This is a genomic window from Humibacter sp., from assembly GCF_051954055.1.
Lineage (GTDB): Bacteria > Actinomycetota > Actinomycetes > Actinomycetales > Microbacteriaceae > Humibacter.
In genome coordinates this window covers 1-54,093 of sequence record NZ_JBQCIE010000136.1, presented here as the reverse complement: position 1 = coordinate 54,093, position 54,093 = coordinate 1, and the positions used below count along the sequence as shown (strand labels likewise).

The window sequence follows — 54,093 nt, the reverse complement described above, 5'->3', positions numbered from 1 at the left end:
CGCCAAGCTCAAGAAGGGCAATGTGTACGGGCTGGGCACCGCTTCCGTGGCGGCCGACCTGTCGTGGTCGAGCTGGGGCCTTCAGCAGAACGCGGCAGAGCACTATCCGGTGAAGACCGACTGGTCATCGGCGGATCCCACGATTCCGCCCTACGTCAAGCTCGCCGAGTTCTACGCGTCGCTGTACAACAGCGGCGGGATGCCGAAGCAGGCGCTCTCCGCGTACGCCGACGGAACGCCGCTCGGTCAGGGCAAGCTCGCGATGCAGATCACCGGCTCCTGGTTCATCGGACTGCTGCGTCAGCAGTTCCCGAAGCTGGAGAGCAAGATCGCGGCGGCGCCCATGGTCTCGATCGACGGAGACCAGACCCGTCCGACCGCGACGCTCGGCGGATGGACCCTCGCCATCGACGCCAAGTCCAAGACGCAGGATGGCGCAGCCGACTTCATCACGTACCTGCTGGCATCCGGCCAGAGCGTGATGATGGACTACTTCAAGGCGTCGGGCTGGTCGAAGTATGCTGCGCGCACGTCGATCGTCAAGGCCATCGACGCCGACTCGTCGGCGCAGGCCGACCCGTTCCGCAAGATCATCACCGACAAGATCGTCAAGTACGGCGTGCCGGAGGCGACGTACCCGATCGACCTGTCGACGGACATCGCCACGGCGATCGAGAAGTCCATGAAGGGAACGAGCGCTGATCAGGCGCTCGCAACGGCCAAGCAGCAGATGAACCAGTTCATCTCCAGCAACAAGCTCGCGGGAACGAACACCCAGGCGAGCGTGCAGTCCGGCTCATGACCGGCGCCGTCACCGGGTCAACGGGAACGGGCATGACGGAACTGCCCAGGCAGGCGGGCGTCGCTTCGGCGACGCCCGCCCGTCGCGGTTCGCAGAAGATGGCAGGAAGGCGTCGCCGCCACCGCGACAATCTGATCGCCTATCTGATGCTCGCGCCCGTGGTGATCCTGCTCATCATCTTCGTGATCGTTCCGCTGATCAGTGCCGGATACCTGAGCTTCTTCAACTGGAGCTTCTACCGCGCCAGCGAGTACGTCGGCTTCCGCAACTTCGTGAACGTGCTGCAATCGCCGGACTTCCTCGCCTCGATCGGCCGCGGACTCCTGTTCGCCACGATGGTCGTCCCCACGGTGATGATCCTGGCGTTCCTCTTCGCCAACATCGCGAGAGGACTCGGCGGCAAGATCGCCGGCTTCGTCAAGACGTCGATCTACATTCCGACGATCATCTCCGGCGTCATCGTCGCGATCGTCTTCACGATCATCTACGACTACTCCGGCGGCGTTCTCAACTGGTTCCTCGGCCTCTTCGGCGTTCAGCCGATCGCGTGGCTCGCCGACCCGTCGATCGCGCTCCCGGCGCTCGCGGTGCCCGAGGTGTGGATGATGTTCGGGTTGACGGCGCTCATCATGCTCGCCGGTGTGCTCGACATCCCCGAGAGCTACTACGAAGCAGCCGCGCTCGACGGCGCCGGCTGGTTCAAACAGATGACGTACATCACGATCCCGTCGCTGAAGAACGTGATCCTCTACCTCTTGATCGCGAACTTCACCGCGTCGATCCAGGAGATCAACCTCCCGCTTCTGATGACGCAGGGCGGACCCCTGAACGCGACGCTGCTTCCCAACCTCTACCTCTTCAACCACTTCACGCAGGACACGTACCAGGGCCAGCCCATCGCGGGCGCCCTGCTGCTGTTCATTGTGCTCGGGGCCATCTCGGCGTCGATCTTCGCGGTCCTCAATTCAGAAAAGGCGGTCGACGGCTGATGGCGATGAAAGAGCGCTCATCCGTGCGCATCCCCCGAGTCGTCGTCGGCGTGTTCTTCGGGCTGGCCGCGCTGTTCCCGCTTGCCTGGATGGCGCTGTCGGGCTTCAAGCTCAACTCCGACGTGCTGGCCACCCCGTTCAGCTTCTTCCCGCCGAGCTGGCACGTCGAGAACTACGTTCAGATCCTCGTCGACCCGGAGTTCTCGCGCGCGATGATGATCACGTTCGCGGGAGCAGCGATCTTCACGGTCTTCTCGATCGCCATCAACTCGATGGCCGCCTATGTGTTCGCTCGCCTGGACTTCTCGTTCAAGCGCACACTCTGGGTGATCGTGATCGGCACCATGTTCATCCCGAACATGGCGATCCTGCTCACCTCGTTCATCGTGGTGACGAAGCTGCACATGCTCGACACGATGCTCGTGCTGATCCTGCCGCCGCTGGCGTCGGCCGCGCAGGTGTTCTTCATTCGGCAGTTCTACCTGAACATCCCGATCGCTCTTGAGGAGGCGGCGCTCCTGGACGGCGCGGGACGCTGGCGCATCTTCACGCGCATCTTCCTGCCGCTGTCGCAACCCGCCTTCGTGGTGGTCGGCGTGACGTCGTTCATGGCGTACTGGAACTCGTACGTCTGGCCTGTCATGACCATCACCAGCCCCAACCTCTACGTGGTCGGGCAGTACCTGGCGAACTTCCGGGTCTCCCGCGGGCCCGAGCTCGGCCTCCTGATGGCGGGTTCGATGCTCGCCGCGCTCCCCGTGATCATCCTCGTGCTGATCTTCCAGCGGAAGATCATCGGCAACATCAAGATCGCCGGCCTGAAGTAGCCTGGCAGTCGTCCGCCGAGGAGACCGCATGCTGTTGTCATTGAGCGGGGCGAGCGGCTCCGGGAAGTCGACGGCCCTCCGCTCGCTGATGGCAGCCGACTTGTCGCAGCGGATCGAGTGTGTCGAGTTCGACTCGATCGGAGTGCCGGTCGACGCCGACACCGCTTGGCGGCATTCGGCCGTGGAGCACTGGGTTCAGGCGGCGGTGACTGCGCAGAGTTCGGGCAAGCACTTTCTCCTCTGCGGCCAGGTCCCCCTCGGTGAGTTGCTCGCTGCCCCGTCTGCGGATCGTCTCGACGGCATATCGATGCTCGTCCTGCACTGTTCGCCTGAAGTACGCCGCAGGCGGCTGCGGGACCGCGGAGAACCTGAGGAGAGCATCCCGCATCACGTCATGTTCGGCGAATGGTTCTATCGGCACACGCTCGACCCGGCTCATTCGCCCGAGGTGATCCGCGTCGACAGCACGACTCCGATGCGGTGGGAACGCTGGGAGAACTGGCGGAGCGGCGACGCGCGCTGGAACGCTCGCATACTCGAGACGGACGCTCTGGACCCGGGCCAGGTCGCAACTCAGGTCGAGGCCTGGGTGCGCGCGACGCTGCCGGCGGAGACGGCACCGACCTGACGCTCTAAGGCGAGTCAGGAGCCGATCCGCATCGACTCATCCGATCGCGGCTTCGGTTTCAGGCTTGTTCGTCTCGGCGGCTGTCGGCGCCGTGAGCGTGTTGCGCAGCACCACCGTGCGAGCCGGTTGCTTGTCCCCTCTAATTCGCTCCAGCAGCATCGTCGCGGCCGTGACACCGAGGTGCCGTGCCGGCAGGTGCACGACCGTGATGCCTGCCGGTGCGAGAGCGGCGAACGGGAGGTCACCGAAGCTCGCCATCCCGACGGCCGGAGGCATCTGCCTGCGCTCGATGAGCACCTGAAGCGCACCGACGCTCATCAGGTTGTTGGCGACGAACACCGCGTCCGGCGGCTCCGGCATCGACAGCAGAGCGCGCATCGCATCCCGGCCACCGTCGACCCGGAAGTCGGCGTTCAGCAGGTAGTCCTCCGGCCGATACGCCACCTTCGCCGCGGTGGTGGCCGAGCGCCAGCCGTCGGCGCGCAGGATGGCCGTCTCGACATCCGCAGGACCGGTGATGCACGCCACCCGCCGGTAGCCCTGGTCGAACAGGGCCTGCGTCGCCGCGCGCCCTCCCGCCCTGTTGTCGACGGTGACGGCGTCGACCTCCACGCCGTGCGGGCTGCGGTCGACGGCGACAACGGGACGGCCACGGGCGAGGAGACTGTCGACGTTGCTGTGCTCATCCGCCGCCGCGATGATGACGCCGCCCATGTCCTCGCTCACCGCGATGTCGAGGTACTTGGCCTCCTTCTCGCGGTCGCCGTCGCTGTTGCAGAGAACGACCGAGTAGCCCGCGGCGTGAGCGACATCCTCCACTCCTCGCGCGAGCGAGGTGAAGAACGGGTTCTCGATATCGGGGATGACGAGCGCCAGCACCTCGGAGTTGCGCTTGCGCAGCGTGCGCGCCGTGCGATTCGGCGTGAACTTCAGCTCGTCGGCGGCCTTGCGCACGAGCTTCGACTTCTCCGCCGACACGTTCATGCCGTTGAAGACACGCGAGACGGTGGCCGGCGACACCCCGGCCAGTGCTGCGACCTCGTAGATCGTGGCCATCGACTCTTCCCACCCATGCTCGGCACCGCCTCACGCGGGCGATGTCCGTACTGTAGCGCCGCCCGTTCACCGAGTTGACACCCGGAGAAGGCGAGCCCTAGATTGATTGAAATCGATTGCAAGCCTACGGGATGTATGGCTTTGCATCCAACGATTTCGGCCGGTACCCGTATCGATTCGACAACGACGTAGAGGAGAACTTGACGTGACCATCGGCGACCTCGGCTCGCTCGCCCGCCTGCGCCAGGTGCAGACCCGTTCGATCAGTCCGGAGAACTTCGACGGCTCGGTCGGCGGTGGCGGCCGCGCGACCGAGGGCACCGGCGCATCCTGCGCCAGGGACCTCGGGCCCGGATGGAAGGTCTCGCCGAGCGTCGACATCGCAGCGGGCGAGACTTTCGAGCTGGCGAGCATCAAGGGCGCGGGCAAGATCCAGCACATCTGGATCACGACTCACACCGACAACTGGCGCACGCTGCTGCTGCGCGCTTACTGGGACGGCGCATCCGAGCCGGCCATCGAGGTGCCGTACGGCGACTTCTTCTGCAACGGCTGGGGCCGGTTCGCCCAGGTGGACTCGCAGGTCATAGCGGCGAACCCGCACGGCGGCTTCAACTCGTACTGGCCGATGCCGTTCCGCGATGGCGCACGATTGACCGTCGAGAACCTCTCCGATGGCACGGTGCGCGTCTACTACCAGGTCACGTACGAAGTCGGCGGCGACTACGCGGACGACGGATACCTGCACGCCCACTGGCGCCGCAGCAACCCGCTCGAGTATCTGAAGACCCACACCCTGCTCGAGGGCATCGAGGGAGCCGGCCAGTACGTCGGCACGTACATCGCCTGGGGCGCCAACAGCGCCGGGTGGTGGGGAGAGGGCGAGATCAAGTTCTACCTGGATTCCGACGAGGAGTACCCGACGATCTGCGGCACCGGCACCGAGGACTACTTCGGCGGCGCCTGGAACTTCGACGTCCCAGGCAAGGGCTACACCGAGTTCTCCACGCCCTACCTCGGCATGCCGCAGGTGATTCGACCGGACGGCCTCTACGACAGCCAGCAGCGCTTCGGCATGTACCGCTGGCATCTGGCAGATCCGATCCGGTTCGCGGAGCGGTTGCGGGTCGACATCCAGGCGCTCGGCTGGCGCAGCGGGTGGCGCTACCTGCCGTTGCGCGACGACATCGCATCGACGTCGCTGTTCTACCTCGACCGACCGACGGCGAGGCGCCCGAAGACGCCGACGGCCGACGACCTGGAGGTTCACCTAGGCCGTGAGGCCGTCCCCGACCTCGGTGCGACACCGCCACGGATGCCCGCCTGACTCGCCGGCGGTCGCGTCACTTCTTCTTCAGGTCGGCTCGGTACCAGAACACGTTGTACGGACCCCACTTCGAGAGCGTGAAGTAGATGGTGCGACCGCCGTTCGCGGTGTACTGCGGGAGCATGAACGGCGCGTACAAGCCCGGGACGTCGGTTGACGAGACGAGTGTCTTCGGCGTCGACCACGGACCCCACGGACGCGCGCTGTCACTGATGACCGCACCGGCTCCTGCACCGTCGGTGTAGGTCATGAGCCAGCGCTGCAGGTAGTCGTTCCACACCACCGACAGCTCCCCCACTGTGCCGTCGGCGACCACCTTCGCGTCGGCGACGTTCGCACTCCATTGCGGTGTGCCATCCGACTTCGTGCCTGAGAAGTAGCGGTAGGCGCTCTGCTTCTCGACATCCTTCTCGGCGACCTTCATCAGCTTCACGGGGCCGAATCTGCCGTGAGTGACGCCCCAGAAGTAGAGCTCGTCGCCCACCTTGGTCACGCTGACCTGCACGAAGTTGCTGTTGCCGCCCCACCGCGGCGAGGCGAGCTTCTTCCAGGTCTGGCCGTGATCGGTCGACTTGGCCAGACCCGCGTAGTTCGTCTCCCACTCGCCCGGATCGCCCCAGTGCCTCACCGACATGTAGTCCAGGTACATGGCACCATTGGCCGCGAACCCGTATGTCGGGATCGTCGTCATCTCGACCTCGTCGACCTTCTTCGACGAGATCAGCTCTTTCGCCCAGCCCTGCTCGTCGACGATGTAGCCGTCGAGGTGGATGCCGTCCGCCGGGTCCGCGTCGGTCGTGTACGCCATCGTGTTGGAGCGCCACTCCGTTCCGCCGCCGCCCGTCATGCCCGGATCGCGCTGGCCGAACGTGTCGCCGAAGACGAACCAGGTCTTGCCGTCCGCCTGGAACATCGAGCCGAGATCCTGACCGGCGACCTCGAAGCGACCGGTGCTGTTCGGCGACTTCGGACCGGTGAGCTGCGACACCTGATGCACGTTCGTCACGCCGGCGAGGGCGGAAGGCCGGTCCTTCGTGGAGAGCATGGCGGCCGGGTCGTCGCCTGAGCATCCGGCCAGTGCGAGAGAGGCCGCAGCACCCACGGCCAACGCGACGACTACGCGCACAGGGCGGCGTTTCGGTGCAATCGTGAACATCGGCGATCTCCCCATCGAGTCGGTCATGGTCGACAGGACCATCCGAAATCGGTTTCGTCTGTCCGTCGAGAATTACGTGCGACGATAGCGGAAATACGTGCAAACTGATACCGAAACCGATTCCATTACCTGTGGCATGCGAAGGAGAGTCAGTTGAACCCGAGCCAGTCCTCCGAATCGGAACCGAGGCCGCCCGTCGTCGACGGCGGCTGGGTCCGCCCGAGTACGGTGTGGCCGGCAGAACCGCGATGGGGCTTGGCAGAGGGCATCCAGGTCGGTCTCAGCCCCATCCCCGGCCCTCGGGGCCTGGTGCGCATCTTCACGCCCTATCTCGGTCAGCCGCAGAGCCGACTGCTCAACTTCCTCGCCTTCGAGCCGATACCCAGCGGCGCCACCGAACGCGGCTACAGCGAGCTCGAGCACAGCTCGTGGGACCTCGAACCCGGCAAGCGATTCTGGAGCGCCGAGACGATCGACGCAGGCCCCGCGCCGTCCGAGCATCCGGTCCGGGGAACCATCGATGAGGTCGACGGCGTCGAGCGATTGTCGCTCTACGTGCACAGCGAGCCCTTCGACAACGGCGCGCGGGTCGCGGTGCGCATCGAGTTCAGAGCCGACCGCCCCCACGAGTTCTCCATCGAGACGTACCGTCTCCCCGGATCAGTGCCACTCGACGCCTTCGTCGTCACCGCGACCATGGGCAACTTCGCGCGCCTTCGCCGCCTGCAGCTGCTCGATGAAATCGTGACGCCGAGCACTATCTGGCCGCACTTCGACGGCGAACACGTCGCGGCACGCCGCCGGTTCGCGCTGGACAGGCTTCGGAGAACGCCGACCGGGGGCGTGACGGTTGCGGTCTCGTCTGACGAGCCCGACCCCGTGTCCGCGGTCTATCACTCCTCGGTCGCCGACCATTGGCGCTACGTGGGGTCACCGGCGGTGCAGTCCTGGGAGGCGGAGGATCCCGACCCGGCGATCGCCGCGAGCGTCAACGCCCGACGCGTCTACTGGGCGAGCGAATCGCCCATTCCCGGTGGCGACGCCTTCGAGAACGTCGAGCTGATCGAGCCCTTCCGGCAGGGACGCCGATTCGTCTTTCGAGTCGAGCCGCTCGAAACGTCGGCGTGAGGGCCTCGGGATGCGATGGAATGGCTGCATGACGACCGATCGCATCCCTGCCGTGTTCGAGCGCCTGGACGAGCGCTTCGACGGCATCCGCGGGGACTCCGAGTTGCGCATCCTCTTCGACGACGGTCGCTGGCTCGAGGGCCCGGCGTACTCGCCGCAGGGTCGTTTTCTGCTGTTCAGCGACATCCCGAACGACCGCGTGCTGCGCTACGACGAGGTGAGCGGACGCATCGACGTGTGGGCGAGCCCAGCCGGCTTCGCGAACGGGCGCACCGTCGACACGCAGGGCCGGTTCGTCGAGTGCCAGCACGGGTACCGTCGCGTCGTGCGGCGAGAGCACGACGGCTCGACGTCGGTGCTGGCGGATGCCTACGGCGGGCTACCGCTGAACAGCCCGAACGACGTCGTGGCCCGCTCCGACGGCTCTGTGTGGTTCACCGACCCGTCGTACGGCATCCTCACCGAGTACGAGGGGCACAGGGGCGAAGAACGCATCGGCAGCCGCAACGTGTACCGCTGGGCTGCCGAATCGGGTGCGGTGGATGCCTCGCTGACCGCGGTCGTCGACATCCTCACCCAGCCGAATGGCCTCGCCTTCTCCCCCGATGAACGACTGCTCTACGTGAGCGACAGCGAGCTGCGGACGATCACCGTGTTCGACGTCGACGGCGATGGTCTGCGCGACGAGCGTCCGTTCGCGTCCAGCGACGCGGGGTACGACGGGCTGCGGCTGGACGACCAGGGGCGAGTCTGGGCGGCGACCGGTGAAGGCATCCACGTCTATGACCGAGACGGCACGCTGCTCGGCCTGCTCCGCCTGCCCGAGATCGCCGCGAACCTCGAGTTCGGCGGCCCGCAACGCAACACGCTCTACATCACCGCGACGACGCGGCTCTACGCCATCCGCGTCACGGTCGAGGGAGCGAAGCGGCTCTGAGCGGGACGTGCAGCGCAACGAGTAGAGCATGATTCCGTATGGATGCTTGCGCCCAGCGGTGATCCACCGCTAGGTTTACCGAGGCCCAGTCAGGGCCGAACTCGGTCCGGCTCGCGCGGCGTCGTCGCGCTCGAGCGGACAGGAACACGAAAGGGGAACGTCATGATGCACGCCATCACGCACACTCAGCCTCACACCTTCGTGTTCCGCGGCGCCTCCCTGCTGCGCGGGCGACGTCTTGGCACGGGAGCATCGTGCTGATCGCCACGCGCCGCTAGCGGCATCCGAGGCAACACCGCCGTACGAGCGGACGCCACTCCCGTCGGTTGAGCACGCGGACTTTGCCCGTCACTGCCTCGATCGACTCGGTTGAGCGGCTCAGCTGTCGCTAAGCCCGGCCAGCCGCGAGCACCCGGCGCACACGCCTGCCCTCGCACGTCTGCCCGCGGCAGAACGTGCCCGCGGCAGAAAACGCCTCCATTCCGCTAACGGGCGACCCATCGTCTCTTGTATCGCGGCTTCGCCGCTCAAGGCTCGATCAGTTCGGCCGGACGAGCAAGCTCGCCCGGCTCTCACCTCAATCGCCTATATCCGCCCATCGAGATCGCGACCGACGGCATCTGTCGAACGTCGCGTGAGCCTCGCTTCGACAGCAGAGTCGCCGCGAGCACCCGTCGAACCGGCCACCGCTCGTTCGACGCCATCACGAGAGAACCGAACCAAAAGGAAACGAACCATGAGTACGCAGACACTCGACCAGCAACGAGCGTCGACGACCGAGGCCATCGCCTCTCTTCGCCGGAACACCCACCCGCCGAGTCCGCTGGACCGCCTTGCGATGCGAGTCGGCCTGGCCCTCGTGCTCTGGAGCAGGCACGAAAGCCGTGCTCGCCCCAGTCGCGACGAGGAATGGGAGCTCGCCGCACGGCAGAACCGGCTCGATCGGGAGCGCCGGGAACGCGAGGTTACGTGGCTAGTCGCCATGCACAAGCTCCCGCCACGGTGATCGCCATGCACACGATCACTCTGCAAGGCATCCTGGCCGCTGCCGAGTACATTTCGGCGGCGGCCGGGACACCAGCGCAGGTTTCGGCGAGCTCACCCGGCGGGGTCGCGGCCGGGACGTCAGCCGATGACGACCTGGATGGCGGCCTCGGGGGTGTTGACGCGGAAGCTGAACGACTCCTCGAGATAGAGGTTCACGCCCCGGGCGTCGTGCGAGCTGTAGCCGATCGCGAGGTCCTGACCGACCTCGAGCACGAAGTCTCCGCCGCGCAGGCTGAGCACGACGACGCCGTCGAGTCCGGGGACCCACTCGACGGGGCCGCCGAGGATGTCACGCAGGTGTCGGATCAGCGGGTAGCCGCCTCCCTCGTTCGCCTCGATCACGCTCGTCCACTGCGTCGGTCCCAGCGCCAGCGCGTAGGGTCCGTCCACTCCTGATCGCATCAGCGCGGCGATCGCCTGCGTGACCACGTCGTCGTAGTCCTGCGGAGCACCCTCGTGCACCAGTGGTCGATGCGGCGAAGCGGCGACAATGCCCGTGATGCCGGCCGCGTCCCATCCGTTGAAGACCGCCGAGTTCTCCACTCGCGCCGCACGAACCGCCGCCTCATCGAGCGGACCGAGGTCGACATCCTCGGCGCCGCGATCGGCGCCGTCGAGCTCATCGCGCTGGAGCGTGAAGTCCGCTCGCACCTCCACCAACGGCAGCACCTTACGGCTGCGCGCTGTGACGGATTCCTCCGGTGCAGCAACGACGCCGGTCACGCGACCGAGGTTGGTCGCCGAGTACTCCCAACCGTGCGGCCCGGAGAAGTCGACGAGCTTGCGCGCGCCGAGCGCAACGGGCAGGCGGGCGGATGCCTCGGCATCCAGCAGCGCCCACGTCGCGTCGGTGAGCGGCGCGTGGCCGCGCAGCAGATGGTTCGTCATGATGCCGTCCCTTCCAGTTCGTCAGTGGGAGCGCGCAGCGACCCGATGCCGAGCGAGCCGTCGGTCTCTTCGTTGTTCGACGCCTTGGTCCCCTCGTCGCCGCCCGAGCTCAGTCCCAGCGTCCCGGCAAGGGCCATCGGGTCGGCGAGCGTCTGCAGCACCGGGTTCGACGGCACGAAGAACGTGCCGCCCGTCACCGGAGTCGACACGTCGAGCAGCTTGTCGTAGAAGCCGGGCGGATCCCCGATGAACATCCGCTCCATCATGCGCATCGTGACCCAGAGCTGAGCGGAGTACCCGATGAAGTAGGTGCCGAACTCCCCGGCTCCTGGTCTGCCGAACGGCATGTTGTCGCGAAGGATGTCGTGCTCGACGCCGTTCTCGTCCACGATCGTCGCGAGCGTCTTGTGCGCCTTCTGGTTCTCGACGCTGTCTGGCAGCTCGACGTTGTCGAGCTTGGTGCGACCCATGACCGCCTCCTGCTGCTCGACGGTGAGCGACTTCCAGGCATCCATGTCGTGCAGGTACTTCTGCGCAACGACGTAGCTCCCGCCGGCGAAGCGCGGATCCTCGTCGTCGATCACGGCCGTGGGCGTGAGGTCGCTGCCGATCGGATTCGCGGTGCCGTCGACGAACCCGAGCAGGTCGCGCTCGTCGAAGTAGCGGAAGCCCTGGGTCTCATCCGCGATGCGCACGGCGCTGCCGAGGGCATCCAGAAGCAGGCGCTCGAGCTCGAAGCACAGGTCGATGCGCTCGGCACGGATGTGGAAGATCAGGTCGCCGGGCGTCGAGACCGCGGTGTGCACGTCGCCGCGGATCGTCGGGAACACCTCGAGCTCGGCGGGACGGATGTCGGGAACCAGTCGGTCCCACAGCAGACGGCCGATGCCGACGACGCACGACAGATGCCCGCCGAGGTCGCGGAATCCGACGGTCTTCACGAGATCGTCGATGCTCGAGATGGTGTCGCGCACCGTGTCGAGCGAGGCGGAATCCGGTCCGACCGTCACGACGAGGAACACGGCGAATCTCGAGAGCGGGGCATCGACGCTCTGTGCATCGATCGGCACCCGATCGCCGTGTTCGGTCGACATACCGGTTCCCCTTCCGCCTTTGCCACACTACCGCCGGGCGGATCGCCCTGACCGCTTCGCCCTTTCCGAGGTAAGTTCACTTCACATGGGGGAGGAACGAGCCAAAGCGCGCGCCGGCGCGGCCGCGCGGTTCGTGATGAACGCGTTCAGCACAGAGGCCACCGTGTACGGCATCGTGCTGGTGACCGCTCTGACCGCCATCGGCTGGAAGTTCGAGACCGACCTCGAGGTGCTCGGCTTCATCGTCGTCACCACGCTCATCTTCTGGGTGACTCACGTCTACGCTCGCGCGGTCGTCGCGCACGACGACGAGGCCACCGAGCCGATACCCGTGAAGACGGCGCTGGCCGAGTCGATCCGCCATTCCTTCGGGATGCTCCTGGCCATGCTGCTGCCGGCGTTCTTCCTGCTGCTGGCAGCGCTGAATGTGATGGACGAATACGTCGCCTACTTCGTGGCGCTGCTGATCGGCATCGCGATGCTGATGGCCATCGGCTACATCGTCGCGCAGCGGAACCGTCGGCCCTGGTGGCGGCGCATCCTGGCCGCACTGATCACCGGCGCACTCGGCGTGATCGTGATCGTGCTCGGCATCCTCGCGCACTAACGCCTCCGGGGCGTCGAGCGTGCGACGACTCACAGCGCGACCACATCGAATTCCGTTTGGTTCCAAGGCACCGCGGGTAACGTTTCAAGTACCCGTTGATGTCTGCGACGCACACGATGACCGACCACGACCGAGCGGCAGAATCGCCGCCTTCCCGCGCTCGATGGATGCTCGCTGTCCGGCTCGTCGCAGTGGGCATCGGTTCCGTGTTCGCGGCGCTCGCCAGCGTCGCCGCTCTCACCGTCGCCGAGGGCTTCTGGGCGCGCGGGCGCCTGCTGCCGTCACGCACAGAAGACCCGGAGGCGACGAGGGGGCTGTTCGGACGGCAGTATCAGGAGCCGCCGCTGCACCTGGTGCTGATGGGGGACTCCCTCGCGGTCGGGTACGGTTCGGAGGATCCGACGGAGACAGTCGGCGTCATTCTGGCGAACGAGCTCGCCGAGGTGGCGGAGCGTCCGGTGCAGTTGGAGAACGTGGCACGGGTCGGCGCCGAATCGATCGACCTCCTCGTGCAGCTGGGCGAAGTGCGTGAGTTCACGTCACGGCCGGACGTCGCCGTCATCATCGTCGGCGCCAACGACGTGATGCACCTGCGTCCTCTCAATGAGTCGCTCGGGGCTCTGCGCACGACGATCACCGAACTCCGCGGCATGGGCACCCGCGTCGTGCTCGCCAGCTGCCCGGACCTGGGAACGGTGCGTCCGTTCTTCGAACCCCTCCGGTACTTCGCGCACTGGCTCGGGCGCCTGCACGCGACCAGCCAGACCATCGTCGCGCTGCGAGCGGGTGCGCGCACCGTCTCACTGGCGGATTCGCTCGGGCCGCTCTTCCGCAAGGAGCCCGGCACGATGTTCTCGGAGCTGGATCATCTGCATCCGTCCGGGCTCGGCTACCGGCACGCCGCCGAGGTGCTGCTGCCGAGCGTGCGCGCCGCGGCGGGATACCCCGCGCGCGACGGGAAGTTCGTGCCATACCGGGTCTACGACAAGAACAGCAGACATCCGCTCGCCTGGCTCGCGTTCTGGGCTTCCCGCCGCGCGGGAACGCGCCTGCGGCGCGTGCACGGCACGACGACCGTCTCTGCGTGACGGCCGGCCGACTGCGAACCTGGGTCTCCCCGCACAATCTGCTCGAACGGGTTGCGGCTGCGCGGCATTGACGGAATCGTGGCCGACTCGATGTAAGCAACCGGAAGGAGAGCCATGCTCACCCTCACCGAGAACGCCACCACGATCGTGAAGACGCTGACCACTCAGGCGGTCGATTCACCGGAGGGCGGCCTGCGCATCAGCAGTCCGGATCCGAACGCCACCACCTTCTCGGTGGCCGTGGCGCCGGCGCCCGAGGCCGACGACCAGGTGATCGTCGATGGCGATGCGCGCGTCTTCGTCGAGGAGAACGCCTCAGTGGCGCTCGCCGACAAGGTTCTGGATGCCCAGCTCGACGATCAGGGAGCCGTGCACTTCCAGCTCGGGCTGCAGGCGTAGCTCGCGGTCTGTCGCTCAGCGCGGCAGGCGGCGCAGCCAAGGCGGGTCACCCTCGGGTGGCCCGCCTTTTGCGTGTCCGGTGTGGTTCAGCCCAGCAGCCCTCGGTCGACGGCCTTGCGCACCGCGTCGGTGCGGCTGGTGGCGCCGAGCTTCTGGAACAGGACGTACACGTGCCGCTTCACGGTGCCCTCGCCGATGCCGAGCTGGGCGCCGATCTCCTTGTTCGACTGCGCCAGGCTGATCAGCCGCAATACCTCTAGCTCCCGCTGCGTGAAGGCATCCTTCTCCGTGTGCGCCGGACGCTTCGCCTCCGCCGCGGGAGGTGTCATGACCGCGTCGACCAGCGCGTCGATGAGCACAGCGCCCGAGGTCGACTTGCTGAGAAAAGCGCGAGCGCCCGAGCGCAGCAGCACGTCCCGCAGCGGCGCATGGTTGTGCATGGTCACGATCACCACGGCCGACTCCGGCGAGATGCGACGCAGCTTGCGCAGCGTCTGCTCCACGGGCGTGCCATCGATGTCGACGTCGAGGATGACGAGCTCCGGCCGGCACGACTCGACGACGGCCACCCCCTCCGCACTGGTGGCGGCCGAGCCGACGACGTCGATGCGGCCGTCGTGTTCGAGCAGGCCGCCGAAAGCGTCCAGGAACACGCGATGATCGTCGATCAGCACGGCGCTGATCGGCGTGGCTCGCGCCCGCGTCGACTCCTGCGTTGTCCGGCCCTCAGTCGTTGGCATAAGGCACTTCCACGAGCACTCGCGTTCCCTCGCCCGGTCTCGACTCCAGCGAGAATGTCGACCCGATCAACTCCGCCCGTTCCCGCATCCCGACCAATCCCATGGCTCCCGGACGGATGCGCAACGGACTGAAACCGCGGCCATCGTCCCAGACTGTGACGGCCAGGCCGCCGACATCCCACTGCAATCGCACTCCCACCCTGGTGGCCTGCGCGTGCGCGAACGAATTGCGCAGCGCCTCGCGGATGATCAGGAAGACCTGGTCGCGGGTGGCATCCGCCAGAACCCGTGGCTCGCCCGACATCGACACCTCGAAGTCGATGCCCCGCACCTCGGCCTCGGCGAGATAGAGGTTCACCGACTCGATCAGCGACCGCGACGTGGTGATCTGCCGCAGCTCCGTCGCGATCGTCTGCGCCTCGTCGAGCGCTTGTCCGATGAGCTCACGGGCATCCGCTCGCGTCGCCGTGCCGTCGGCACCGGACTGGGTCTCGGCGAGATCCAGTTTCATCAGACCGGATGCCAGCGTGTGCGCCACCCGGTCGTGCAGATCCCGAGCGATGGATGCCCGCTCCTCCCGCTGCACCGCCGTGATGCGGTTGAACAGCACCTCGACGTACGCCACGGCCGCGGCGCCCATCATGCGGAAGATCTGCCCGCTGAGCGTGAGTGCCACGGCATCGGAGGGGAGCGGATGCCCCGCTGCGGCCACCGCGTCGGTCACCGACGGCAGACCCACCGCGAACAGCAGCCGCGCCGCGAGCAGGCTCTCCGACGGGTGGATGTGCTGACCGGCCCTGGCCAACCCGACACCCGCGCCCCGGTCGTCGAGCGCGCTGCCGTGCTCCTCGATCACGAACCCCAGCTCGAGGAACGTGAGGCGGATCAGGTATCGCACCTGGTCGTGAAGTTCCTCCTCGACCTGGTCGTCGGCGACGAGCGCGCTTCCGGTCTGTGCCAGACCGTCGCGCACCTGCACGAACACGTGCTCCACGACCTCGTCGAGGCGACTCCGTTCGATCTTCACGCCACCACCACGATCACCAGATTCGAGATCACCTGACTCACCATGAACACCGCATACATCCGTTTAGTCTCGAGGCTTCGGCCGTAAGCGGCCAGTCCGATCATCACCAGAGCGGCGGCGAGCAGGCACGCCGCGACCACGCGAGCCACCACCGAGGGGATGAACAGCCCGGCGACCCCGACGACGCAGCATGCGATGGCAGTCGCCCACGCCGCGCGACGGATGCCCAGGCTGACCGGGAGCGTACGCCTGCCGGCCGCCCGGTCGCCGGCCACGTCGCCGAGGTCCTTCGTATTGCCGGCGACGGCCATCCATGCCGCCATCAGCACCGCGATCGCGATCGTCTCGGGCTTCGGTGCGCCTCCCGTGGTGAACGCCCCGCCCAGGTAGGTGGCGATTCCACCGCCGAAGATCGCGAGGGATGCCGACCAGACACGTTGCTTCGCGGCGTGCCTGCCCGCCGAGTACAGCCATCCGAACCCCATCATGGCGAGCGCACACACCAGCAGCCCCAGCCCGACGACCGCGCTCAACACGACGGCGGCCACCGCGAACGCGATGCACCAAGCGATCGCGACCCGCACCGAAAGACGCCCGCTGGCCAGCGGTCGGGTCGACCCGTTCAGCCTGTCGCCGGGGATGTCGGAGACGCCGTTCAGCAGGTACACGAACCCGGTCGCGGCGATCCAGGCGACGACACCGAGGCCGAGGAGCGCCCAGTCCGCGGCCCGCAGCGCGGCCCAGCTACCCGACCAGCCCAGCGATGCACCGGCCACGAACCGCAACGCGAACATCGCGAGCACGATCGGACGGCACTCCGCGAACACCAGCGGCACGACCCGCCAGCCGAGCCCGCGGGCATCCTCGCCCTGCCTCGACTCCGCATCGATCGTCACGCCCACGATCATGGCGCACGTTCGGGGGTCGGCGCAGGTTCGGGTCGGCTACAGGCCCAGCGAACGGGCGATGAGCATGAGCTGCACCTCCGTCGTACCCTCGCCCACCTCGAGGATCTTCGAGTCCCGATAGTGCCGTGCAACGCGGAACTCGTTCATGAAGCCGTTGCCGCCGAACACCTGGGTGGCGTCGCGGGCGTTGTCCATCGCGGCTTCACCGGCGACGAGCTTCGCGATGGATGCTTCGGTCTTGAACGGCTTGCCGGCGAGCATCAGCGCTGCTGCGTTGTAGTACGCCTGGCGTGCCACATGCGCCCGCGCCTGCATGCGCGCGATCGTGAACGCGATCGACTGGTACTCACCGATGGCGTGGCCGAACGCCTCGCGCTCCTTTGCATACCGCACCGCCTCGTCGACGCAGCCCTGAGCCGCCCCGACCGCGAGCGCGGCCACGGCGATGCGCCCCTCGTCGAGGATGCGCAGGAAGTTCGCGTAGCCGCGTCCGCGCTCACCGAGCAGGTTCTCGCGGGGCACCCGCACGTCGTCGAAGGCGAGGCCGTGGGTGTCCGACGCGTTCCATCCGACCTTGTTGTAGGGCGGATCCACCGTGAATCCGGGGGTGCCGGAGGGCACGATGATCGTCGAGATCTCCTTCTTGCCGTCCTTCTCGCCCGTGACAGCGGTCACCGTGACGAGCGAGGTGATGTTGGTCCCGGAGTTCGTGATGAACTGCTTGCTGCCGTTGATCACCCACTCGTCACCGTCTTCACGAGCGGTCGTGCGCGTAGCGCCGGCGTCGCTGCCGCCGCCCGGCTCCGTGAGGCCGAAGCCGCCGAGCGACGTCCCGGCGGCGAGCGGCGGCAGCCAGGTCTGCTTCTGCTCCTCGGTGCCGAACCGGTAGATCGGCATCGCGCCGAGTGAGACGCCGGCCTCGAGCGTGATGGCCACGCTCTGGTCGTACACGGCCAGCTCCTCGATCGCGAGGCAGAGCGCGAAGTAGTCGCTGCCCATGCCGCCGTACTCCTCGGGGAACGGCATGCCGAAGAGCCCCAGCTCGGCCATCTGCGCCACGACCTCGTACGGAAAGCTGTGCTCCTCGTCGTGCTTCGCCGACACCGGCTCGACCACTTCGCTGGCGAATTCGCGCACGTGCGCCGCCAGCTCGCGGTACTCCTCCGGCAGCTCAGCCATCAACGGCTCTGGCATGTTCTCTCTCTTACTCTCGGGCCTCTCGGGGCTCTCCTTGGTTCGCGGCAGCGTTCAGGATGCTCCGCGCCTGTCGCATCAGCGGCTCGTCGACCATGCGCCCGCGCACGGTGAAGACGCCGTTGCCCGCCCGGCTTGCGGCATCCATCACCTCGTGCGCCCACGCGATCGCGTCGGCGGAGGGTGCGAAGGCCCCCCTCAGCACGGCGACCTGGCGTGGATGGATGCACAGCGCGCCGGCGAATCCGCTCGCCGCGGCATCCGCCGCCTCCTGGGCCAGTCCGTCTTCGTCGGCGATGTCGAGGTGCACGGTGTCGTAAGCCGGCTTGCCGAACGCGGCCGCCGCGATCAGAACCCTGGCTCGTGCGTGACGTGCCACATCGCGGTAGCGGCCGTCGTCCCGCCTGCTCGACGTGCCACCGATCGCGGCCGCCAGGTCTTCTGCACCCCAGGTCATGGCGATCACGGCGTCGCTGGCCGCGAGCTCCTCCGCGTGTACGACGCCGAGGGGGCTCTCGCAGAGCGCGACGACTCTCACGTCGTCGATCGCGGACCCCAGCCTCTCGACCTGATCGACGCTCTCCGCCTTCGGCAGCATCAGCGTGCGGAACGGGGTGTCGAGCACGGCACGGATGTCCGCCTCGTGCTCGCCGGTTTCGGTCGCGTTGACGCGCACGATGGTGGCCTCCGGACGCAGCCCTGCGTCCGAGGCGGTTCGCAGCGCGCGACGGGCGGCATCCTTCCCGTCGCGCGCCACCGCATCCTCGAGATCGAGGATGACCGTATCGGCCGCGGCCGCCGCCTTCGCGTACCGGTCGGGCCGATCGGCCGGGCAGAACAGCAGGGCCGGCCCGGGCAGAGTGCGCTCAGTGCTCATCGGACCGCTCCGGCCTGCACAGCATGAGGGTCGATCGCACGGCGACCGCGACCACCTCGCCGCGCTGATTGCGGCCGGTGTGCTCGAACTCCACGATGCCCTGGCCCGGGCGGCTCTTCGAGAGCCGCTTGGAACGTATGCGCGTCTCGGCATACAACGTGTCGCCGGCGCGCATCGGGCTCGGGAAGCGGATGTCCGCGAAGCCCAGATTCGCCACGATCGTGCCCTGCGTGAGCTGCGCCACCGACATTCCGACCAGTGTCGAGAGCGTGAACATGCTGTTGATCAGCCGCTCGCCGAACTCGGTGGATGCCGACCACGCGGCATCCAGGTGCAGCGACTGCATGTTCATGGTGAGGGTCGTGAACAGCACGTTGTCCGCCTCGGTGACCGTGCGGCCGGGAGCATGCACGTACACCGCACCCTCCTCGAACTCCTCGAAGTACAGCCCGCGCTGCTGGATGCGTCGTTCCTCGCTCACGAGTCCTCCCCGTCTTCGGTCACGGAAACCACGGCGACGACCTGGTCGCCCGTCACCTGGTCGCCGACCGCGACCCGCAGCGACACCGTGCCGGCGTGGGGTGCCCGCAGCACGTGCTCCATCTTCATCGCCTCCACGATCAGCACAGGGTCGCCCTCGGCGACTTCCGCGTCGTCGTCTGCTGAGATCACCGTGACGGTGCCGGGCATCGGCGAGCGCAGCTCGGGGTTCGACGCCTCGTCGTCGGCGGCGTTCGAGACCGCCTGACGTTGCACGAGCGTCCAGGAGGCGCCGTCTTGGAACAGCAGCACGCGGTCGCCGTCCACGGCGAAGCGGTACGGGCGCGTCACCCCGCAGGTGCTGATCCGCGCGATCTCGCCGTCGAGCTCGACGGATGCCTCGACCGGATCCGCCTCTCCCACCGCGACGTGCGCGGCGCCGGGCGCACCGGCGATCAGCACATCGGTCGCGTGCTGCTGGCCGTGCGGCGCCAGCGCGTAGCGCGACGGGGCGTGCTCGCCCAGCCGCCAGCCGGAGGGGGTGTCCCACGGGGCACCGCCCGCGCGGTCGTACGCCAGCGAGTGCAGCACCAGGGCCGCCGCCGCGAGCACCTCGTCGTCCGCTTCGCGGAACCGCAGGCCGTCGAGCCGGCGCTCGATCAGTTCCGTGTCCAGCCGTCCGGCGCGCACCTCGGGGTCGTCCACCAGCAACCGCAGGAACTCGACGTTGGAGTCGACGCCGAGGGTCACGAACCGGCCGAGCGCGGCATCCAGGCGCTCCAGTGCCGTGGCGCGATCCGGCCCCCACGCGATCAGTTTGGCCATCATGGGGTCGTAGTCCGAGGTGACCGTGAGCCCCTCGATCAGCGCGCTGTCGACACGAATGCCGTCGCCGGCCGGCTCGTCGAGCTGCAGGATGCGCCCGCCAGTCGGCAGAAATCCGCGCTGCGGTTCCTCGGCATAGATGCGAGCCTCGACCGCGTGCCCGGAGAGCGTGACATCCTCCTGAGCGAAGTCGAGTCGCTCCCCCGCCGCGATGCGGAGCTGCTGCTCGACCAGGTCGATCCCTCGGCGGCCGTCGATGACGCCGACGAGCTCGGTGACCGGATGCTCCACCTGCAGCCGAGTGTTCATCTCCATGAAGAAGAACTCGTCCGGCGCGTCCGCCGAGACGATGAACTCGACCGTGCCCGCACCGCGATAACCCACGCTGCGGGCCGTCTCGACCGCCGCCCGGCCGATCCGTTCCCGGGTGGCGGCATCCAGCAGCGCGGAGGGCGCCTCCTCGATCACCTTCTGGTGCCTGCGCTGCAGCGAGCACTCCCGCTCGCCCAGGTGCACGGTCGTGCCGTGCGCATCCGCGAGCACCTGCACCTCGATGTGCCGTGGCGTCTGCACGAAGCGCTCGATGAAGAGCGTGTCGTCACCGAACGACGAGGACGCCTCGCGACGTGCGGTCTGCAGCGCGGGCAGCAGATCGCGCTCCTGCTCCACCAGGTGCATGCCCTTGCCTCCGCCGCCGGCTGAAGGCTTGATCAGCACCGGAAAGCCGATGTCGAGCGCCGCGCGCGCGAGCGTCTCGTCGTCGAGGCCGGGTTCCGCGATGCCCGGCACGGTGGGAACACCTCGCCCGGCGACCGCCTTCTTGGCCGTGATCTTGTCGCCCATCACCTCGAGCGCCTCGACACCCGGACCGATGAACACAATGCCGGCTGCCTCGCAGGCGCGGGCGAAGTCGGCGCTCTCGGAGAGGAATCCGTATCCGGGGTGGATGGCATCCGCGCCCTGCGAGCGCGCAGCATCGATGATCCGCTCGATGGACAGGTAGCTCTCCGCGGCTCGGGCCGGCCCGAGGCGGACCGCGACATCCGCAAGGCGCACGTGGCAGGCATCCCGGTCGGCGTCGCTGTAGACCGCGACCGAGCGGATGCCCAGCGAACGAAGGGTGCGGATGACTCGGCAGGCGATCTCGCCGCGGTTGGCGATGAGCACGGTGTCGAACATGGCGGTCACATCCTGAAGACGCCGTAGGAGACGTCGTCCATCGGGGCGCGGGAGCAGACCTCGAGCGCCAGGCCGAGCACGGTGCGCGTATCGGCGGGGTCGATGACCCCGTCGTCCCAGAGCCTCGCGGTCGAGTAGTAGGGGCTGCCCTGCTTCTCGTACTGCTCGATGACCGGCTCCTTCAGTGCCGCCTCTGCCTCCGCGGAGAGCGTCTCACCTTTGGACTCCAGCTGGTCGCGGCGGATCGTGGACAGCACAGATGCCGCCTGGCGTCCGCCCATGACCGAGATGCGACTCGCCGGCCACATCCAGAGGAATCGCGGCGAGTAGGCACGTCCGCTCATCGAATAGTTGCCCGCGCCGAACGATCCGCCGATGATGACCGTGAGCTTGGGCACCCTCGCACAGGCGACGGCCGTGACCATCTTGGCCCCGTGCTTCGCGATGCCGCTCGCCTCGTACTCCCGGCCCACCATGAAGCCGGTGATGTTCTGCAGGAACACCAGCGGGATGCGCCGCTGATCGCACAGCTCGATGAAATGCGCGCCCTTGAGCGCGGACTCCCCGAACAGCACGCCGTTGTTCGCGATGACGCCGACCGGGTGCCCGTGGATGCGTGCGAATCCCGTCACGAGGGTGCGCCCGTACTCGCGCTTGAACTCGTGAAACTCACTGCCGTCGACGATGCGCGCGATGACCTCGCGCACGTCGTACGGCTCCTGAAGGCTGACCGGCACGACGCCGTACAGCTCGCCGGGATCGACGACCGGGTCCGCGCTCGGCTCCACCCGCCAGGCACGTTCCCGCGGCGGAGGCAGCTGCTCGATGATGTCGCGAACGATGCGCAAGGCGTGCGCGTCGTCGTCGGCGAGGTGGTCCACCACCCCGGAGAGCCGCGCGTGCGTGAGCCCGCCGCCCAGGTCTTCAGCGCTGACGACCTCGCCCGTCGCTGCCTTCACGAGCGGCGGTCCGCCGAGGAAGATCGTGCCCTGGTTCTTCACGATCACTGTCTCGTCGCTCATCGCCGGAACGTACGCACCACCCGCGGTGCTGGAGCCGAGAACGGCGGAGATCTGCGGGATGCCGCGGGCGGACATCCGTGCCTGGTTGTAGAAGATGCGCCCGAAGTGCTCGCGATCGGGGAAGACCTCGTCCTGGCGCGGGAGGAAGGCGCCGCCCGAGTCGACCAGGTAGACGCACGGGAGTTCGTTCTCCAGCGCGATCTCCTGCGCACGAAGGTGCTTCTTGACGGTCATTGGGTAGTAGGTGCCGCCCTTGACCGTCGCGTCATTCGCCGCGACCATCACGAGTCGGCCGTGGATACGCCCGATTCCCGCGATGAGGCCGGCACCTGGCGCGTCGCCGTTGTACATGTCCTCCGCGGCGAGCGGTGCGATCTCGAGGAACGGGCTGCCGCGGTCGAGCAGGCGGTCGATGCGGTCCCGGGGCAACAGCTTGCCGCGAGCCACGTGACGCTCCCGCGACGCTTCGGAGCCGCCGCGGGCGACCCGGCTCAGCCGTTCGCGGAGCTGTCGGACCTGCTCCCGCTGCGCCTGGTCGTTGGCGGCGAATTCGGGACTCGAGCGCCGTGCGGCACTGGTCAGCACATCCATGGCAGCGTCTCCGGCAGCCGCGAGAGAAGGAATGCGGCGATCAAGATTCAGTGAACGGTGAATAACTGATTTCAGGTTATCGATCGTTCACCGAGTTGTCCAGGCGGATATCCTGTAAGACGTGGCACAGACCTGGCGAGCGACCGAAAAGGCACGCACGCGCCAGAAGTATCTGGATGCCGCCGTGCGGCTCTTCGCCCGCCGCGGCTTTCATGCGGTCTCGATCGACGAGCTCGGCTCGGCCGTCGGGCTGAGCGGTCCTGCGCTGTACCGGCACTTCCCCGGTAAGGAGGCGATGCTCGGCGAGATCCTGGTGAGCACGAGCGAACGCCTGCTCGTCGGGCTGGAGAAGACGCTCGAGCAGCAGACCTCCGACGAGGAGACCCTGCGCAACCTTGTGCACTTCCACCTCGACTTCGCTATTGCCGAGCGCGACATCATCCGCATCCAGGACCGCGAGCTGCCCAGCCTCCCCGAGGAGCAGAACCGCACGGTGCGGCGCCTGCAGAACCGCTACCTGGACGGATGGGTGGACGTGCTGCTGCGCATCCGACCCGAAGTGACGCGGGCGGATGCCCGGGTGCAGATGCACGCCGTGTTCGGCATCCTCAACTCCACGGCGCACAACTCGATGGCCGACCGTTCGGTGGATGTTCGAGGCATCCTCGAGCAGTCCGCCCTCGCGGTGCTCCTCGGTCCTGTGTCGCCTCGCACGTAGTGCGTCAACATGACACTCGATCGAGAACAGGACAATCTGTCATGGCCCCGGCAGGAGAACGCTTACCGTCATGTCGACGGTTCGAGCGGAGCTCAGCGCGCGGTGACCTTGCCGAAGACCCGGGCGATCGGGGCAACGATGAGCGGCCTGGCCGCCACCCAGCCGGCGGCCATCACCGCAAGCGACAGCACGAAGATCCAGAATCCGACCCAGTTGACGGCATCCTGTCCGCCGTACATGTGGTTCAAGTTGCGGAGCGCACCGGTGGCGAACACGAGTGCGACGTGCACGATGATGAACGCCACGAAGAAGATCATCACGGGGAAGTGCACGGCGCGGGCCCATTCGACGGGGTAGGCAGAGTTGAGCCGCTTCGCGCCCTTGGGCCACACGCCCGACATGCGCACGCCGGTGATCGCGGCCAGCGGCGCAGCGATGAACACCGTCACGAAGTAGGCCAGCTGCTGCAGCGAGTTGTAGTTCACCCATCCGTCGTCGGTCGGCCAGTTCAGCGACGCGTACTTCAGGGCCGCGGTGATCGCGTTCGGGAACACAGACCAGTCGGTGGGCACCAGGCGCATCCACTGTCCGGTCGAGAACAGCAGCACGACGAAGACGGCGCCATTGACCAGCCACAGCACGTCGAGGCCCTGATGCAGCCAGAGCGTGAGGCTGATCTTGTGCTTCGGGTTCCGCTTCGAGGTCCAGAAGGCGTTCGGGCGCTTGTCCCGACGCACGGTCAGTCCGGTGCGGATGATGAGCACGATCAGGAACGCGTTGAAGAAGTGCTGCCAGCCCACCCACGCCGGGAACCCGACGGGCGCGCCGTTCGGCAGCGCGTACTGACCCGGGTAGGTGTGCACGAAGTCGCGCATGAACCCGAGGCCGAGGAACCAGCGCACGGCGAGCACGACGATCGTGACCAGGCCCACGATCGCGAGCGCGAGGATGACGGCGACGCCGACCCACTGCGCCGGGGTGAGGGGGCCGAGCTTGCGGGGGGCCGTGCTGGATGCCGCCGTGGCTGCCGGACGAGCGAGCGTCGGCGTGCGCGGCACGGCGGGAGCTGGCGTGCGCGGCGCGGCGGGCGTCGGCGTGCGCGGCGCGGCGGCGGGCGCAGGAGCGGCGGGAGCTGCCGGCGCAGAACTCGACGCCTCCGGTTGCGGCTTGGCCGGCGCGCTGGGGGCCGCGGTGCTCGCCGTCTTCGGCAGACCGGTGCGGGGCAGCGACGACCGGCGCTTCGGGGGCTGCGTTGATGCGATGGGCTCGGCCGCGGCAGTGGGGTCGGAGTCAGGCACCGGGTTCGCGGCCGGCTCTGGCGCGGCGGCTTGCTCCGCAGCAACAGGACGAGACGCCGTGGCCGCTGGCTGTTGACTCTGCGTGGCCGCCCCGGGTCGCGGCAACCCCCGACGCACGGTACGTGCCTTCGCATCGGATGACGCGCCGGAATTCGGAGGATCGGCCGGATGCGAAAGCGCTTCCTCGTGCGGCCGATCGTCCGCTTTCCGGCCGATCGTGTCAGGGGGTGGGGCGACTTCTGACACGGATTCGGCCGGGTCGGCCGGCGGAGTCGCGGGCGGCCACGCCTCGCCGCCGGGGGTCCGAGGCAGGCCTCGCCGTAGAGCCGCCACAGGCTACGCCTTCCGGGCCTTCAGCGCCGAGATCAGCTGCGGAACGACCGTGAACAGGTCGCCTACGATGCCGAAGTCGGCGATCTCGAAGATCGGAGCGTCGGCATCCTTGTTGATGGCGACGATGGTCTTCGCCGTCTGCATTCCCGCCTTGTGCTGGATCGCCCCCGAGATGCCGAGCGCGACGTACAGTTGCGGGCTCACCGAGACGCCGGTCTGCCCGACCTGGTACGAGTGCGGCACGTATCCGGCGTCGACGGCGGCTCTGGATGCCCCGACCGCCGCGCCGAGCACGTCGGCCAGCTGCTCCACGAGTTCGAACTTCTCGGCAGAGCCGAGTCCACGGCCACCGGAGACCACCTTCGCGGCACCGCGCAGCTCCGGTCGCGAGGAGGTCGCGACCTCGGCCTCGAACGACTCGATCGTGGCGGCACGCGCTCCGGACGGCGTCACCGTCAGCTGCTGGGACTGCACCGGAGTGGCCTCGGCACGAGCATCCACCGATCCCTCGCGCAGCGTGATGACGGCGGGGCCGAACGTCGCGGCGGAGTCCACGTTGAAGGAGCCGCCGAACACCGAGTGGTGCACGACAACGCCCTCCTCGTCACGGGAGACGCCGACGGCGTCGACGGCGATCGGCAGTCCGGCGCGGGCGGCGAAGCGACCAGCGACATCCCGTCCATCGACGGAGTTGGAGATCAGGACGGCGTCCGGCTGCACCAGCTCGAACGCCGCCGCGAGCGGATCGACCACCGGAACCGTGAGCTCGGCACCCGGCGCGGCCAGCAGCACCCGCTGTGCGCCGAGCGACGCCGCCTGCTCGGCGACGCCCTCCGCATCGGAGACCACGAGCGCGACCGGCGTACCGACCTGAGCGGCGGCGCCGAGCAGCCCTGCGGAACTCTTGGCGAGCTGTCCGTCCGCACGCACCTCGAGCAGGGTCAGGATGGGATTGCTTCCGAAATCGGCCATCGTCATCTCCCTCACGCCAGCCGGTTCTGCACGAGGAACTCGGCGAGCTGCTCGCCCGCATCCCCCTCGTCGACGATCTTCACGCCAGCCCCGCGCGGCGGCCTCTCGCTCACCGCGATCATGATCGAGCGCGGCGCGTCCTCCCGCTCCGCGACGATCCCGAGGTCGTGAAGCGAGAGCGTCTCGTAGGGCTTCTTCTTGGCCGCCATGATGCCCTTGATGTTGGCCATCCGGGCGTCGGGAAGCGACTCGGTGATCGAGATCACAGCGGGGAGGGATGCCGACACCGTCGCGACACCGTCGTCCAGCACGCGTCGTCCCGACACGGAGGCATCCGAGATCTCGACCGAGGCCAGGGCGGTCAGCTGCGGAACGCCGAGGCGTTCGGCCACCATGGCCGGGATGACGCCGCCGGAGCCGTCAGTGGATTCGTTGCCCGCGATCACAAGGTCGAAGCCCGTGCGCTGCAGCGCGGCGGCCAGCACCTCCGACGTGAGGCCGAGATCCGCACCCAGCAGCGTCTCGTCCACCACCTGCACGGCGGAGGATGCCCCCATCGCCAGCCCACGACGGATGCTCGACTGCGCCGACTCCGGCCCCATCGACAGCAGCACGATCTCGGAGTCCGGATGCCCGTCCGCGTGCGCGAGCGCCACCTCCAGCGCGCGCTCGCCGATCTCGTCGAGCACCTTGTCGCTCGCCGCCCGGTCGACGATGCCGGTCTCCAGGTCGAGCTTGCGATCCCCGTAGGTGTCGGGGACCTCCTTGACCAGAACGACGATCTTCATCGGACCGGCACCGCGTCGAACGCGTACAGGTCGTCGGCGCCCGCCGTTGCAGCGCTCTCGAGTGCCGAGACCTGTGGCAGAAGCTGCTGCGCGTAGAAGCGGGCGAGCACCAGCTGCTCCGCAGCGGAGTCGTCGCCGATGGATGCCGCGGCGAGCGCCGACTTCGCCAGGAGCCACGCGCAGACGCACAGTCCCCACATGCGCAGGTAGGGGCTCGACCCCGCCAGCACGGCACGGGGGTCGGTCACGCCCGCGCGAAGCATCCACTCCGTTGTGCGCTTGAGAGCGCTCAGGTGGACCTCCAGCTGGGACCGGATCGCGGCGAAGTCGTCGCCGGCGACCGCCAACTCGTCGTCGAGCGCGCGCAGCTGCTCGATGAACTCCAGTGCCGATGCACCGCCGCGCACGGGCAGCTTGCGGCCGACCAGGTCGGCGGCCTGGATGCCGTTGGTCCCCTCGTAGATCGCGGCGATGCGGGCGTCCCGGTAGTGCTGGGCGACCCCGGTCTCCCCGATGTAGCCGGATCCGCCGTGCACCTGCAGCGCCAGCGACGTGAGCTCGATGCCCTGATCAGACCCGAAGGACTTGCAGATCGGGGTGAGCAGGGCGACCACCTCGCTCGCACGTTCCCGCACCGCGGCGTCGGGGTGGTGGGTCGAGAGGTCGACCTGCGCGCCGTGCAGCAGGATGAGCCGCCGCAGCGCCGCGATCGACGCCTGCTGGGTGAGCAGCATGCGACGCACGTCGGGGAACTCGATGATCGGCGACGGCTCGGACGAACCGGGGGCGTGGCCCTGGATGCGCTGCTTCGCGTACGCCAGAGCGTCCTGGTACGCGCGCTCTGCCAGTGCAACGCCCTCGAGCCCGACCGAGGTGCGGGCGGTGTTCATCATGATGAACATGATGCTCATGCCGCGGTTCTCCTCGCCGAGCAGGTAGCCGGTGGCGTCCTCGTACGACATGACGCACGTCGGAGAGCCGTGGATGCCCATCTTGTGCTCAACGGACAGCGCACGCACGCCGTTGCGCTCGCCGAGGGAGCCGTCGTCGTTGACCAGGAACTTCGGCACCACGAAGCAGGAGATCCCGCGCGTACCCTCCGGCGCATCCGGTGTGCGCGCCAGCACGAGGTGCACGATCTGATCGGTCAGGTCGTGCTCGCCGAAGCTGATGAAGATCTTCTGCCCGGTGATCGAATAGGTGCCGTCTTCGCGACGCACCGCGCGCGTGGTCAGTGCGCCGACATCCGACCCGGCCTGCGGCTCGGTCAGGTTCATCGTTCCGGCCCACTCGCCGGTGACCATCTTCGGCAGGAACCGCTGCTGCAGCTCCTCCGTGCCCACGGCGGTGAGCGCCTCGATCGCGCCCTGTGTGAGCAGTGGTCCTAGCGCGAACGACATGTTCGCCGAGGTGATCATCTCCTGCATCGCGAGGCCCACCGTGCGCGGGAAGCCCTCGCCGCCGAACTGCTGTGGCATGGGCACGCTCCCCCACCCGGTCTCGACGTAGGTGCGGTAGGCGTCCTTGAACGCCTGCGGCACGGTCACGGAGCCGTCGGGGTGGTACTTCACGCCTTCGGTGTCGCCGATGCGGTTCGTGGGTGCGATGACCTTCGTGACGAATTCGCCGTAGCTGTCGAGCAACTCGACGACCGTGTCGAGATCGGCGTGCTCGAAGCCAGGCAGAGCGGAGACCTCCGGATACCCGACAACGTGTTCCAGAGCGAACCGGAGATCAGTGAGAGGTGGACGATACTCAGCCATGCCTCCACGTTAATGGACGTTAACTGGATGTGAGAAGGGGATCGGTGTCAAGGCCCTGTGATTCGGGCTCGGCTCAGAGTGAACTGGGCGTTTGGACGCGAACTGTGCGTCGGAAGGAGATTCCCATGCCAGGGCGAGAGGACATGCCCTCGACGATCCGTCGGTCGGACAAGCACGCTCAGAACCTGTGGGCGAAGACCCACGATTCGGCCGTCAAGGAGTACGGCGAGGGACAACGATCACACCGCACGGCGTTCGCCGCGCTGAAGAACGAGTACGAGAAGATCGGCGACCACTGGGAGCGCAAGGCGGAACGCGGCCCCTCGGACCGACAGGCCGAGGGCGGCAGGAACACGCGCCGCAAGACGGCAGGCGGAGTGGACGCGAACGCGTCGAAGGAGCACTTGCTCGACGTGGCGCGCAAGCTGGACATCCGCGGCCGGAGCTCGATGAACAAGGACGAGCTCGTCAAGGCGATCGAGAAGGCCAACGACCGAGCGACTGCGAAGAGCCGGTCGTAGCCGGGCTGCAGCCGTCGTAGCCGTCAGCTATCGGATGCGGACGGCGCCTGGCTGGATGCTGATCCCAATTCGCGTCGTCTCGCCGAGGTCGTCACCGTCGACCTCGAACACCCGCGGCTCGTCGAGTTCGATCGTGAGCGTGGTGACACGCCGATGCGTGGTGCTCTCGCTGCTCTCGGCGGCGTCATCACCTGGCGTCATGAGCCGCTTGATCCCGTTGTGCCACGCGAAGTTCCGTAGCGTATCGGCCCACCCGGCGATTCCTTCCGCGTTCAGGATCAGAAGGTCGAGTTCGCCGTCCGCGGGATCGGCATCGGGGAGCAGGTTCAGACCGCCTTGGAGAGTGCCGCAGTTTCCGACGATCACCGTGTGAGCAGTCTCCTCCGTCATTTCGTCTCCGTCGGCCGCGATTCGGATGTCGATCACCTCGCTGGCCGAAAGAGCTCGTCCCAGGGACTCGACGTAGGCGACCCACCCTGCTTTGTCTTTGAGGTCGTCATTCGTCTCGGTGATCATGTGTGCGTCGATTCCGAAGCCGGCCATGACCGCGAATGCATGCCGCTCGATGCCACCTGGTAAAGCGAGCTCGGCCCAGCCGATGTCGATCGTCCTCGCCGTGCCGTCGAGTGCGCGTGCGAACGCCGCGGCTAGATCGTTCAGGGGAACGCCGAGATTGCGAGCGAGGAGATTCCCGGTGCCCAGCGGGATGATCCCGAGCTCGACCTTCGCGTTCGTCTCGGCGAGATGCTCTGCGACCGCCCTGACGGTGCCGTCTCCCCCGGCCGCGAGCACGAGATCGACACCGGCGTCGAGCGCTGCGGCTGTGGCCGCATGACCAGGATCCTGCTCGCTGGTCTCGAACCACGAGACCTTTGCCTGCCGAGCTACCGCGGCCTCCAGGTCTTCTCGGCCGGTCTTCGACGCATTCCAGACGATACCCACGTGCTCTGCGCTCATGGCCGCGTTCCCTTCGTCGGATGCTCTTGTCGTAGCTCATCGGTGCTTCGAGTATCTGGAAGATCGCGGGCGCATACCAGCGCAGTCGCAGGTCATCGGGCTGCGGCGCGCTCCCAAGCCTTGGCGAGACGTTGGTCGAAGGTCTCGAGTCGGACGCCTTCGTGCAGTGCAGTCGCGAGAGCGCAGGTGTCGGGCATCTTGAGCCCGTGGCGGGCCCGGGCTTCGGCCAGGATAAGCGCCTCGTCATCGCCGAGGTCGGCGACGACGACACCAACGCGATACAGGTCGTCGCGTGCTTCCTGCGACCGACCGTTTCGGGCCGGGCCGACCAAGGCTTCGGCGAGGTTCATCGCGTGGACAACGAACGGTGCATCATCGCTTCGCGACATAATCTCGAGCGCCCTATCGAAGTGAACGTCGTTCCTGTCAAGGAATGCGATCAAGATGCCCGCGTCGAGGACGATCACTCCGGCCAGCCCTCGCGCAGCTCCTCGAGGTAACCGGGCCCGAACATCCCGGTGTACTTGCCGGCGACTTCAGCGACCACGGCACGCTGACGCGCAGCCAATTCGTCGTTGCCGGCCTCCACGACGTGTGCTCCCTCCTCGATGAGGCGCAGCAGCAAGGCGCTCGGTCGCTGCCCCGGCCACCGCTTCTCAGCGACCTCCAGCGCGTGCTGAACCTCGCTGGTGTGCGTAATCATGGTGCGCGGAAGAGTGGTGGACACACCCCAAGTGTAACACTTGGGGCAACGGTGCTACACCGAAATTCGACTCCGCCAAATCAGAAAACGGCCCGCTTTCGCGAGCCGTTTCGAACTGTCTCAACACAGTGTGCGCCATGAGGGATTCGAACCCCCAACCTTCTGATCCGTAGTCAGATGCTCTATCCGTTGAGCTAATGGCGCCTGGGGTGTGGATCGCCGCTTCCGCTGCCCGATCAACCTGACGACTATATCAGGCGCGGCAAGATCACTCGTAATCGCGTGAGGAGGCCAGGGCAGCCCGGATGCGGGCGGCTACGGCGTCCGCCTCAGCCGGCGACGCGTAGGCGTGCCGCGGGCCCAGCCAGAAGCGCAGGCCGTCGCCCTTCGAACGCGGGATGACGTGCAGGTGCACGTGGGGAACCGACTGCGAGACCACGTTATTGACGATGAGGAGCGAGCCGTCGGCATCCATCGCGCTCTCCACCGCTCGCTCGAGCGCCTGCGACGTGCGCAGCCACGGTACGGCAAGATCCTCGGGCAGCTCGTCGTAGGTCTGCACGTGGCGCCCCGGCACCATCAGCACGTGCCCCGGGAACACCGGATGCGCGTCGAGGAACGCTACGAAGTCGTCGTCCCTGTACACCTCCGTAGCGGATGTCTCGCCCTCGACGATGGCGCAAAATACGCAATTTGCAGCACCACCCTCGACGGAACCCCTCGCGGAAAAGGCTGCACGTGATTCGGCCGGCATCTGAGTCTCCCGCCGCTCAGGCGAAGATCTCGTCGAAGAAGTCGAGCTGCGCCTGCCAGCTGCGCGCATCCGCCACGGGCCGGAAGTTCTCGCCCGGCACGGTGAACGCGTGCGGCGCTCCGCTGTAGGTGACGACCTGCCAGTCGAGGTCCGGCACCGCGCGCAGCTCGTCCTGGAACGCGTGCACGGCCTCGTCGGGCACGACGGGGTCGACGCCGCCGGTGAGCACGAGCAGCTTCGCGCGGATGGCATCCGCATCGCTCGGATCATGCGTGATGAGGCGCCCGTGGAAGGAGACCACACCGCGGATGTCCGCCCCGGTACGTGCGAACTCCAGCGCCGCGGACCCGCCGAAGCAGTAGCCGATCACGGCGATCCGCGACTCGTCGACCTGGGGCAGTTCGGCGAGGGTCTCGTACGCGGCCTGCACTCGGGCGCGGAGCAGCGGGAGGTCCTGGTAGTAACGACCCGCGAGGGCGGATGCCTCTTCGTGGGTGGGGCGGACATCCGCTCCGTAGATATCGGCGACGAAGGCCACGTAGCCCAGCCGGGCCAGCATCTGCGCGCGCAGCTCGGCATTCGGTCCGACGCCCAGCCAGTCAGGGACGACGACGATTCCCGGTCGCGGTTCGCCGGCCGCGGCGTCGTGCGCGACGTACCCTTCGAGCTCGGTTCCGTCATGTCCGTACGTGATCGTGGATGCCTCCAGGCTGGCTCCTGAGGGGATCGGGATCCGGGCGAGAAGGGTCTCATGAGTGGCGGGCAGATCGGTCATCGGCGGCTCCTTCGGTGCGTCCTTGCTCACGTTACGCCGGGCGCACGCGGAGGCGGCGCCGACGGCTGCGGCGCCCACGGTTGCGGTGGGCGACATAGCCTGAGGACATGGCCGAGGAATACGCTCACGAACCGGATGCCCACCGCTACGTACTCCGCGTGGACGGCCAGATCGCGAGCGTCGTCGACTACACGGTGCTGGGCGACGCGCTCTCGATGACGCGCACGTTCACGAATCCGAACCTCCGCGGACGCGGCCTCGCCGGCAAGATCGTCGAGTTCGCCGTGGACGACGTGGAGCACAACACGAACTATCACGTGGTGCCGATGTGCTGGTACGTGGCGCAATGGTTCGACCAGCATCCGGAACGATCCGAACTGCTGAGGGCCAGAACCGCCTAACCTTTCCGCATGGCCATCACCAGAGTGCAGCTCTTCTCTCTGCCCGTCTCCGATCCCGACCGCGCCCGCGAGTTCTACGTCGACACCCTGGGTTTCACCCTGGCCTCCGACACGATGATGGGTCCGGATCAGCGGTGGATCCAGGTGGTGCCGCCGGGAGCCGAGACATCCATCACCCTCGTCACCTGGTTCGAGACGATGCCGTCCGGATCGCTCCGGGGTCTCGTCCTCGAGACGGATGACCTCGAAGGCGACATCGACCGGCTCACGGAGGCCGGCGTCGCGTTCGAATCGGGAATCGAGAGCGCGCCGTGGGGTCAGTACGCGCAGTTCAGCGACCCGGACGGCAACGGCCTCATCCTTCAGCAGACCGCGATGTGACCGTGCGGCGCCGGAACGCGAGCCACGCACCGGCGCCGAGCACTAGCCCGAGCAGCATGGCAACGCCGTGGGCGTCGTCGAAGGCGACCAGCACGATGGCGACAGCGACGCCGATGGCGGCGCAGATGCGGACAGAGGCGGTGGATGCCGCGGCCCGGGATGCCTCCGGCGGCGTCGCCGTGCCACGGCCGGCATCCGCCGCTCCGAGCAGCAGCCCGAGCGCGAACACACTGAACATGAGTCCGTCGTTCGCGAAGGAGCTGCCACCGCCTGGCGCCTGCCACAGGAGCACCGCGAGCAGGTTCAGCACGATCGACGGCACGAGATAGAGCGCGACGGCGAGCCACGGGCCCCAGATCCACGTGCCGAACGTCAGCGCGAGCACGATCACGACGAGGTTGAACACGGCGGCCACGAGGCCGCCATCCTGCGCGCCGAGCGCCGTGAGGATGCGCCACCACTGGCCTTGCGCTAGCGTCGCGTGCGGGTCGCGGGCGAGGACATCCGTGACGGGTGCCATCCAGGTCTGGAGGATCGACGGCACCCCGATCAACACCACGAACACCAGCGCCGGCCAGGGGAACGGCCGCTCGGCGGGCAGCATGCGCAGACCGACATTGACGAACATCGCCAACACCACCACATGACCGACGATGCTGACGACGCTTTCGCCCGAGGTGTCCACGGTGTCGAGGATGCCACTGCGCGCTGGAGCTAGGAGCAAGGGCCATTTCTGGCCCTTGCCGCGACGCCAGCGCCGACCGCCGTCTCGGCGGTCGGTTCGAGCCAGTAAGGCTATCCTCGAAACGAAGCCGCGTGCCGTGTCATGAGCCGCCGCGGCGTCGCACATCGGACTCCCACGAGGACATTCAATGACGAATTCATCAGGGCGCACGGCCCTCATCGCGTCGTACGCGCGCACTCCTTTCCTTCGGTTCAACGGCGGATTCGCCTCCGTTCCGGCCGTCGAGCTCGGCGCCCATGCGCTGAAGGCGGCCATGGCGCGAGCGGGCGTCGCGCCCGAGCAGATCGACATCGTGCAGGGCGCCCAGGTCGTTCAGGCCGCAGCAGGCCAGAACCCGGCGCGGCAGTCGGCAGTGAAGGCCGGCATCCCGATGACGGTTCCGGCGATCACGCTGAACGCCGTCTGCCTCTCCGGCACGCTCGCGATCGCTGCTGCCGCGAAGCTCATCGAGGACGGCGAGGCCGACATCGTCGCGGTCGTCGGCCAGGAGTCGATGTCGCTGGCGCCCCACGCGTGGTCCGGCTCGCGCATGGGGCAGAAGTACGGGGCGATCGAGTTCGTCGACACGCTCGAGCACGACGGGCTGACGGATGCCTTTCAGCACGTCTCGATGGGCGCATCCACCGAGGAGTACAACAGCAAGCTCGGCATCACGCGCGAAGAGCAGGATGCCTACGCTGCGTCGTCGCACCAGCGTCTGGCTGCCGCCGCCGACTTCGTCGCCGGTGAGATCGAGCCGTACGACGTGCCGTCGCGGAAGGGCGCGACGACCTACTCGGCCGACGACGGACTCCGCGCCGACACGACGGCGGAGAGCCTCTCGGCGCTGCGTCCCGCATTCGCGAACAATGGCACGATCACGGCCGGAAACTCGTCGCAGATCACGGACGGCGCGGCGGCGCTCATCATCGTGGGCGACGACGTCGAGCTCTCGGTGAAGCCGATGGCGCGCATCCTGTCATCGTCGTTCGTCGCCGGCCCGGACACATCGCTGCACTCGCAGCCGTCGAACGCGATCGCCGCGGCGCTGCGCAAGGCGGAGGTCGAGGCATCCGCTCTCGCCGCCGTCGAGATCAACGAGGCGTTCGCGGCCGTGTCGGTGCACTCCACCCGGGAGCTCGGCCTCGACCCCGCGATCGTGAACTCGGACGGCGGGGCGATCGCGCTCGGGCATCCGCTCGGAGCATCCGGTGCCCGCATCGTGGGGCATCTCGCGCGGCGTCTGCAGCAGGCCGGGGCCGGCAGCGTGGGCGCTGCAGGACTGTGCGGGGGCGGCGGACAGGGCGCCGCGATGGTGCTCGAAGCGCTGTAGCGCGGTCAGTAGAGCGCGTCGGCGACCAGGCGGCGCAGTTCGATGACGCCGCTGTCCGACCAACGGGTCGGATGCACGCGGTTCGTCAGCAGTGTCCAGGCGCGGCCGGCGTCGAAGTCGATCCAGAGACCGGTGCCGGTGAAGCCGGTGTGGCCGATCGTGGCGGGACTGCACGCCTCGCCACCCGACCAGCCCTCGTACGGATGCTCCCAGCCGTACGTGCGTCGCGGCCCGACCGGAGTGCGCATGAGTTCGATCGACTCCGGCGCTGCGCCCGTGCCGTCGAGCAATCCGCGAGCGAAGGCGAGCACGGATGCCGCGGTGCCGAAGAGGCCGGCGTGGCCCGCTCCCTGCAGCGCCGCCGCGTTCTCGTCGTGCACCGTGCCCACGAGCATCCTTCGCCGCCACGGGCAGTATTCGGTGGCCGCGGCCTCCGCCGGATCGGCCGACCACGCGAAGCCGTCGCCGGCATCGAGATCGCGGATGTGCACGCCCGCCAGACGCTCCAGCACGAAGCCGAGAAGCATGTAGTTGAGGTCGGAGTAGGCGGGGTCGCCGTGCGGCCAGTCACGCTGGATGACGAACGCGCGCAGCTGGTCGGGATCTGTGCCGTACGTGTAAACCGGGAAGGTCGCGGGCAGTCCACTCGCGTGCGTGAGGCAGTCGCGCAGGGTGATGCGGCGCTGCCAGGCCTCCGGATCGAACTGCCGCAGCTCGGTCAACACTTGGGTGATCGGTCCGTCGAGGTCGAGGATGCCCGCAGCAGCGGCATCCAGGATGCGCGGCGTCGTGAAGATCACCTTCGTCAGCGACGCGAGGTCGAACCAGGTGTCGGTCGTCATCGGGCGCTCGTCGGGCTCGCGCTGCGCGAGTCCGACCGCGCGCACCCGTGGCTCCGGCTCATCCGGGTCGAGCACGCCGAGCACCGCGCCCGGGATGCGACCCGACTCCACCCACTCGTTCACCAGGTCGAATGCCGCGTCGAATCCCATGTGGACGAGCGTAGGGCCAGCGGCCTACTTGTGTCCGGAGACCCAGTCCGCCAGGCGGGCGATCGCGGAGGTGCGGGTGCTGCCGCGGTCCTCGGCCCGGTCGGCCATGCCGTAGGCGCGGTAGAGGCCGTTCACGGCGATGAAGCGCAGCGGCTCCAGTTCCCAGTTGCGCACGCGGTGACCGACCCACGGCAGTGCGGTGAGCGAGCTGTCGCGCTCGAGCACGAGGTCGGCGAGGGTGCGGCCGGCGAGGTTCGTGGCGGTGACGCCGGTGCCGACGTATCCGCCCGCCCACGCGAGGCCCGACGCGCGGTCCAGTCCAACCGTCGCGGACCAGTCACGCGGCACCCCGAGCACGCTGGACCATGCCCGCTCGACACGCACGTCACTCAGCACGGGGAAGAACCGCACGAGCAGTTCCCGCAGCGAGCGCACCGTCACTTCCGGCGTCGCACCGTCCGCGTCGAATCGCGAACCGAAATGGTAAGGAACGCCGCGGCCGCCGAACGCGATGCGTCCGTCTGCGGTGCGCTGGGCGTACACGTACACGTGGGCGAGGTCGCCGAGGGTGTCGCGGTTCGCCCAGCCGATGGCATCCCACTGCCTGTCGGCCAGCGGCTCGGTGACGATGAGCGACGAGTTCAACGGCACCCAGGCGCGGTGCGCGCCGGGCATGCGTGCCGTGAAGCCCTCGGTCGCGCGCACGACGACGTCGGCCTCGACGGATCCGCGTGCGGTGACCGCACGAGGCCGGTGCCCCGCGCTGCGCGGCTCGATCGCGGTCACCGGCGTGTTCTCGTACAGCTCGACGCCGAGCGAGATCACCACGTCGGCCAATCCGCGCACGAGCTTCGCCGGCTGGATGCGAGCACAGTGCGGCTGCCACACCCCGCCGAGCGTGTCCGCGACGGCGATGCGAGCGGATGCCTGCGCCGCATCGAGCAGCCGCGCGTCGACATCCGCCCACTCGGCTTCGCCGTCGGCCCATTCGTGCAGCCGGGCCAGCTGCGCCCGGTTGCGTGCGACGTTCAGCTCGCCGCCGAGCGTGATGTCCGCGTCGATGCCCTCCGCCTCGGCGACTCGGATCACCTCGTGCACGGTCGAGGTCATCGCTGACTGCATCGCCTGGGCACCCTCGCGCCCGTGCGTCTTCACGTACTGCTCGCGGCCCCCGGTGACGGAGTTGGTCAGCCATCCGCCGTTACGACCCGACGCCCCGTACCCCGCGAACCGCTGCTCCAGCACGGCGACCCGCAACGACGGCTGCGCCTTCTTCAGGTAGTACGCCGTCCACAGGCCGGTGAACCCGGCGCCGACGATGCAGACATCCGCTCGGGTGCTGTGCCGCAGCGGCAGCCGCGGCTCCGGCGTAGGCACCTGCGAATACCAGAACGAGACGGACGCCTGCGACACGTCGCCGACTCTACTCACGTTTCATTCCGCCCAAGCGTTACGCACAATGAAGAGGAACGAACGCGAGGAGTTCAGCATGAGCATCCGGCACGCCACGGTCACGGCGCCGCAGATCTCGGAGCACATCGGCGAGATCACGATCGTCGCGGAGGACGACGCCGTCGTCGGCATCTACTACCCGGGACACTGGACGAAGCCCGATCGCTCCGCGTTCGGACCGGAGGTGTCGCACGGCTCCGACCCGGCCATCGCGGCCGCGGTCGAGCAGCTGCACGACTACCTCGACGGCGGCCGCGACACGCTCGACTTCGCGATGCGCGCCAACGGGAGCGACTTCGAGGAGCGGGTCTGGGGCATCCTGCGTCAGATCCCGTACGGCGAGACCCTCACGTACGGCGGCATCGCCGAGCAGCTCGGCGACCGGTCGCTGGCCAGGATGGTCGGTCAGGCCGTCGGGCACAATCCGCTGTCGATCGCCGTACCGTGCCACCGCGTGGTCGGCGCCGACGGAAGCCTCACCGGGTACGCGGGCGGCCTCGAACGCAAGCGATTCCTACTCGGACTCGAGGGCGCCATCGAAGAGGACGCGCCGACGCTGTTCTAGTTATGTTCGCGGCTTCGCCGCTCAACAACCTCCATCGGCTCGGCAGAGCGAGCAAGCTCGCTCTGCTCTCGCCTCAGTCAGTTGTTTCCCTTCGAGCAGGTCTGGGTGGCGGCCGTCTGACCAGTGACGTCCTGCGGCAGCGCGACCGCTGTGCTGCCCGACCCGGAGCCGCCGCTGCCGGCGGTTGACCCGCCGGACGGCGTGCTCGAACCGCTTGAAGCATCCGATGGCGCCGGCGTGCCCGTCGGCCCCACCGCGCCGACGCCGGTCCCGCCCGTCAGCTGGATCGGCTGGTCGTTCTTGACCGCCTGCATCAGCACGTCGGCCGACGAGTGGTCGGCGACGACCTTGCCCGGATCTTCGGAGTCACTTCCGACCGGGTACTGCACGAACGTGATGTTGTCGTACTTGAGGTCCTTGCCGGCCATCGCGATCTGGTACAGCGTCGTCACGTTGTTCAGCGAGTCCGACCACTGGATGTGCTGCTGGGCCGCCTTCACGAGGCCCCACATCTTGACCGGGTTGGTGAGGGTCTTCGGCGTCATCACCGTGCGCACGAGCGACGACAGGAACACCTGCGTGTTGCTGATGCGCCCGAGGTCGGATCCGTCGCCCACACCGTATCGGGTGCGCAGGAACTCGGCCGCCTGCATCCCCTCCAGAACCGAAGTGCCGTCCGGCAGGTCCAGGCTCGTGTGCTCGTCGTGGATGCCTCCGCCGGTGATGCACACCGGCACGCCGCCGACGGCGTTCGACATCGCCACAACGCTCTCGAAGTCGACGACGCCGGCGAACGGGATGTCGATGCCGGTCAACTGCTCGATGGTCAGCACCGTGCACGCGACGCCACCGTAGGAGAGCGTCGTGTTCAGCGGTTGCGACGACATCGCGCTGTTCCAGCCGCCCTTGCCGTCCGGGCACTTGGGAATGGAAAGCATCAGGTCGCGCGGAAAGCTCACGACCGTGGCGTGCGTGTGGTCCTTCGAGAGGTGCACGAGCATGGTGACGTCGTTGAGCCCTGCACCAGAGCTGTCGGCGGTGGTGCCCCAGGCGTCGCCTTGCCCGGTGCGGGTGTCTGTGGCGGCGAGCAGGATGTTCACACCACCGTCGAGCGCGCCGATGTCGGGAATGGAGCCGAGCTTCTCCTCGCCGACGAGGTGCACGGAGGGCTTCTTGTCCGATACGAGGTTCGCCGCAGCGACCCCGCCGATGCCGAGCACGCTGACGAACGCGACGACGGCGACGGATGCCACGACCTTGCCGAACGTCGCCCACGGCTTGCGCCGCAACCGGCCGTGCCGGGCTATGGCGCGCAGGGGCTCGGACGCGCCGGCGTCGACGCTCCGCCGTCCACGCTGCGTATTCCTCGGTGCTGCCACCGGACCACACTAGGGCACCGTAGGGCGCTCAACCTGTGCGGAACCACATACGCTTCGCGCGCGTCAGGCGGCGTCGTCGACCGAGACCAGACCGCCGTACTCGTAGTGCACCGTCGCGCCGGGGCCGGGCTCGCCCGCGCTGAGGCGGTACAGCGACGGCAGCGCACCGGATGCGTGCGAAACCGTGCCGTCACCGGCATCCGTCTCGGCGGCATCCGTCTCGTCCACCGCTGCGCAGATCATGTCGGCGTCGAAGTCCTCGGGATCGAGCTCCATCACCTGACCGTCGAACTGCCCACCGTGCAGCACGGCGTGGAAGGTGGGTCCTGAGTCGAGGATGTCGGTGAGCTCGCTGCGGAACTCCTCGACGCTGAGGGATCGGTTGGCGCCCACCAGCAGAGCCACCCGCTCGAGCAGGTCGCCGCGCTGGGATTCGCTCAGCGCGGTGACGGACTCGACGAGCTCGCTGGCATCCAGAGCAGCCAGCAACTGCTCGGGAGTCGGCTCGATGTCGTCCATTTGCTCACGCTAAGTCGCGCGCGCTGGTACGGGCGACGACGCGCGGAGTGTTGCAGAGTCTGCTCAAGGGCCCCGTTATGGGGCCGGCACCTCGCGCTGCGGAAGCGGCGAGCTCACCTCGTCGAGCACCATCCGGATCCGTTGCTGCACCTCCGGATCGGTAGCCGGACCCGACCCGACAAGCTCCGCCTCGTCCTCGGTCATCACGACCATTCCGCGAAGGCCATGCGACGAGCGCCCCAGCGCCTCGAGCCACTGCGGATTCAGCGGCGGCGGCGTCGGCTCGGTGAAGATGAACTGTAACTGGATGGATGGGCTCAACCAGATGCTGATACGTCCGCCACCGTCTTCGGGAGCGACACGCCAACTCAGCAGAAAGCCTTCCTGCAGCCGCAGCTTCGACGTGATCGCGATCTTGAGGTGGGACAGGGTGCGGTCGTCGAAGCGGTACTGGGCACGATCGTTGTACACCAAATAGCCCATGTACCGATGATTCCACCGTTGCCGTCTTTGCGGCAGGGTGAATGCGAACCCCGGATGTCTTGTCAAGGCATCCCCGAGAAGCACCGGTCGCGCCTACCGTTTTTCTGATGGCACCGCGAATACCCGACGGCCGGAGCATCTCCGGTCGCGCACGACCTGATACGTCACTCTCCCGCCGGCAGAGCGTCGATCCGCTCCGTTCTGTTCTGGAGTTCGGCGACCGTCGGGTCGTCTTCGATGTCGGGGCCATACTCCTCGACGGGTTCGCTGACGAGTTGACTGGAGGGACCGATCAGCACCTCGATCTGATCGACCTCGCCGCTCGTGAGGCGTCCGGGAACGAACACGGCATCGGCCAGCCTTCGCGACGCAAGTGCGCGCGCATAGTCGAGGAGTGCCTCGGCGATGCTGTCGCCGGTGTAGAAGACAGTTCCTGCGTAGACGATTCGGCGCATGCATACAGCTTCGAGGTTGAGATGCCCAGGATCGAGGCCTTGACATGAGTGAATCGGCCTGGCCGCATAACGGCTACCTCTACGGAGTGGATGTTCCGCGGTTCCGTGACTCGAACGGCGACGGCATCGGCGACCTCCCTGGCGTGCTCGAGCGCCTCGACTACATCGCCGAGCTCGGCGTCTCGTGGGTCTGGCTCCTCCCCTTCTACCCGAGCGAGCGGCGGGACAACGGATACGACGTCGACGATCACGTCGGCGTCGACGAGCGCTTCGGCGATGTCGACGACTTCGAGGCATTGGTGCGGGAGTGTCACCGCCGCGGCATCTCCGTGCTTGTCGACCTGGTCATCCATCACACCTCCGATCACCACCGCTGGTTCCAGGAGGGCCGGCGGGATCGTTCATCCCGGTACGGCAACTACTACGTGTGGGCCGACGAGCCGGTCGACGTGCCGAACGACGTGAACGTGTTCCCCGGTGAGGAGAACGACGTCTGGACCTATGACGAGGCGGCGCACGGCTGGTACCACCACCAGTTCTACGAGTTCCAGCCCGACCTCAACCTCGCCAACCCCGAGGTGTTCGAGGAGATCGTTCGCATCGGAACGACGTGGTTGGAGCGCGGCGTCGACGGCTTCCGGCTGGATGCCGCAATCCCCGCGGTCACCAAAAAGCCCACTCTCGGCACGGAGGTAGACGACAGAGTCTTCTTCCAGCGCCTGCGCAGCCGGCTCGCCGAGGTGCGCGGCGACGTGGTGCTGGTCGGCGAGGCGGACGTCCACCCCGTTGCCATGGCTCCTCTCGTGCACGGCGGACAGATGGATGCCGTGCTCGACTTCGCGCTCAACAACAACGTGTTCCTCGCCCTCACGCGCGAGAACCCGGACGCCATCTACCTCGCTCTCGAGAGCCTCGACACCGCGGTGCCTCCGCCGGCGCGGGTGAACTTCATGCGCAACGCGGACGAGCTCGACCTGCAACAACTCACCGACGAGGAACGCCGCGAGGTCTTCACCGCGTTCGCACCCGATCCGGAGATGCTGCTCTACGGCCGTGGCTTGCGGCGCGGCTGGACACCGATGATGGGCAATCCACAGCGGTTCCGCATGACGCTGAGCCTGCTTGCCGCGTTGCCCGGCGTTCCCCTGCTCCTGCAGGGACAGGAGCTCGGAATCGGCGACGACCTCTCGGTGGAGGGCCGCGGGGCCGGCAGACCGACCATGCAGTGGGCGGATGCGCCGGCCGGTGGATTCAGCGACCGGGCAGACGCGCCGTTCGTCCTGCCCGCCCAGCGCTCCGGTCCGTACGATTTCGCCCGGGTGAATGTGGAGCGGCAGCAAGGGGACCCGCGGTCGCATCTCATTCTCGCGCGCACTCTGGCGAGGCTGCGAGCGGATGCCTGTCTCGGCATCCTTCAAGCCCGTCGCGTCGCTCTGCCCGGCGCGCCGCGGGTGCTGGCCCTGCGCACCTGGGACAAGACATCACCGTGCGACACCGTCACGCTGCACAACCTCAGCGCCATGCCGCAGCCGATCCGGCTCGACCTGCGCACCACCACGCTCCTGGGAGAAGAGTGGCACGGAGACGCACTCGGCGGCTACGGATTCGTGTGGTTGCGAGTCTTGGAACCTGGTGGTATGGCGTAAGTAGATGTTGCTCAGCCCGGACCCGCTGACACGTCCACTCTCGGGGATTGTGCGGCGGTTTCCATGGAATATGAAGAGGACTATTGGGTTGAGGCGGTCGACGCTTCTTCCTATTACGGTCGGCTCGCGGTCGTCGTCTTCTTTCGGAGGGATGACACGTTCGAGGCTGAACTCGCCGACTACGAGCGTTCACTGAGTTCGGGCACCGCAACCGGCTCGCAACCCGCCACCCGTCGAGCGGCGCGGATGAATGTGGATGTGCGGCCGGTGGCCGGCGGTGCGTTGCGTACCGACTTCTCTGTGAGCTCCGGCGGCACGGGCACGGAGAACATCGCGGTGTGGACCTTCGCGCACACCTGGCCGCGGCCTGTCGAGTTCCACGTCGTCGTCCGGGCCGACAGCCGAGTCATCTACGACGCGTCGACCACCGCCTGAGCCACCGCAGCGACATCGACGGCTCAGCGGAGCACCTGCTCACCGGGATGCTTCCTCCTCGACGTCGTCGGCGAGCGCGTCGAGGGCCTCGGGGCGTAATTCGATGTGCTCCGCCCTCAGCCGCTCGTCGAGAATCTCGGCCGTATCGCCGCGTACTCGCCCGTGCTCGATGTCTTCCAGCAGATCCTGGACGACCCGTTCTACGGTCGCCATGGTGTCGTCCTGTGCGCCGTTGTCAGCGATGTCTTTTGCGAAGTCGATCATGGTCAGCCCTTTCCTTGGTCCTCTAACGGCACACTGCCCGATCGTCTGAAGGCGAGCGGGAAGACCAGCAACCAGACGGCCATCGCAAGGGCGACCAGCACGCCCGCGATGACGCCGGCGAGCAGCGACGCGACGACGTCGAACAGGAAGAACACCACGCCCGAGGTGAGCGCGGCGACGAGGATGAGGGCGAGCACGAGCATCCGATTGCCCTGTGTCACCAGCCATTCCTTGCGCTTGCGCCGGAACAGCGCGCGGTGCAGCGCGACCGGCAGCAGACCGACGGCCGTGGTTGCTGCTGCGAGCACGATGAGGCAGAGGTAGATGATCTTCTGGTAGCCACCGAGGTGCTGAAACCCGTACTGGAACGCTACGGTCAGCAGGAACCCGGAAAGGATCTGCGTGCCGGTCTGCGTCACGCGTAGCTCCTGTACGAGCTCCTGCCAGTTGCGGTCGGCACGCTCGTCGCGCGTCTCATCACGCCCACCGCGGCGGCCCTCGAAGGTCGCGGGTTCCATCCGTCATCCTCCCGCGATCGTGTACCAGATGCCGTAGGCGCCGCCGATGCACATGACCACGGTGGCGATCCATCCGATCGTCTGCGACAGCCATCCGTTGCGGTATTTGCCCATGATGCGTCGGTCTCGCCCGATCAGCATCATGATCACGAGAAATGGTCCTGCGGCGATGCCGTTGACCAGCGCTGAAAGCACGAGCAGCTGGATGGGGTTGCTCACGAAGATCGCCAGAATGGTGCCCGCCACGATGCCGACGCCGAGCAGCAGGTAGAAGATGGGCGCCTTCTTCGGGCTCTTGTCGAGGCCCCATTTTTTGTCGAGCAGGGCGGCGAGGCCCGCCGATCCGGATGCCGCGAGCACCGGCACCGCGAGGATGCCGGAACCGATGAATCCGATCGCGAAAAGTGCACCGGCCCAGGTGCCCGCGATGGGCTCGAGCGCCTTCGCCGCCTCGGCGGCGCTCGTCACCGTCTTGTGATGGGCGCCCAGCGTCGCGGCGGTGGCAGCGATGATCGCGAACATGATCAACACGCTGAACACCATGCCCGTGAACACGTCGACGCGACCGCTGCGCAGGCGCCGCTTGGCGCCTCCGCGGCTGCGGTCCGAGAGCGCGGGCGCGTGCTCACCCTTGAGTTTCTCGTCGCGGCCCTCTTCGATGCGCTGCGCGGTCTGCCAGAAGAACATGTACGGACTGATCGTGGTACCGAACACGGCGACTGCCAGCCCGAAGTATGCCGGCGTGAACCGGAACTGCCCGCCGACTAGCCCAAGGAGAACATCGCCCCACTTCACGTGCGCGACGAAGAGCACGCCGACATAGACCAGCAACGCCAGGCATAGCCACTTGAAGATGCGTCCGATCCACTCGAACGACCCCGCCATCAGCGCGACGGCGATGCCCACGCCTGCAATCGCCGACCACAGTGGTGCTGGTCCTGCGTGGATCAGTTCCATTCCCTGCCCGATGGCCATCAGGTCGGCGGAGAGGTTGAGGCAGTTCGCCACGATGAGGGCGACGACGAGGACGATGATGGCGATACGTGCGCCCTTGCGGAACTTGCGACGAATGAGCTTGCCGAAGCTGTCACCTGTGGCCAGCGCGGTGCGGTCGCAGATCTCCTGCACGGCCATCATCATCGGCAGCGTCACCGGAACCGTCCACAGCAGCCCGTTACTGTACGTGGCCCCGGCCTGCGCGTAGGTGGCTATGCCGGACGGGTCGTCATCCGCAGCACCGGTGACCAGCCCCGGGCCGAGCACGCGGAGGAAGCGGACGAACGGATTCCTGCTCGGCTGGTTCTCTTCGCCAGGACGGGAACCTGCTTCGTCTGACGCCGCAGGTTGGGGCTTGGACTGTGTCGACATTCTGCTCCTTGGTTATCGGAAGCATCGATGCTGGACGGACCGGTGGCAACCCCCTTGCGAGTCGCCCAAACTGAGCCGATCTTCAGGTCAGTCGTCCTCGCCGCGGCTCCGATCACGGCCGCGCGACTCCCGTAGAGAGCGCCCGGACCCGATCTCCTTCTCCTCCTTCTCGGCGTTCTTCTCACTCTGCTCGACGTCGCGTGGTGGCAACTGGATCTGCTCTTCGGCTTTGATTCCGCCCTGAAGTTCCCTGCCACGTTCGAGCTCCGAGTCGAACTCCGCACCCAGGAGAAGGAGGTTGTTCGCGATCCACAGCCAGATGAGGAAGATGATGATGCCCGCGAGCGATCCGTACGACTTGTTGTAGTGCGAGAAATTGGCGACATAGAAGCCGAAGCCGACCGAGGCGATGACGATCAAGCTGAACGCGAACGCGCCCCCGACGGTCGTCCACCGGAACTTGGGCTGCCTCACATTCGGTGTGGCGTAGTAGAGGATCGCTATCGCCACGATCACCGCTGCGGCAAGGATCGGCCACTTCACAATGGACCAGGTGATTTTGAGCGCAGGGCCGATTCCCAGGGCGTTGCCGACGGCATCCGTGACCGGGCCGGAGATGACCAGCGTCAGGATCATCACGATCACCAGGACGATGAGAATGAGGGTGACCAGGAGCTGGGCAGGCTTCTTCTTCCAGTACGGACGCCCCTCGTCGATCTCGTAGATGCGGTTCATCGCGCGGGCGAATGCGCCGACGTAACCGGATGCCGTCCAGATGGCCAGCACGATGCCGGTGACCAGGGCGACGCCCGCCACCGGTGAGCGGGCGAACTGCTCCAGCGGGCCCTTGATCACCTCGGCCGTGGATCCTGGGACGACCTGTTTCACCAGCGACAACACGGTGCTCGTGGCCTTCGATCCTTCTCCCACGACTCCGAGAATGGAGAACACAGCGAGCAGTCCCGGAAAGAGCGCGAGCACACCGAAATACGTGAGAGCGCCAGCACTGTCGATGCACTGATCGAAGACGAACTCGCGCATCGCCCTGCGCAGCGCGTACGTCCACGACGGCTTGTGCAGTCTCGGTGGCGTCTTCGGCTTGCGCGGATCGTCGGGCGCCGGAGCATCCTCCAGGCGTTCGCTCGACCCGATGTCATCGGTCATCGTCGTGTTTCGCCTACTCGGCGTCTTCGGGCTCGGGCACCGGCTCGGTGTGGAAATGCACGAGCTTGTGCGAGCCATCGCAGAACGGCTTGATCGTCGAGACGCCGCAGCGGCAGAGCGCGACCGTGCGGCGGGTGGGTGTGATCGGCGTGCCGTCGGAGGATTGGATCCGAATGGGACCACGCACGAGCAGCGGACCGTCGGTGCACGCGACGATCAGCGTCTCATCCTTCCCCGAACCCGTCATGCCGGCACCTTCGTGGTGTCGCGCAGCGATGACGCCCCTTCTTCCCACCGCTCGAGCAAATGCCTGCCGACAAGGCCATCGGCGTACAGGCACGCTCGTGCGCCGAACACGATGTCGTGCAGCAGCTCGGGATGCGCCTCGGCAAGTCCGCCGGCGAGGTCGCGGCCCGCGATCTGCTCGTGCACTGCATCGGCTTCCACATGCTCGTCGAAGTACCACGTGACATCTCTGCCGTAGCCGAGGCGACGGAAGCCGTTGCCGTAGTGCCGATTGGGGACAGACGAGGTCATTTCGAACGCCGCCAGGTGTCCGACGATCGCGCCCCTGAGTCGGCGATTCAGGCCGAACATCGACATCATGTTGAATGACGCGAGCGTCACGGCCGGCACTGCATCCAGATACGCGCCGTACTCGCTGTCCAGCCCGAGCGCATCCATGGTGCCGGCGAAGATGGCGGCGTGGATGCGCCCAGGACGGCCCCCACCGTACTCGTCCGACTGCACTTCGACGAGCGCGGCCTTCGCGCGTCCGGTCAGCCGAGGGATCGCCCAAGAGTGCGGGTCGGCCTCGCGGAGGGTGTAGATGGATCGTTGGATGACGAACTCGCGCGCCTGCTCGTCCGTCGCGGACTTCGCGAGATACCTCGCGACGCTCGGCCCGTCGTCTTCGCCGGTCAGCGTGAAGAGGTGCGTCGCCACAGCCTCCGCGTTCGGCTCGGGCAGCTCGAACTCGCCGACGCGATCACGCAAGGCTCTCTCGAACTCGCGCTCGATCCCACGACGCGCAGTGACGGCATCCGGCTCCCACTCCCACCGGCCATCCAGCGCGGGAAGGGACCCATACGAGAGCGCCTGCAGCAGCAGAAGAGCCAACTGCAGGTCGTCATCGGTGAAGAGGTCGTCGCTGTTCAATGCGGCCTGCTCGATCGCGGCGGACGCCCGGCGCATGTCGGTTCGTCGGTCATCCGGCGAAAAAGGCAACAGCTCCAGCAGCGCACTGCTGGCGGGACCCCGAGGAGAGACCGGAAGGGTCGGCGGCGTAGTCATGGCTCGAACCCTCGCCGGGTGCGGGTTCGAGCGTCAACCGGTTGTCACGGTGCTACCCGTTGTGCATACCGTGCGGTGATGCGCGCGCAGGCTGTTCCGACGGTCGGGGTCGAGGAGGAGTTCGTTCTTCTCGATCGCGCACTCTTGGCGCCGGTGGATGCGGCCGACGCGGTCCTCCGTCGAATGACCGCGGCCGAAGGTCTTGGTCTGCACATGGCGGAGTTCTTCGCCTCTCAAGTGGAACTCGCCACCCTGCCGACCACCGCGATGGCTGAGCTCGAGCGGATGATTCGGCTTCTCCGCACGGAGCTTGCGGTCGTAGCAGCAGAGCAAGACTGCATCGCCGCAGGCACCGGTACGCCGTTCGACGTCCGCGACGGCGGCGGGTTCTCTGCCGAGCCTCGCTATGAGCGGATCGCGGCGGAATACGGTGCGGTCGCCCGCGATCACCAGATCAATGGCCTGCACGTGCACGTGGCCGTCCCCTCCGACGATGCCGCTGTGCGCGGGATCAACGTGTTGCGTCCCTGGCTGCCGTTGTTGCTCGCGCTCTCTGCGAACTCGCCGTTCTGGCGTCGAGAAGACACCGGCTTCGACAGCTGGCGCGCGATCGATAGCCGACGGTGGTCCTCCTCCGGAGTGCCCCCGCGGTTCACGGATGCCGCCGACTTCCGGGCGCGCACGGAAGCGCTAGCGGGTATCGCAGGCGTGATCGACCCGGGGACCCTGAATTGGGTGGCCAGACCGTCTCGTCGGTATCCGACGGTCGAGGTCCGCGTCTTCGACGCCCAGTTCGATCCGGCCAAGACGGTCGCCTTCGCCGCTTTGACACGTGCGCTCGTCACGCACGCCGGTGAGGAGCTCCCGACATCCGGAGAGCTGCTCGATGCGGCCATGTGGCACGCGGCCCGCAACGGCGTCTCGGGTGACCTCGTCGACCCTCGCACCTCGAAGCTCGTGCCGGCCGAGAAGGCCGTGGCAGCCCTGCTCGATGCGGCAGCCGCAGGACTGGATGCCTACGGCGACCGCGAACTCGTGGCATCCGCGGTTGCCGACGTGCTGGAACACGGCAACGGCGCAAGTCGGCAACGACGTGCGTTCACGGAGGGCGGGATCGATGGCTTGCGGCGCCTCTACTCGCGACTGACCTGATCCGGGCGCAGAAAGCTCCGGAGCCGGAATCGTGCGCTATCCCTCTGTCGCGATGGCGAGCTCGCGTGGAAGCCGATCGGAGAGCTCTCTGGCGAGGTATCCGACCGGGGCGACAGCCGCGGCAAGGGTCTTCCCCGCCCGCGCGTGAAGATACGTGCCCCATACCGCTGCATGCAGGGATATGCATCCACGGGCCGCGAGACCGGCGATGGCACCGGCGAGCACGTCGCCACTGCCGGACGTTCCTAGACCAGGCCCTGCTTCCCGCACTCGGTAAATGGCTCCATGCGGCTCAGCGATGACGCCCATGCAGGTCACCACGGCCGCGTAGCGCTCGGCCAATTCCCTGGTGTCCGCGACCAGATCGTGAAGCGAACGCCCGAGCAATACCTCCGCCTCACTCTCGTTCGGTTTCAGGATGGTGTTCGGGAACCGTCGTCCGGAGCGGTGACCCGCCAAGGCACCGAGGGCGTACGCATCCAGAACGACGGTGCTCCCCTCGCCGGTCATTCCGGCCAGGGCCGAGAGCATTCGTCGCGCTTCTCGCACATCGTCGAGACCCGGGCCCACGAGAACAGCATCGGCCTCGCGGATCTCGCACGGGAAGGCTCGCACGGATCGCCCACGCACCTGACCCGCGGGACTCTCCTCGAGCGCCAGCACCCCGCTCTCCGGCACCGCGACCCCGACACCCACCGCGACGGACGCCGCAACCCCAAGGCTCAGCCTGCCGGCGCCCACTCGTAAGGCGGAAAGCCCGGCCAGTTGCACGCCACCGGGTGTGGAGCGCGCGCCTCCGATCACCATGACGTCACCGCGGGAGCGCTTCGAGCCGCCAGGCTCTGGAAGCGGCCATGATCGGAGGAGCGCCGCGTCGACGTCTATCGCTTCACGAGCCATCGTCGTCCGTTCCGGTGTGTTCGGTCGTCGGCACTCCCGCCGCCTGCACGTGCCCCGCGTCTCCGAAGGCGTCGAGGTGCCAGAGTCCTTCAGCATCCGAGGTGAAGCTCGTGATGGAGGCGTTCGGTACGACGCGATCGGCAAGAAAGCGCATCAGTTCCGCCTCGTCAAGGCGCAGGAGCACGTAGGTGAACAGGCTCACCAAGGCATCATGGGTGAAGATGACGAGCGGTGCCGAACCCCACCACTCGATGTCCCGGAGGAAGGACCGGACGCGGAGGGCGACATCCGCCCATGACTCTCCTCCGGGCGGACGATAATAGAACTTGCCGAGCCACCGCCGCCGGGCTGCTTCCTGGGGAAACCGGACGTCGACGCCGCGCGAGGTGAGCGTGTCGAGTATCCCCAATTCACGGTCGCGCAGCCGCTCGTCAACGAGAAATGAGTCGCCACCGATCGGAGGCGCCGTGAGATCACTACCGGTTCCCATGGCTATCCGTGCGGTTTCCACGGCGCGCAGGTACGGTGAGCTCCACACTCGGTCCCTGGACAAGCTGCCGGCACCGAGCTGCGCGCGAAGAGCAGTGGCAGCCGCGGCAGTCTGCCTGCGCCCGAGTTCGGAGAGCTGAACGTTCGGGTCGCTCGCCTGAACGTCGATGACCTCCAGGCCGGCGTTCTCCGCGGCCGCGGCTGCCACGTTCGCCGTGCTCTCACCATGACGAACCAACAAGATCCGGCGCCCCGCCGAGTTCGACGAGGACGGGGTCCTGCCGGGCTCATGCAACCGATCCACTGTCAGGCTCCTTGCCGAGGTCAGGACGACGTGCCGAGACCAGCAACGAGGTTCACCGTTGTTGCCAGGATGACCGAACCGAAGAGGTACGACAGCAGCATGTGCTTGAGCACGGCGGTTCGTATCTCGCGCGAGTGCAGGTTGGTGTCGGAGACCTGGAAGGTCATGCCGACCGTGAACGCGAGGTACGCGAAGTCGACGTAGTGCGGAGGCTGCTTCATGTTGAAGTCAATCCCGCCGTCTGGCTCCGTGTAGTACAGGCGCGCGTAGCGCAGGGTGAACAGCGTGTGGATGAGCAGCCACGACAGTCCGACGCTCAGCACGGCGAGCGCGGGCGCAAACGCCTTCTCCACGCTGGTTCCTGAGCTGGCGGCAATGAGACTGACTCCGATCGCGCCCAGGCTGACCACGCTGGCGATGATGAGCAGGATGTCGGCGGATGCTCGCGTCGGATCCTCGCGCGTGGCATGCTCGCGCGTCTGCTCGTCGTTGAGCTTGCGCACGGCCAGCCACGCCCACAGCACATACGTGATGCAAGCGACGTCCCAGCCGATGACGGGCGAATCCTCCTGCGCGCCGAACAGCGCGGCGATTGCTCCGGCGACCAGGCCGGCGGCCGCCATGACGATGATCCGACGGTGAGACCGGTGCTTCAGCCACCGTTTCGAGAGCGTCTGCTCATGCGACATGCGACCTCCTGGCATCCGTACCCCCGGTTCGCTTGCGCCGCTTGCGTGCGCCGAACTCGACCGGCAGCGAGAGCACAAGGCCTGCGAGCACCAGGCCGATCACGGGCCAGAGCAGCGTCAGCGTGCTCGCGAGCACGCCGATGACGAACAGCACGAGGCCCAGGGCGTACAGGCAGCCGGATGCCCACGCCAGGGCATCCAGTGTTCGTCTCGATGGTCGTTCCACATGCAGCACGCTGCCTGAGGGCGGCTGAGAAAGGAAGCGCTTGCCGACCGCGCCAGAACATGGCAGGGGTCGGACTAGACCTTCAGCACGCCGGTGGGTTCGCTCCAGGTTCCGCGCTGCGAGAGCACGTCGTAGGCGATGCGCTCGAGAGCGGAGGGATCGGGCGCCAGACCGCGTGCCACGATGTCGTCGGGGCTCGAGCGGAACACGAACTTCGCCAGGCTGCGCAGGGCCGCCTCGGTCGGCTCGGCCGGTGCGACTTCGAAACGCTCGGCGAACGCGCGCAGGTTGCTCCGTTCGGGCAACGCGCACAGCCGCGGGTCGAAGACCCAGCTGGTGCACACGTACGTCTCGCCCGCACCGAAGTATTCCTGGGCAAGCGCGAGCGAGTCGTCGACGGATGCCGGCGCGAGCGGTCCCGACTCCGGAATATGGATGCCCCGTCCCCGTTCGGCGGCGTGCGTCTCGAACTGCAGCCGACCAAGCGTGACGACGCGGCCGTGGAACACATCGATCAACCACCCGTCGTCGACGAGCTCCCCGTAGAGCTCGTCCTTTCGCCGGATGTCGACGAGAGATGCCTCGGCGACCTCGCGCGGGAACCCGAGGGCCCCGAACCTGGCGACGGCGTCCTCGTGCAGGTCGTCCATCGCTGCGAGGAGCGCGGCGCGCGACGCGGGCGGGAGGGGCAGGCTCACGAGATGCGATCATCCCACGTGCTCACTCAGGAACGACACGACGCACGCCGCCAGCTCCTGCGGCGCCTCCTCCGCGATGTGGTGACCGCCTAGGCGGAGTCCTCGCTCGCCTCGCGCGGCCAACGCAGTACCGCAACTGGCTGGGGCTCCGGCCGCTCGGGCATCGGCTCCCCCTCCGCCGGCTCGTCGACCTCCTGCACGAGCACGCTCGCCCCGGTCAGCACAGCGGCCCTGGCCAGGCCCTCGGCGATCGAGACCTGCTCGATGACGTTCGCGCCCAGTCGGTCGTCGACGTCATGCGCGACCCAGGGCTCGGCATCCAGAGCCTCGAGCGTGCCGTCGACACCGAGCTCCCGCGCGTTCAGCACGAGCGTGTCGACCTGCGCCTGCCGGAGTGCAGCGACCACGTCGGCGACCCCACGAGCGCCGTTCGCCCCGTTGTCCACAGCGGCGCGATCGAGCGCTTCATCGATGTCTCGGCGCAGGTGCTGGTCCACCGCAGCGGAGATCGCTTCGTCGAGCGCCTCGTCATCGGCTCCCTCCGCCTTCGTGTGCGCGTCGACGTCGACGAGAAGCGCTCGCGTGGACGGCCCGAGCTGGTCTTCGAGCAGCTGTCTGGCGCGAACATCCCCGGCGATCACGACGAAGCTCGGCCGGTGCTCGAGGACCAGCTGTTCGAGCGCGTCGTCCACCTCGGACTGCGTCTGCTTCCAGATCTCCTCGGAGTGCATCTGGTAGCGGCGATGGGACCAGCCGCCGGCCTGCACCTTGGGCAGGCTGTCCGTCCGACCCTGCACCTCCGCCGCCTCGTCGGTTCCCGCGCGTCCCCACGTCTCGACGCGCAGGTGTGCACCCTCCCTGCCTGCCTCGACGAGCACGTACCGGATGTCGGCAGCTGCGTGCCGGAGCAGCGGCAGCACAGGGGGCACCCGCTGGTATCCGATCTGCTCCGGTCCGAGCCTTTCGCCCACGAACCGCTCGGCCAGTTCCACCCGCCCGTCGCGCACGAGCAGATAGAGAACCGAGGGACTCGGGATGCCGGCATCCGTCGCCACCGTCTCGTCGACGGCCTGCACATCCGGCTCCGGCGCGCCGCGTTTGCGCAGCTCGTCGAGCAGGGCGTGGCGCCTGCTGTGCTCGGCCGGCGTCGGTTCGTCGCCGTGGCCGTCGAGGTATGCGAACGTGTACGTGCCGTCGCCGGACAGGACGCGGACGAGTTCGTTCTGATCGATCATCGTTGCTCCCTGAAGGGCCTCCCTTGCCGGAGGCCCGACTCGATCGGGGTTTCGTCGCGTCAGAGGATGGGACGTCCCCCGGTGACCGCGACGCGCGCGCCCGAGATGTACGACGCCTCGTCGCTGGCCAGGAGCACGTACACGGGTGCGAGCTCAGCGGGCTGCGCCGGGCGCCCGAGCGGTGTGTTGCCGCCGAACTTCTCCACGTGCTCCGCGGGCATCGTCGACGGGATCAGCGGCGTCCACACCGGCCCAGGCGCGACGCTGTTCGCACGGATGCCGCGCTCCCCCAGCAGCTGCGCCAGCGACGCCGTCATGTTCGCGATCGCCGCTTTCGTCGCCGCGTACGGCATCAGCGTGGGCGACGGCGCGTCCGAGTTCACCGACGACGTTCCGATGATGGATGCGCCGGACGACATGTGCGGGAGCGCCGCCTTCACGAGGTGGAAGTACGCGCTGAGGTTCGTCGCGATCGTCTTGTCCCACTCGTCGACCGTGCGGTCGAGCGGCACATATTCGCATTTCGGCTATGTTCGCTTTCCGGCCATATGATCTGTCCGGGAGGCACACGTGGGGATCTTGATTTGCGGGCCGAAACAGGTCGAGTTCGACGACCGTCTGCTCACCCAC

Annotated in this window: 61 protein-coding genes and 1 tRNA gene (1 of these 62 only partly in view); 20 read left to right on the top strand and 42 right to left on the bottom strand. The window is 67.5% G+C overall.

The genetic code is table 11. The features are described 5' to 3' along the window. The 4 genes in view from ACTHNC_RS17865 to ACTHNC_RS17850 are tightly spaced (at most 28 nt apart) and all read left to right on the top strand, a layout consistent with a single transcriptional unit that may run on beyond the window. A protein-coding gene (locus tag ACTHNC_RS17865; RefSeq protein ID WP_440295978.1) for an ABC transporter substrate-binding protein crosses the window boundary here: on the top strand, positions 1-802 show its 3' portion. 632 nt of this gene lie to the left of the window's left edge; 802 of the gene's 1,434 nt are visible here — the last part of the coding sequence; its start codon lies off the left edge, out of view; it ends in the stop codon at positions 800-802. Next, the gene (locus ACTHNC_RS17860) at positions 799-1,791 is read left to right on the top strand and encodes a carbohydrate ABC transporter permease (RefSeq protein WP_440295977.1); all 993 of its coding nucleotides are present in this window, start codon (positions 799-801) and stop codon (positions 1,789-1,791) included. The genes ACTHNC_RS17865 and ACTHNC_RS17860 overlap by 4 nt, the downstream gene beginning before the upstream one ends. A gap of 5 nt (positions 1,792-1,796) precedes the next feature. After that, entirely contained in the window at positions 1,797-2,618 is an 822-nt protein-coding gene (locus ACTHNC_RS17855; protein ID WP_440295976.1) for a carbohydrate ABC transporter permease, read from the top strand. Positions 2,619-2,646: 28 nt separating this feature from the next. Beyond that, positions 2,647-3,246 (top strand): AAA family ATPase, encoded by a 600-nt coding sequence (locus tag ACTHNC_RS17850; RefSeq protein WP_440295975.1) that lies wholly within the window; start codon positions 2,647-2,649, stop codon positions 3,244-3,246. A gap of 36 nt (positions 3,247-3,282) precedes the next feature. Here ACTHNC_RS17850 and ACTHNC_RS17845 read toward each other — a convergent pair whose 3' ends face one another. Then, positions 3,283-4,302: a LacI family DNA-binding transcriptional regulator gene (locus ACTHNC_RS17845; protein WP_440295974.1), complete on the bottom strand. Its 1,020-nt coding sequence runs from the start codon at positions 4,300-4,302 to the stop codon at positions 3,283-3,285. A gap of 205 nt (positions 4,303-4,507) precedes the next feature. On the opposite strand from ACTHNC_RS17845, the gene ACTHNC_RS17840 reads away from it, so the two are divergent. Further along, positions 4,508-5,629 (top strand): glycoside hydrolase family 172 protein, encoded by a 1,122-nt coding sequence (locus ACTHNC_RS17840; RefSeq protein ID WP_440295973.1) that lies wholly within the window; start codon positions 4,508-4,510, stop codon positions 5,627-5,629. Positions 5,630-5,645: 16 nt separating this feature from the next. Here ACTHNC_RS17840 and ACTHNC_RS17835 read toward each other — a convergent pair whose 3' ends face one another. After that, the gene (locus tag ACTHNC_RS17835; RefSeq protein WP_440295972.1) at positions 5,646-6,785 is read right to left on the bottom strand and encodes a DUF4185 domain-containing protein; all 1,140 of its coding nucleotides are present in this window, start codon (positions 6,783-6,785) and stop codon (positions 5,646-5,648) included. A 153-nt stretch (positions 6,786-6,938) separates the two neighbouring features. Here ACTHNC_RS17835 and ACTHNC_RS17830 point away from each other — a divergent pair, with 153 nt between their 5' ends. The 3 genes from ACTHNC_RS17830 to ACTHNC_RS17820 all read left to right on the top strand — a co-directional run bounded on the left by ACTHNC_RS17830 (position 6,939) and on the right by ACTHNC_RS17820 (position 9,856). Next, the gene (locus ACTHNC_RS17830; RefSeq protein WP_440295971.1) at positions 6,939-7,913 is read left to right on the top strand and encodes a hypothetical protein; all 975 of its coding nucleotides are present in this window, start codon (positions 6,939-6,941) and stop codon (positions 7,911-7,913) included. 28 nt (positions 7,914-7,941) lie between these two features. Next, positions 7,942-8,850, top strand: a complete 909-nt coding sequence (locus ACTHNC_RS17825; RefSeq protein WP_440295970.1) for an SMP-30/gluconolactonase/LRE family protein — start codon at positions 7,942-7,944, stop codon at positions 8,848-8,850. 736 nt (positions 8,851-9,586) lie between these two features. Then, entirely contained in the window at positions 9,587-9,856 is a 270-nt protein-coding gene (locus ACTHNC_RS17820; RefSeq protein ID WP_440295969.1) for a hypothetical protein, read from the top strand. A gap of 119 nt (positions 9,857-9,975) precedes the next feature. On the opposite strand, the gene ACTHNC_RS17815 is transcribed toward ACTHNC_RS17820, so the two are convergent. Both ACTHNC_RS17815 and ACTHNC_RS17810 read right to left on the bottom strand, forming a co-directional pair. Further along, positions 9,976-10,785 (bottom strand): family 1 encapsulin nanocompartment shell protein, encoded by an 810-nt coding sequence (locus ACTHNC_RS17815; RefSeq protein WP_440295968.1) that lies wholly within the window; start codon positions 10,783-10,785, stop codon positions 9,976-9,978. Then, positions 10,782-11,879 carry a Dyp-type peroxidase gene (locus tag ACTHNC_RS17810; protein ID WP_440295967.1) on the bottom strand — a complete coding sequence of 366 codons (1,098 nt, stop codon included), beginning with the start codon at positions 11,877-11,879 and terminating at the stop codon, positions 10,782-10,784. Before ACTHNC_RS17810 ends, ACTHNC_RS17815 begins: the two co-directional genes overlap by 4 nt. An 85-nt stretch (positions 11,880-11,964) precedes the next feature. Between ACTHNC_RS17810 and ACTHNC_RS17805 the strand changes: the two genes are divergently transcribed. From ACTHNC_RS17805 to ACTHNC_RS17795, 3 genes are all read left to right on the top strand, one after another. Further along, the gene (locus tag ACTHNC_RS17805; RefSeq protein ID WP_440295966.1) at positions 11,965-12,486 is read left to right on the top strand and encodes a hypothetical protein; all 522 of its coding nucleotides are present in this window, start codon (positions 11,965-11,967) and stop codon (positions 12,484-12,486) included. Positions 12,487-12,653: 167 nt separating this feature from the next. Continuing rightward, positions 12,654-13,574: an SGNH/GDSL hydrolase family protein gene (locus ACTHNC_RS17800; RefSeq protein ID WP_440295965.1), complete on the top strand. Its 921-nt coding sequence runs from the start codon at positions 12,654-12,656 to the stop codon at positions 13,572-13,574. 114 nt (positions 13,575-13,688) lie between these two features. Next, positions 13,689-13,973 (top strand): Fe-S cluster assembly protein HesB, encoded by a 285-nt coding sequence (locus ACTHNC_RS17795; protein WP_440295964.1) that lies wholly within the window; start codon positions 13,689-13,691, stop codon positions 13,971-13,973. An 86-nt stretch (positions 13,974-14,059) separates the two neighbouring features. On the opposite strand, the gene ACTHNC_RS17790 is transcribed toward ACTHNC_RS17795, so the two are convergent. The 8 genes from ACTHNC_RS17790 to ACTHNC_RS17755 are packed head-to-tail and all read right to left on the bottom strand — an operon-like array spanning position 14,060 to position 22,816. Beyond that, a complete protein-coding gene (locus ACTHNC_RS17790) occupies positions 14,060-14,713 on the bottom strand; it encodes a LuxR C-terminal-related transcriptional regulator (protein WP_440295963.1) in 654 nt (217 codons plus the stop codon). After that, entirely contained in the window at positions 14,700-15,740 is a 1,041-nt protein-coding gene (locus ACTHNC_RS17785; RefSeq protein ID WP_440295962.1) for a sensor histidine kinase, read from the bottom strand. Before ACTHNC_RS17785 ends, ACTHNC_RS17790 begins: the two co-directional genes overlap by 14 nt. Beyond that, positions 15,737-16,636: a UbiA family prenyltransferase gene (locus ACTHNC_RS17780; protein WP_440295961.1), complete on the bottom strand. Its 900-nt coding sequence runs from the start codon at positions 16,634-16,636 to the stop codon at positions 15,737-15,739. The genes ACTHNC_RS17785 and ACTHNC_RS17780 overlap by 4 nt, the downstream gene beginning before the upstream one ends. A 48-nt stretch (positions 16,637-16,684) precedes the next feature. Continuing rightward, positions 16,685-17,842, bottom strand: a complete 1,158-nt coding sequence (locus tag ACTHNC_RS17775) for an acyl-CoA dehydrogenase family protein (protein WP_440295960.1) — start codon at positions 17,840-17,842, stop codon at positions 16,685-16,687. A gap of 10 nt (positions 17,843-17,852) precedes the next feature. Further along, complete coding sequence (locus ACTHNC_RS17770) at positions 17,853-18,719, bottom strand: HpcH/HpaI aldolase/citrate lyase family protein (protein WP_440295959.1); 867 nt, start codon at positions 18,717-18,719, stop codon at positions 17,853-17,855. Then, complete coding sequence (locus tag ACTHNC_RS17765) at positions 18,709-19,200, bottom strand: MaoC family dehydratase (protein WP_440295958.1); 492 nt, start codon at positions 19,198-19,200, stop codon at positions 18,709-18,711. The genes ACTHNC_RS17770 and ACTHNC_RS17765 overlap by 11 nt, the downstream gene beginning before the upstream one ends. Then, entirely contained in the window at positions 19,197-21,203 is a 2,007-nt protein-coding gene (locus ACTHNC_RS17760; RefSeq protein ID WP_440295957.1) for an ATP-binding protein, read from the bottom strand. The genes ACTHNC_RS17765 and ACTHNC_RS17760 overlap by 4 nt, the downstream gene beginning before the upstream one ends. A gap of 5 nt (positions 21,204-21,208) precedes the next feature. After that, on the bottom strand, positions 21,209-22,816 hold the full coding sequence (locus ACTHNC_RS17755; protein WP_440295956.1) for a carboxyl transferase domain-containing protein: 1,608 nt from the start codon (positions 22,814-22,816) through the stop codon (positions 21,209-21,211). Positions 22,817-22,937: 121 nt separating this feature from the next. Between ACTHNC_RS17755 and ACTHNC_RS17750 the strand changes: the two genes are divergently transcribed. After that, a complete protein-coding gene (locus ACTHNC_RS17750; RefSeq protein ID WP_440295955.1) occupies positions 22,938-23,534 on the top strand; it encodes a TetR/AcrR family transcriptional regulator in 597 nt (198 codons plus the stop codon). Positions 23,535-23,626: 92 nt separating this feature from the next. Here the strand turns inward: ACTHNC_RS17750 and ACTHNC_RS17745 are convergent, their stop codons facing one another. The 4 genes from ACTHNC_RS17745 to ACTHNC_RS17730 all read right to left on the bottom strand — a co-directional run bounded on the left by ACTHNC_RS17745 (position 23,627) and on the right by ACTHNC_RS17730 (position 28,688). Further along, positions 23,627-24,832, bottom strand: a complete 1,206-nt coding sequence (locus tag ACTHNC_RS17745) for a cytochrome b/b6 domain-containing protein (protein ID WP_440295954.1) — start codon at positions 24,830-24,832, stop codon at positions 23,627-23,629. A gap of 336 nt (positions 24,833-25,168) precedes the next feature. Then, positions 25,169-26,137, bottom strand: coding sequence for an electron transfer flavoprotein subunit alpha/FixB family protein (locus tag ACTHNC_RS17740; RefSeq protein ID WP_440295953.1), 969 nt, complete (start codon positions 26,135-26,137; stop codon positions 25,169-25,171). Between the two features lie 11 nt (positions 26,138-26,148). Beyond that, positions 26,149-26,925, bottom strand: a complete 777-nt coding sequence (locus ACTHNC_RS17735; protein ID WP_440295952.1) for an electron transfer flavoprotein subunit beta/FixA family protein — start codon at positions 26,923-26,925, stop codon at positions 26,149-26,151. Continuing rightward, on the bottom strand, positions 26,922-28,688 hold the full coding sequence (locus tag ACTHNC_RS17730) for an acyl-CoA dehydrogenase (RefSeq protein WP_440295951.1): 1,767 nt from the start codon (positions 28,686-28,688) through the stop codon (positions 26,922-26,924). The genes ACTHNC_RS17735 and ACTHNC_RS17730 overlap by 4 nt, the downstream gene beginning before the upstream one ends. Positions 28,689-28,813: 125 nt before the next feature. On the opposite strand from ACTHNC_RS17730, the gene ACTHNC_RS17725 reads away from it, so the two are divergent. Continuing rightward, on the top strand, positions 28,814-29,209 hold the full coding sequence (locus ACTHNC_RS17725) for a ChaB family protein (RefSeq protein ID WP_440295950.1): 396 nt from the start codon (positions 28,814-28,816) through the stop codon (positions 29,207-29,209). A gap of 27 nt (positions 29,210-29,236) precedes the next feature. On the opposite strand, the gene ACTHNC_RS17720 is transcribed toward ACTHNC_RS17725, so the two are convergent. The 6 genes from ACTHNC_RS17720 to ACTHNC_RS17695 all read right to left on the bottom strand — a co-directional run bounded on the left by ACTHNC_RS17720 (position 29,237) and on the right by ACTHNC_RS17695 (position 32,398). Then, positions 29,237-30,166 carry a diacylglycerol/lipid kinase family protein gene (locus ACTHNC_RS17720; protein ID WP_440295949.1) on the bottom strand — a complete coding sequence of 310 codons (930 nt, stop codon included), beginning with the start codon at positions 30,164-30,166 and terminating at the stop codon, positions 29,237-29,239. A gap of 92 nt (positions 30,167-30,258) precedes the next feature. Then, positions 30,259-30,633, bottom strand: a complete 375-nt coding sequence (locus ACTHNC_RS17715; RefSeq protein ID WP_440295948.1) for a type II toxin-antitoxin system VapC family toxin — start codon at positions 30,631-30,633, stop codon at positions 30,259-30,261. Continuing rightward, on the bottom strand, positions 30,630-30,893 hold the full coding sequence (locus tag ACTHNC_RS17710) for a hypothetical protein (RefSeq protein WP_440295947.1): 264 nt from the start codon (positions 30,891-30,893) through the stop codon (positions 30,630-30,632). Before ACTHNC_RS17710 ends, ACTHNC_RS17715 begins: the two co-directional genes overlap by 4 nt. A 107-nt stretch (positions 30,894-31,000) precedes the next feature. After that, a tRNA-Arg gene (locus tag ACTHNC_RS17705) sits at positions 31,001-31,073 on the bottom strand. Between the two features lie 64 nt (positions 31,074-31,137). After that, complete coding sequence (locus ACTHNC_RS17700; RefSeq protein WP_440295946.1) at positions 31,138-31,623, bottom strand: HIT family protein; 486 nt, start codon at positions 31,621-31,623, stop codon at positions 31,138-31,140. Positions 31,624-31,639: 16 nt separating this feature from the next. Then, positions 31,640-32,398, bottom strand: coding sequence for a dienelactone hydrolase family protein (locus tag ACTHNC_RS17695; RefSeq protein WP_440295945.1), 759 nt, complete (start codon positions 32,396-32,398; stop codon positions 31,640-31,642). Between the two features lie 107 nt (positions 32,399-32,505). Here ACTHNC_RS17695 and ACTHNC_RS17690 point away from each other — a divergent pair, with 107 nt between their 5' ends. Both ACTHNC_RS17690 and ACTHNC_RS17685 read left to right on the top strand, forming a co-directional pair. Further along, positions 32,506-32,799 carry a GNAT family N-acetyltransferase gene (locus ACTHNC_RS17690; RefSeq protein ID WP_440295944.1) on the top strand — a complete coding sequence of 98 codons (294 nt, stop codon included), beginning with the start codon at positions 32,506-32,508 and terminating at the stop codon, positions 32,797-32,799. Between the two features lie 9 nt (positions 32,800-32,808). Further along, positions 32,809-33,180 (top strand): VOC family protein, encoded by a 372-nt coding sequence (locus tag ACTHNC_RS17685; protein WP_440295943.1) that lies wholly within the window; start codon positions 32,809-32,811, stop codon positions 33,178-33,180. On the opposite strand, the gene ACTHNC_RS17680 is transcribed toward ACTHNC_RS17685, so the two are convergent. Then, positions 33,155-33,865, bottom strand: a complete 711-nt coding sequence (locus ACTHNC_RS17680) for a hypothetical protein (RefSeq protein WP_440295942.1) — start codon at positions 33,863-33,865, stop codon at positions 33,155-33,157. The genes ACTHNC_RS17685 and ACTHNC_RS17680 overlap by 26 nt on opposite strands. A gap of 187 nt (positions 33,866-34,052) precedes the next feature. Here ACTHNC_RS17680 and ACTHNC_RS17675 point away from each other — a divergent pair, with 187 nt between their 5' ends. Continuing rightward, positions 34,053-35,237: an acetyl-CoA C-acyltransferase gene (locus ACTHNC_RS17675; RefSeq protein WP_440295941.1), complete on the top strand. Its 1,185-nt coding sequence runs from the start codon at positions 34,053-34,055 to the stop codon at positions 35,235-35,237. Positions 35,238-35,242: 5 nt separating this feature from the next. Here ACTHNC_RS17675 and ACTHNC_RS17670 read toward each other — a convergent pair whose 3' ends face one another. Both ACTHNC_RS17670 and ACTHNC_RS17665 read right to left on the bottom strand, forming a co-directional pair. Continuing rightward, entirely contained in the window at positions 35,243-36,229 is a 987-nt protein-coding gene (locus tag ACTHNC_RS17670) for a serine hydrolase domain-containing protein (RefSeq protein ID WP_440295940.1), read from the bottom strand. A 24-nt stretch (positions 36,230-36,253) separates the two neighbouring features. Further along, entirely contained in the window at positions 36,254-37,642 is a 1,389-nt protein-coding gene (locus tag ACTHNC_RS17665) for an NAD(P)/FAD-dependent oxidoreductase (RefSeq protein ID WP_440295939.1), read from the bottom strand. Between the two features lie 76 nt (positions 37,643-37,718). Between ACTHNC_RS17665 and ACTHNC_RS17660 the strand changes: the two genes are divergently transcribed. Continuing rightward, a complete protein-coding gene (locus tag ACTHNC_RS17660; RefSeq protein ID WP_440295938.1) occupies positions 37,719-38,246 on the top strand; it encodes a methylated-DNA--[protein]-cysteine S-methyltransferase in 528 nt (175 codons plus the stop codon). A 77-nt stretch (positions 38,247-38,323) separates the two neighbouring features. On the opposite strand, the gene ACTHNC_RS17655 is transcribed toward ACTHNC_RS17660, so the two are convergent. The 4 genes from ACTHNC_RS17655 to ACTHNC_RS17640 form a co-directional block, all read right to left on the bottom strand. Continuing rightward, complete coding sequence (locus ACTHNC_RS17655) at positions 38,324-39,625, bottom strand: LCP family protein (protein WP_440295937.1); 1,302 nt, start codon at positions 39,623-39,625, stop codon at positions 38,324-38,326. A 63-nt stretch (positions 39,626-39,688) separates the two neighbouring features. Beyond that, positions 39,689-40,144: a hypothetical protein gene (locus ACTHNC_RS17650; protein ID WP_440295936.1), complete on the bottom strand. Its 456-nt coding sequence runs from the start codon at positions 40,142-40,144 to the stop codon at positions 39,689-39,691. A 75-nt stretch (positions 40,145-40,219) separates the two neighbouring features. Next, positions 40,220-40,627 (bottom strand): DUF7882 family protein, encoded by a 408-nt coding sequence (locus tag ACTHNC_RS17645; protein WP_440295935.1) that lies wholly within the window; start codon positions 40,625-40,627, stop codon positions 40,220-40,222. 164 nt (positions 40,628-40,791) lie between these two features. Then, entirely contained in the window at positions 40,792-41,082 is a 291-nt protein-coding gene (locus ACTHNC_RS17640; RefSeq protein ID WP_440295934.1) for a hypothetical protein, read from the bottom strand. 44 nt (positions 41,083-41,126) lie between these two features. On the opposite strand from ACTHNC_RS17640, the gene ACTHNC_RS17635 reads away from it, so the two are divergent. Further along, a complete protein-coding gene (locus ACTHNC_RS17635; protein WP_440295933.1) occupies positions 41,127-42,728 on the top strand; it encodes an alpha-amylase family glycosyl hydrolase in 1,602 nt (533 codons plus the stop codon). 63 nt (positions 42,729-42,791) lie between these two features. Further along, positions 42,792-43,163 (top strand): hypothetical protein, encoded by a 372-nt coding sequence (locus tag ACTHNC_RS17630; RefSeq protein WP_440295932.1) that lies wholly within the window; start codon positions 42,792-42,794, stop codon positions 43,161-43,163. Positions 43,164-43,202: 39 nt separating this feature from the next. Here ACTHNC_RS17630 and ACTHNC_RS17625 read toward each other — a convergent pair whose 3' ends face one another. The 6 genes from ACTHNC_RS17625 to ACTHNC_RS17600 all read right to left on the bottom strand — a co-directional run bounded on the left by ACTHNC_RS17625 (position 43,203) and on the right by ACTHNC_RS17600 (position 47,671). Further along, a complete protein-coding gene (locus ACTHNC_RS17625) occupies positions 43,203-43,427 on the bottom strand; it encodes a hypothetical protein (RefSeq protein WP_440295931.1) in 225 nt (74 codons plus the stop codon). A gap of 2 nt (positions 43,428-43,429) precedes the next feature. Further along, positions 43,430-43,945 (bottom strand): DUF6328 family protein, encoded by a 516-nt coding sequence (locus ACTHNC_RS17620; RefSeq protein WP_440295930.1) that lies wholly within the window; start codon positions 43,943-43,945, stop codon positions 43,430-43,432. Between the two features lie 3 nt (positions 43,946-43,948). After that, on the bottom strand, positions 43,949-45,313 hold the full coding sequence (locus ACTHNC_RS17615; RefSeq protein ID WP_440295929.1) for an NRAMP family divalent metal transporter: 1,365 nt from the start codon (positions 45,311-45,313) through the stop codon (positions 43,949-43,951). Positions 45,314-45,400: 87 nt separating this feature from the next. Then, positions 45,401-46,477, bottom strand: coding sequence for a YihY/virulence factor BrkB family protein (locus ACTHNC_RS17610; RefSeq protein ID WP_440295928.1), 1,077 nt, complete (start codon positions 46,475-46,477; stop codon positions 45,401-45,403). Between the two features lie 13 nt (positions 46,478-46,490). After that, positions 46,491-46,724 (bottom strand): CDGSH iron-sulfur domain-containing protein, encoded by a 234-nt coding sequence (locus ACTHNC_RS17605; RefSeq protein ID WP_440295927.1) that lies wholly within the window; start codon positions 46,722-46,724, stop codon positions 46,491-46,493. Beyond that, positions 46,721-47,671: an iron-containing redox enzyme family protein gene (locus tag ACTHNC_RS17600; protein WP_440295926.1), complete on the bottom strand. Its 951-nt coding sequence runs from the start codon at positions 47,669-47,671 to the stop codon at positions 46,721-46,723. Before ACTHNC_RS17600 ends, ACTHNC_RS17605 begins: the two co-directional genes overlap by 4 nt. A 177-nt stretch (positions 47,672-47,848) precedes the next feature. Here ACTHNC_RS17600 and ACTHNC_RS17595 point away from each other — a divergent pair, with 177 nt between their 5' ends. Further along, the gene (locus ACTHNC_RS17595) at positions 47,849-48,922 is read left to right on the top strand and encodes a carboxylate-amine ligase (protein WP_440295925.1); all 1,074 of its coding nucleotides are present in this window, start codon (positions 47,849-47,851) and stop codon (positions 48,920-48,922) included. 36 nt (positions 48,923-48,958) lie between these two features. Here ACTHNC_RS17595 and ACTHNC_RS17590 read toward each other — a convergent pair whose 3' ends face one another. The 7 genes from ACTHNC_RS17590 to ACTHNC_RS17560 form a co-directional block, all read right to left on the bottom strand. Continuing rightward, positions 48,959-49,729 (bottom strand): ADP-dependent NAD(P)H-hydrate dehydratase, encoded by a 771-nt coding sequence (locus ACTHNC_RS17590; RefSeq protein ID WP_440295924.1) that lies wholly within the window; start codon positions 49,727-49,729, stop codon positions 48,959-48,961. A gap of 82 nt (positions 49,730-49,811) precedes the next feature. Next, positions 49,812-50,615 (bottom strand): histidine phosphatase family protein, encoded by an 804-nt coding sequence (locus ACTHNC_RS17585; protein WP_440295923.1) that lies wholly within the window; start codon positions 50,613-50,615, stop codon positions 49,812-49,814. Between the two features lie 20 nt (positions 50,616-50,635). Next, on the bottom strand, positions 50,636-51,304 hold the full coding sequence (locus ACTHNC_RS17580; protein WP_440295922.1) for a DUF1345 domain-containing protein: 669 nt from the start codon (positions 51,302-51,304) through the stop codon (positions 50,636-50,638). Continuing rightward, on the bottom strand, positions 51,294-51,530 hold the full coding sequence (locus ACTHNC_RS17575; RefSeq protein ID WP_440295921.1) for a hypothetical protein: 237 nt from the start codon (positions 51,528-51,530) through the stop codon (positions 51,294-51,296). The genes ACTHNC_RS17580 and ACTHNC_RS17575 overlap by 11 nt, the downstream gene beginning before the upstream one ends. Positions 51,531-51,604: 74 nt before the next feature. Beyond that, complete coding sequence (locus tag ACTHNC_RS17570) at positions 51,605-52,228, bottom strand: hypothetical protein (RefSeq protein WP_440295920.1); 624 nt, start codon at positions 52,226-52,228, stop codon at positions 51,605-51,607. A gap of 89 nt (positions 52,229-52,317) precedes the next feature. After that, positions 52,318-53,463, bottom strand: coding sequence for a baeRF2 domain-containing protein (locus tag ACTHNC_RS17565; protein WP_440295919.1), 1,146 nt, complete (start codon positions 53,461-53,463; stop codon positions 52,318-52,320). A 59-nt stretch (positions 53,464-53,522) separates the two neighbouring features. Further along, on the bottom strand, positions 53,523-53,975 hold the full coding sequence (locus ACTHNC_RS17560) for an SDR family oxidoreductase (RefSeq protein ID WP_440295918.1): 453 nt from the start codon (positions 53,973-53,975) through the stop codon (positions 53,523-53,525). Positions 53,976-54,093: the final 118 nt, after the last annotated feature.

What these genes read in the sequence shown, in the direction of transcription:
- ACTHNC_RS17860 (WP_440295977.1), top strand. Translation starts at nt 799, where the DNA reads ATGACCGGCGCCGTCACCGGGTCAACGGGAACGGGCATGACGGAACTG.
- ACTHNC_RS17855 (WP_440295976.1), top strand. Translation starts at nt 1,797, where the DNA reads ATGAAAGAGCGCTCATCCGTGCGCATCCCCCGAGTCGTCGTCGGCGTG.
- ACTHNC_RS17850 (WP_440295975.1), top strand. Translation starts at nt 2,647, where the DNA reads ATGCTGTTGTCATTGAGCGGGGCGAGCGGCTCCGGGAAGTCGACGGCC.
- ACTHNC_RS17845 (WP_440295974.1), bottom strand. Translation starts at nt 4,302, where the DNA reads ATGGCCACGATCTACGAGGTCGCAGCACTGGCCGGGGTGTCGCCGGCC.
- ACTHNC_RS17835 (WP_440295972.1), bottom strand. Translation starts at nt 6,785, where the DNA reads ATGTTCACGATTGCACCGAAACGCCGCCCTGTGCGCGTAGTCGTCGCG.
- ACTHNC_RS17825 (WP_440295970.1), top strand. Translation starts at nt 7,942, where the DNA reads ATGACGACCGATCGCATCCCTGCCGTGTTCGAGCGCCTGGACGAGCGC.
- ACTHNC_RS17820 (WP_440295969.1), top strand. Translation starts at nt 9,587, where the DNA reads ATGAGTACGCAGACACTCGACCAGCAACGAGCGTCGACGACCGAGGCC.
- ACTHNC_RS17815 (WP_440295968.1), bottom strand. Translation starts at nt 10,785, where the DNA reads ATGACGAACCATCTGCTGCGCGGCCACGCGCCGCTCACCGACGCGACG.
- ACTHNC_RS17810 (WP_440295967.1), bottom strand. Translation starts at nt 11,879, where the DNA reads ATGTCGACCGAACACGGCGATCGGGTGCCGATCGATGCACAGAGCGTC.
- ACTHNC_RS17805 (WP_440295966.1), top strand. Translation starts at nt 11,965, where the DNA reads ATGGGGGAGGAACGAGCCAAAGCGCGCGCCGGCGCGGCCGCGCGGTTC.
- ACTHNC_RS17800 (WP_440295965.1), top strand. Translation starts at nt 12,654, where the DNA reads ATGCTCGCTGTCCGGCTCGTCGCAGTGGGCATCGGTTCCGTGTTCGCG.
- ACTHNC_RS17795 (WP_440295964.1), top strand. Translation starts at nt 13,689, where the DNA reads ATGCTCACCCTCACCGAGAACGCCACCACGATCGTGAAGACGCTGACC.
- ACTHNC_RS17790 (WP_440295963.1), bottom strand. Translation starts at nt 14,713, where the DNA reads ATGCCAACGACTGAGGGCCGGACAACGCAGGAGTCGACGCGGGCGCGA.
- ACTHNC_RS17775 (WP_440295960.1), bottom strand. Translation starts at nt 17,842, where the DNA reads ATGCCAGAGCCGTTGATGGCTGAGCTGCCGGAGGAGTACCGCGAGCTG.
- ACTHNC_RS17770 (WP_440295959.1), bottom strand. Translation starts at nt 18,719, where the DNA reads ATGAGCACTGAGCGCACTCTGCCCGGGCCGGCCCTGCTGTTCTGCCCG.
- ACTHNC_RS17760 (WP_440295957.1), bottom strand. Translation starts at nt 21,203, where the DNA reads ATGTTCGACACCGTGCTCATCGCCAACCGCGGCGAGATCGCCTGCCGA.
- ACTHNC_RS17755 (WP_440295956.1), bottom strand. Translation starts at nt 22,816, where the DNA reads ATGGATGTGCTGACCAGTGCCGCACGGCGCTCGAGTCCCGAATTCGCC.
- ACTHNC_RS17740 (WP_440295953.1), bottom strand. Translation starts at nt 26,137, where the DNA reads ATGGCCGATTTCGGAAGCAATCCCATCCTGACCCTGCTCGAGGTGCGT.
- ACTHNC_RS17735 (WP_440295952.1), bottom strand. Translation starts at nt 26,925, where the DNA reads ATGAAGATCGTCGTTCTGGTCAAGGAGGTCCCCGACACCTACGGGGAT.
- ACTHNC_RS17730 (WP_440295951.1), bottom strand. Translation starts at nt 28,688, where the DNA reads ATGGCTGAGTATCGTCCACCTCTCACTGATCTCCGGTTCGCTCTGGAA.
- ACTHNC_RS17725 (WP_440295950.1), top strand. Translation starts at nt 28,814, where the DNA reads ATGCCAGGGCGAGAGGACATGCCCTCGACGATCCGTCGGTCGGACAAG.
- ACTHNC_RS17720 (WP_440295949.1), bottom strand. Translation starts at nt 30,166, where the DNA reads ATGAGCGCAGAGCACGTGGGTATCGTCTGGAATGCGTCGAAGACCGGC.
- ACTHNC_RS17700 (WP_440295946.1), bottom strand. Translation starts at nt 31,623, where the DNA reads ATGCCGGCCGAATCACGTGCAGCCTTTTCCGCGAGGGGTTCCGTCGAG.
- ACTHNC_RS17695 (WP_440295945.1), bottom strand. Translation starts at nt 32,398, where the DNA reads ATGACCGATCTGCCCGCCACTCATGAGACCCTTCTCGCCCGGATCCCG.
- ACTHNC_RS17690 (WP_440295944.1), top strand. Translation starts at nt 32,506, where the DNA reads ATGGCCGAGGAATACGCTCACGAACCGGATGCCCACCGCTACGTACTC.
- ACTHNC_RS17685 (WP_440295943.1), top strand. Translation starts at nt 32,809, where the DNA reads ATGGCCATCACCAGAGTGCAGCTCTTCTCTCTGCCCGTCTCCGATCCC.
- ACTHNC_RS17675 (WP_440295941.1), top strand. Translation starts at nt 34,053, where the DNA reads ATGACGAATTCATCAGGGCGCACGGCCCTCATCGCGTCGTACGCGCGC.
- ACTHNC_RS17670 (WP_440295940.1), bottom strand. Translation starts at nt 36,229, where the DNA reads ATGGGATTCGACGCGGCATTCGACCTGGTGAACGAGTGGGTGGAGTCG.
- ACTHNC_RS17660 (WP_440295938.1), top strand. Translation starts at nt 37,719, where the DNA reads ATGAGCATCCGGCACGCCACGGTCACGGCGCCGCAGATCTCGGAGCAC.
- ACTHNC_RS17650 (WP_440295936.1), bottom strand. Translation starts at nt 40,144, where the DNA reads ATGGACGACATCGAGCCGACTCCCGAGCAGTTGCTGGCTGCTCTGGAT.
- ACTHNC_RS17645 (WP_440295935.1), bottom strand. Translation starts at nt 40,627, where the DNA reads ATGGGCTATTTGGTGTACAACGATCGTGCCCAGTACCGCTTCGACGAC.
- ACTHNC_RS17640 (WP_440295934.1), bottom strand. Translation starts at nt 41,082, where the DNA reads ATGCGCCGAATCGTCTACGCAGGAACTGTCTTCTACACCGGCGACAGC.
- ACTHNC_RS17635 (WP_440295933.1), top strand. Translation starts at nt 41,127, where the DNA reads ATGAGTGAATCGGCCTGGCCGCATAACGGCTACCTCTACGGAGTGGAT.
- ACTHNC_RS17630 (WP_440295932.1), top strand. Translation starts at nt 42,792, where the DNA reads ATGGAATATGAAGAGGACTATTGGGTTGAGGCGGTCGACGCTTCTTCC.
- ACTHNC_RS17625 (WP_440295931.1), bottom strand. Translation starts at nt 43,427, where the DNA reads ATGATCGACTTCGCAAAAGACATCGCTGACAACGGCGCACAGGACGAC.
- ACTHNC_RS17620 (WP_440295930.1), bottom strand. Translation starts at nt 43,945, where the DNA reads ATGGAACCCGCGACCTTCGAGGGCCGCCGCGGTGGGCGTGATGAGACG.
- ACTHNC_RS17615 (WP_440295929.1), bottom strand. Translation starts at nt 45,313, where the DNA reads ATGTCGACACAGTCCAAGCCCCAACCTGCGGCGTCAGACGAAGCAGGT.
- ACTHNC_RS17610 (WP_440295928.1), bottom strand. Translation starts at nt 46,477, where the DNA reads ATGACCGATGACATCGGGTCGAGCGAACGCCTGGAGGATGCTCCGGCG.
- ACTHNC_RS17605 (WP_440295927.1), bottom strand. Translation starts at nt 46,724, where the DNA reads ATGACGGGTTCGGGGAAGGATGAGACGCTGATCGTCGCGTGCACCGAC.
- ACTHNC_RS17600 (WP_440295926.1), bottom strand. Translation starts at nt 47,671, where the DNA reads ATGCGCCGGGCGTCCGCCGCGATCGAGCAGGCCGCATTGAACAGCGAC.
- ACTHNC_RS17595 (WP_440295925.1), top strand. Translation starts at nt 47,849, where the DNA reads ATGCGCGCGCAGGCTGTTCCGACGGTCGGGGTCGAGGAGGAGTTCGTT.
- ACTHNC_RS17590 (WP_440295924.1), bottom strand. Translation starts at nt 49,729, where the DNA reads ATGGTGATCGGAGGCGCGCGCTCCACACCCGGTGGCGTGCAACTGGCC.
- ACTHNC_RS17580 (WP_440295922.1), bottom strand. Translation starts at nt 51,304, where the DNA reads ATGTCGCATGAGCAGACGCTCTCGAAACGGTGGCTGAAGCACCGGTCT.
- ACTHNC_RS17565 (WP_440295919.1), bottom strand. Translation starts at nt 53,463, where the DNA reads ATGATCGATCAGAACGAACTCGTCCGCGTCCTGTCCGGCGACGGCACG.